This window comes from Romboutsia maritimum, from assembly GCF_002251085.2.
In the GTDB taxonomy this organism is placed as follows: Bacteria; Bacillota; Clostridia; order Peptostreptococcales; family Peptostreptococcaceae; genus Romboutsia_B; species Romboutsia_B maritimum.
In genome coordinates this window covers 57,672-115,342 of sequence record NZ_NOJZ02000008.1, presented here as the reverse complement: position 1 = coordinate 115,342, position 57,671 = coordinate 57,672, and the positions used below count along the sequence as shown (strand labels likewise).

The window sequence follows — 57,671 nt, the reverse complement described above, 5'->3', positions numbered from 1 at the left end:
AAAATATAGGAATGGTATTTCAAAATTTCAACTTATTTCCTAACATGACAGTGCTTGAAAATATAATAGTAGCACCAACTAAGGTTAAGAAAGTAAAAAAGCAAGATGCTATAAATGATGCACTAAACATTTTAGACAGAGTAGGGCTTTTAGATAAACAAAATGCTTATCCATCACAACTATCTGGAGGGCAAAAACAAAGAATAGCTATAGCTAGAGCATTAGCTATGAAACCAGATGTTATGTTATTTGATGAGCCAACATCAGCACTAGACCCTGAGATGGTAAAAGAAGTTTTAGATGTAATGAAAGAACTTGCAAATGAAGGGATGACAATGGCTGTTGTTACACATGAAATAGGATTTGCAAAAGAAGTTGCTAATAAGGTAGTATTTATGGATGAAGGATATATATTAGAAGAGGGAATACCTCAAGATATATTTAATAATCCAAAGTATAAAAGAACAAAACAATTTTTAGATAAAGTATTATAAAAGAAGTTTGTATGATTAGGTAGTTCATGGTAAATCAGTATAAGAAGAAGCAAAAACATAAGGATCATTAAATTTTTATATTAAAAAAAATTGTAAACCTACAAGAAAGTAATAATTTTTGATGTTATTGCTTTCTTTTTTTATGATTAATAAAATACTACCTGTACAATAAAAATGGAAAATGAAGTATATATTAGGATTTAGTTCATATTTAAAAGGAATATGTTAATAACATTAGATTATTCAGTAAAATTTATAACATAAACTTATATATTAAATATACTTAATTTTACAATATTTTACATGACACATATGTTATACTATTACTAAATATGTTGAAATTTAAACAGGGGGATAAGCAATATGAGAATAAAAAGCAAAATAATATATAGTATTTTTTTAGGTCTTTTATTTTTCACTACAAACACTTCAGACATAAAGGCAGAACAAACTATCTATGGTTGGCAAAAAGATAAAGATAATTGGTATTTCTTTGATGACTCAGGAGTGATGGTTCACGATACTGCATTTTATATAGGAGGCAAGTTGTACTGCTTTGAAAGTGATGGTGCTATATCTAAAAGAGTAGGTTTTTCTGATGGTAGATATTTTAATGGGGATGGAACGCTTAGAACTGGATGGTTTAAATATAATAATAAATGGTACTATATAAATCAACATACTGGATTGTTATGTAAAGATGGTGCTTATAATGTTTTGTCTGATTGGTATTATTTCAATAAAGATGGTAGTATGACAACTCATAAAGGTTGGATAAATCATAAAGAAGTTGACCAAAAGACTAATAAAACTTACACTGCTTGGTATTATTCTAATGGAAATGGTACTGTTAAAACTGATTGGTTTAAAGATAATGGTAGATGGTATTATTTTGGAAAACAAGAGGGTTCAAGTGAATATTATAGTTTAGAAATGTATACTGGTTTTAGATATGTAGATGGAAAATTGTATCATTTTTATGATAATGGTTGGATGTCTTATAAACAAGGATGGATTAAAAATGATAAAGGATGGCATTATTTAAATGGAGATGGTACTGTTAAAACTGGTTGGTTAAAATCTGATAATAAATGGTACTATTTTGATGGACAGGGAAAAATGTTATCTGATACTAAGTGTATGGTTGATAATAAATTACAAAGTTTTAATAAAGATGGAGTTTGGATTGGATAAATTGATTAAAATATGTACATATGAGTTTTATGAATAGCTCAAACAAATAAAGAACATATAAGTAAAGCGAAATATAGTACTTATATGTTCTTTTTACGATTGTAGCATTTTTATGATATGTACTACATTATTGGATAATACTAAAAAATATTGTAAAATAATTAAAATATAACAAAAAATATCAAAATAAGACAAATTTAAAATTTATGTTAATAAGAATTAATCCGTATATTTTATTATAAATATAAAATTGTAAAAATATATGTTAGGAGGAATACTATATAAAACATAATAATAAATTAAAAAAAATATTTATTTTATCAATTATAATAATATTTTGTATTATCACATTTAGTTTACAAAAAAAAAGTAAATATGTTGATAACTACAATATCATAGAAAAAATAATAAAAAGTTCTGATGACAAAGAAGTGTTAAGTAATAAGTATATTCAAAATATACAAAATAAAATTATAAAACAAAAAGATAGTTTTCAAAAATACTTTATATTAGGATATTTTAGATATTACAAAGATGACTTAAAAAATGCTAAAACGTATTTTGAAAAAGCCATGAATTATATAGAAGATGAAAAAAATTTAAAAGTAATTTGTTATAACTCAAAATTTTTAATGAAATATTGGGCATTTGAAAGAAATTATGAAAAAGCAAATGAAGTATTTAAAAAGACTTGTAACTATATACCTAAAAAACAATATGTTTTTTTATACGAGCCAATGATGGATATGGCAAGATATCTATCTGTTGCATCAAGGAAAAGTGAGATAGGAATGAAAGCATTAGATGATATTGTGAAAAATATAGCCAATTTAACTGATGGGATAAATTTATGTAAATACAATAGTTATTATCAGATTTATAGGGTAGATAAAAGTTATGCTAGAGAAGTTAACTATCTATTAAAAGCAATTAAATTATCTGAAAGTTTAGATGATGAATTTTTATTATCTCGTTTAATTTGTGATTTAGGTGCTGTATATTATGAGCTTAGAGATTATAAAAATGCTGAAGAAGCAATGCAACGTGCATTTAATATAATGAAAAAATATGAATCTAAAAATATATTTTTAAAAAATTATATTTTAATGAACTTAGTTGAATTATACATGGATTTAGAAAAATATGATAAAGCTTTAGAAAAAGGACAACAGATAAAGTATGTTCAAAAATTAAATAAAATGATAACTTCACAAGATTTAAAAAATATGATTGATATAATAAAATCAAATATATATATACAAAAAAAACAATTAAATTCAGCAGAAAAACTATTATATAGTGTTAAAGAAAAAATAGTAGATAAAAAAAAGATTAATATGTTATATACATACTACTATTATAATTTAGCATTAGGTAATTTAAATTTAGCAAGAGGTGAAAATAAACAAGCTATAATTTATTATAAACAAGCTGAAGAAATATCTGAAAAAGAATATGTAAAGGAAATTAAATTGTTAGATAAAATTGCTGATGTATACCATCAATTAGGAGATGAAAAGTCAAGAGCTAATTATCAACAATTATTAGTAAACTTATATAATAAAAATGAATTAAGCAGAAATAAGGAAAATAGAGATTATTTAATTAACCACCTTGAAAAAGAAGGTGAATTAATTAAAAGTGGTAAAAAACAATTGTTTTTTTATAAAAGTTTATCAATAGTTACTATTATTGTATTTTTAATAATTAGTTTTTTAGTGAGAAAGTTAAGACAATTAAAAAAACAAAATATAGTAGATGGACTTACTAGTGTTTATAATAGAAAATATTTTGATTTTTGTTATAATAAAGCAATATTAAAAAAAGAAAATATATCTATTATAATGATAGATATAGATGATTTTAAGAAAATTAATGATACTTATGGACATAGTACAGGGGACTTATTTATAAAAACTACAGCTAAAATTATAAAAAATTTATTAGATAAAGAAGATTTAGTTTTTAGATACGGTGGAGAAGAGTTTTGTGTTTTAATAAAAAATAAAGATATACATGAAGTTATTGAGTTGGCTGAGAATATACGTATGTTTACTGAATCTATAAAATTAAAAGAAAAATTAAAAGTAACACTTAGTTTAGGCATAGGTTTTACTAATAAAGGTGAAGATGCACTTAAATTAGCTGATGAAAATCTATATAAAGCTAAAAATACGGGTAAAAACAAAGTTGTTTTCAAATAATTATATATTTAATTATAATTATGAGTAAGGTTGAAAATATAACAAATTTAGGGTAAGGTATTATATGAGAAATATTAAAATACTAAAAACTAAGGAGAAATAAAATTGAAACAAATAAATGTAAAAAATATTAAAATAAAACATAAATTCAGTGAATTAGTAACTAAATCAGTAAACATAACAGAGCATCAAATTAATGAATGTAAACAATATGCTAAGAACTATGTTGAAGAATCTAAAGAATATAAAAAATTAGTACCTTCAAACATTAAAGATGAAAAACTTCAAAAGCAAATAGCGCAGCAAGCTATATTTGCACAAAAGATAGGTGAGTGTGGAGTTTTAAATTATTTAAATTATAGAGGTATTAACTCAGATGATTTAAATAATAAGAAAATAAGTGTAAAAACTTGTATAGATAAAGATATACATAACAGACTAATAGTAGATAAAAATGAATTTGAATCAAAAAATAATCAAAACTATTATGTTGGGGTACATTTAAATTTACAAGTAGAAGATAAAAAAGATCCGATTAAAAGAAATTTAGTTAAAAATATATATGATATAAAAAGGGTTCAAGTATACGGTTACTTAGAATCTAAGTTTATGGATGAGTTAAGATATGAAACTATTAAGAATAAAGATGGAAAGAAAGAATTTAAGTTTTATAATAAAAAAGCTAGTAACTATGATAAAAAGGACAAGTATGCAAAGTTATCAACTGAGTGTAAATGGTACTATTTAGATAGAGTTTTAGATATAGAAGGATTAGTTATGAATATAAAAAGTAAAAATAATAAATAAGTTTATATTTTATATTGTAGGGAAATTTGTGTAAAAGCAGGTTTTCCTACTTTTTTGAATAAATAGTCTAATATTAAAGAAAATAGTAAATATAAATGGGATAACAATTTGTTATCTAATGAATTTAGGAGATAAAAATGAATTCAATCAATAATAATGAAAAAAAAGAAAGAAGAATAATAATAATAGACTTTGAAGTATTATCCAAAGTAGGATTTTGGATGGTTTGTATGAAAGATTATAAAACAAAAACAGAACATACAATTATCAATGATAGAAAAGAATTTATAAGAATTTTCAACAAAAACAAAGATGCTGTATGGGTAGGATATAATATAAAAGGATACGATCAATGGATTATGAAGGCAATAATTGCAGGGATAGATCCATGTATTGTATCAGATAAGCTTATACAAGAAAAACTATCAGGATGGAAAATAGACCGTTCATTAAATAAAATAAAACTTTTGTTATTTGAATTAAGTAGTGGGATGAGAAGCTTAAAAGAATTAGAATTATTTATGGGAGAAGATATAAGAGAAACAACAGTACCATTTGATTTAATGACATACCCAACTCAATTACAAATTGATGAATTAAAAATATATTGTTTGCATGATGTTAGGATGACTTATAAAGTATTTGAGGAAACGTATTATGAATATGAAGCTCAATTAGGGCTTATTAAATACTTTGATTTTAGTCCTGAAATGCTTAATAAAACGAAAGCTCAACTTAGTGCGACTATATTAGGAGCTAAAAAAAATAATTTTGATAGAAATGATGATTTTGAATTTGAGATAGTAGATACACTAAAACTTGATAAATATAAAAATATCAAAGAGTGGTATTTAAATATGGAAAATAGAAAGTACAATACCTCATGTAGATGTATTATCTATGGACTTGAAACTGATTTCGGATGGGGTGGACTTCATTGTGCTAGAAAGAAATATCAAGCAGAAGGATTTATCGTAAATTCAGATGTTAGTTCATTTTATCCATCATTAATGATAGAATACAACATGCTTAGTAGAAATGTGACTAATCCTCATAAATTTAAAGAAATTAAACAAACAAGGATTAAATTTAAAGAAGAGAAAAATCCTATTGAAAAATCTTTGAAAATTGTACTTAATAGTACTTACGGTTCAAGTAAAGATATTAATAATGACTTATATGATCCAATGATGGGAAATGCAGTTTGTGTTAATGGTCAATTATTGCTTTTAGACTTAATTGAAAAAGTTGAATTAGAATTTAAAGATAATGCAGAATTTATTCAAGGAAATACTGATGGTGTTATGTTTAAATTTAACTGCAAAGAAGATGTAAAAAGATACATAGAAATATGCAAAGAGTGGAGTATTAGGACTAGAATGGATCTTGAACATGATTTTATAGAAAAAATAATTCAAAAGGATGTTAATAATTATATTTTTATTCAAGATAACGGTAAGATAAAAAGCAAAGGTGCTTATGTTAAGAAATTAAGTCTTATAGATAATGATTTGCCAATAATAAATAAAGCACTTGTAGAAAAACTTCTTAATGATGTTAGTATAGAAGATACTATAAATAATACTACTGATTTAATTGATTTTCAAAAGTGCGTTAAAGTAAGCAATAAATATGGATATGCAGTTTATGGTAGTGAAAAAATTAATCTTAAAGTTATAAGGGTTTTTGCAAGTAAATCTTTATCTGATTTTGCAATCATGAAGGTAAAACATGGTAATTTACCTGAGAAAATAGCTAATACCCCAGATAGGGTATTTATTGATAATAATAAGGTTATAGGAAAAGAAATTCCAGATTATCTGGATAAGAATTGGTATATAAAATTGGCAAACAAACGCTTAGATGATTTTGTTTGTGAGAATAATTTTACGTTATTTGATTATTTAGATAATGTTAATTTATTAAGATAATAAAAACATAAATGCTTAGTATTTAGTAAAGAATATATATAAATATATTTAATAATTAAAAAGGGGTAAATTATGTTAACAACAAAAATTATAGTTTTAATTATAATGATTGCAGTAGGAACAACTGCAATATCTTATACTGAAGAAAAGAACCCAGAAAAACTAATACTAGGTGGAAGTTATATAAAAGAAACTAAAATAGAAGATAATAAAGAAAATGATAGAAAAGCGGATAATAGTGAGCAAAATTATATTTTTGAACAATTTTTTAGACCATCAAATATGCCAATATTAAATGGTAAAATAGAAAATTCGATTTATGATATGTATGGTAAAAATTACTCGGAAATAAATATACCTAAAGAACTTTTAAAAACACCACAAGATACTATAATTAATTATTTTATTGTATTAAGAGACGCAGCAAATCCAAATGATGAAACACAAACTGGATGTGGGACATTGGGAGATGCTAAGGGACCTTATCCTGTTGCCTATAATTTTTTATCAAATTCTTATAAAAAACAAATTTCTTATAATGAATACTTAAAATCATTTGAAAATAAGTTACATATAAATTTAATTAAATTAAATAAAGTAGAACCAGATAAAGATAATCCTAATAGCATAAAGTATTTTGTGGAATTAGAAGTTATAGAAGGAACAAATGAAAATAAAGGCGTATTTGCATATTATTATGGATACATTTATTTAGAAGAAGAAAATGGAATGTATAAAATTAAGGATATGCAATATGCTCCAGAAAATTATTTATGTGCACCATATCATGGTTGGTCTTATGATGCTAAATATTTTGTTGAGATTAAATATAAAGAATGGTGTTCATTAGTAAATGGAGATTTAGAAGTTAAAAAAGACGGATATGAAAAGAAGGTCTATTTTAAGGACAAGTATAATAATGAGTACTATGTTCTTTTTTATCAGTTGACTAATGGAGTAGATATAAAAATAGCTGATTATAAGAAAAATAAGAATGGAAAATGGGAAATTATATATATTAATCCTGAGAAATGTTTAGATAAGAATAAAAATTAATTTTTATTTTAAATAATCTTTTATTGAAGCATTTTACAAAAAATGACATAAATGGTATGATAATTTTGTGAAATTTAACTAATTAAAAAAATAAAGGAGTATTTTATATATGAATAAAAATAATTTGAAAGCACAAGAAGGAATAATAAGAGGAGTTGATGATTTAGGAAGAATAGTTATACCTAAAGAATTAAGAGTATCATTAGATATTTGTATAGGATCGTATGTTTCTATTCAAAGTGTTGAAGGTGGTATATTAGTAACTCCAGTTACTGTAGAAAACAGCTGTAATATATGTGGACTTAAAGAGAATGAGGAAAATACAATGCAAACATTTAGAGAGAGAAAAATATGTGATAAATGTTTAGCACAAATAAGTAAATTACATACAAAGTAATTTTGTTATTAACCCAGCGAATGGCTGAATATAAGTTTTTATGTTTCAGCTATTCACTGGGTTATTTCACAAAATTCTTATGTTTTTAAGATAGACCCTTTTCTTAATTATTATAAAAATTATATCAAATAAGCAAAATGTGAATTTTTACAGATAATAAGACAAAAAATTAAAATTTATAGTAATTTTTTGGTATAATAAAATAAACTTAAAAATTTTATTTTAAATAGAGGTGTATTATGGGTTTTCTCCTAGTTTTAACAGCAGTTTTATTAGCTATTTTTTTAATTTCTTATTTACGTGATAAGACAAAGCTTATTAATGGATTATTATTTAACATCTTTTTAGCTTCACTTATGGGTACAATATTGTTTATATTATTTTCAACAGGAAATGTATTTTTTATGATTTTAGGAGTTGTTTTACTTTTACCAATCTTAATAATGCTTTCACTTGGTATTTACGCCTTAATTGTTGCATTATTTATAAATGCTAAAATTGTAATGAAAAGAGAAAGTCGAACAACTGCTAATTTATTAACTTTATTTTTAGCAATAGCACTTATAGTTCATGTTATTTTATCTATTATTAATCCTCAAAGATTCTTCTCTCCTGAAGTAGGGGCATTTTTTAGTATATTTGGTATAATAGAACTTTATTTCTTATTTGATGTCTTTAACTTCTTGATGATTTCATTGATTTATCAATTTAATCGTCCAAAATTAGACCAAGATTTCATCATTGTTTTAGGAAGTAGATTAATTGGCGATAAGGTTCCTCCGTTATTGGCGAGTCGTATCAATAAAGCTATTGAGTTCTATAATAAACAAGCTGAAGTTACGAAACCTCCAAAAATTATTTTCTCAGGAGGTCAAGGCTCTGATGAAAAAATACCAGAAGCTTTAGGCATGCAAAGATATGCAATAGAAAAAGGAGTAAATCCTAGTGATACTATTTTAGAAGATAAATCTGTTAGTACACTTCAAAATATGACTTTTTCTAAAAATATAATGGATGAATTAATGCCAAATAAACATAATAGTATATTTGTAACAAATAACTATCACTTATTTAGAGCTGGTATTTATGCAAGAATTGCAAATCTTAAAAGTGAAGGAATTGGATCTAAAACAGCACTTTATTTTATTCCAAATGCGATAATTAGAGAATATATTGCTATTTGTGTAATGAATAAAAAGAGACATATAATTGTTGTTTGTTTATTATTAATTTTAGGTGTAATATTAGCTATTTTACAACGATTTGTATATATACCTTAATTAAAAAAAGGATTGTCTTAAAATACAATTTTGGGTTAACCTATCGCTTAGGCTAAATATAAGTTTTCCTCCGTGCAGGCAAAAAACACGACTGCAAATGTCGGTGAAACTTATATTTCAGCTATTTATTAGGTTATTTCACAAAATTATTATATTCTTTAGGCAGTTCTTTTTTAGTACCCAATTTTATGAATTAAAAATGTTTCTTACTAATGTATTTGTTTAAAAAATAGTTTGACAAAATAATAAAATGGGAATAAATTGGTAATATAAATGAAATTAAAATATAACATATAAAGATAAAACTTATAAATAATTGAAAAAAAAATCAAATTAAATGGGGGTAAATAAAATGAACTTAAAGGGAACTAAAACAGAAGAAAACTTAAAGGCTGCTTTTGCAGGGGAATCTCAAGCTAGAAATAAATATACATACTATGCATCACAAGCTAAAAAAGAAGGCTATAACAAAATAGCAGCTGTATTTGAAGAAACAGCACATAATGAAATGGCACATGCAAAAATGTGGTTTAAATTATTACATGATGGAGTACCAACAACAGAAGTAAATTTAAAAGATGCTGCAAATGGTGAAAACTATGAGTGGACTGATATGTATGAAAAATTTGCAAAAGATGCAGAAGAAGAAGGGTTAAAAGAGATAGCATTTTTACTTAGAGAAGTTGGGAAAATAGAAAAGCAACATGAAGAAAGATACTTAGAACTTCTTAAAACAGTACAAGAAGAAAATGTATTCCAAAAACAAGAGAAGGTAGAATGGAGATGTATGAACTGTGGACATATACATATAGGAACAAAAGCATTAGAAGTATGTCCAGTATGTGCTCATCCAAAAGCTTATTTTGAAATAAAAGCGGATAAATTCTAGTCATTAAAATATAAAAAATTAAATATAATATAAAAATGCTATGTTTCAATAAGATTGAAAAATTTTTTGAAATTAACTAATGTATACTTATAAAGTATAAACATAATCAAAGTCCATTAAATAACTTTCATTTATTGGGCTTTTTTAGATACAATGAATTAAGTTTTGTATAGATTATTAAAAATTTTAAGGAGGAATAAAATGGATGTTAATAAAAAAATATTAGAAATGAAAGAAGAGATAATTCAGTCACTAAAAGAATGCATAAAAATAAGGAGTGTAGAAAATAGAGGTGAGGGAGGAACACCTTTTGGTTTAGGAATACAAGAAGCATTAAATTATTGTTTAAATCTCTCTGAGGATTTTGGGTTTAAAACTGTAAATCTAGATGATAAAATTGGATATGCAGAGTATGGCAAGGGAGATGAAATGGTAGCTGTTCTTGGGCATTTAGATGTAGTTCCAGAAGGTAAAGGATGGAAATACCCTCCATATGAAGGAGAAATACATGATGGAAAAATGTATGGAAGAGGAACTACAGACGATAAAGGACCTACAATAGGTGCATTGTATGCTTTAAAAATAATAAAAGATTTAAACATACCAATAAAAAAAAGAGTAAGAGTAATATTTGGATTAAATGAAGAAACCTCAAGTGAATGTGTTAAACATTATATTGAAAAAAAAGAAGAACTACCGGTAGCTGGATTTACACCAGATGCAGAGTATCCAATTATAAATGGGGAAAAAGGCATAGTAACATGTGAATATAAAAAGAATCTAAATCAAGATGAAAAAATCATTCTTAAAAGTATAAAAGGAGGTACTGCACCAAATGTAGTACCTGAGTATGCAGATGCTGAAATCCTTGTTTTAGATGCTGAAACAGATAATATTATAGATATGTCAAAAGAAATAAAGGAAATAGAAATTGATAAAATAAGCGATAATATGATTTTAGTAAAATCATATGGAATTTCAGCTCATGGAAGCACACCAGAAATAGGTAAAAATGCAATAAGTCATTTATTGTTATTTTTACAAAAGTTAAATTTCAATAAAGACGTTAAAGAATTTGTGAATTTTATGAATAAATATATAGGAACAGACACTACAGGGGAAAGTATGGATATATACCTAGAAGATGATATTTCTGGAAAATTTGTACTGAACTTAGGAAAAATTCAAGGAAATGAAAAAGAAATAAGCATATCAATTAATATGAGATATCCAGTAACAAAGAACTATGAGGATTTTAACTTTATATTCAGAGAAAAGATGAAGTTAGGTGATTTTAAAGAAGTATATACAAAACATAAAAAAAGTTTATATGTTTCACCACAAAGTGAATTAATAAAAAAACTTCAAAAAGTGTATGAAGAACAAATGGGAGAAAAAGCTGATTTAATATCAATAGGTGGAGGAACTTATGCAAAGAGCATGCCTAATATAGTTGCCTTTGGACCAATATTTAAAGGAGAACCAATGGTAGAGCATAAACCTAATGAATATATAGATATAAACGGATTATTAAAAAATATTGAGATAATGGTATGTGCTATTTGTGAATTAGCTAACTAAAAAATTAAAATATAAAAAGGGGGGGAAAATATGATTACAAATGGATTTACATATTTAGCTTTTTTAATATTTTTTGCAAGTATGCTTGTATTTATAGAAAAGAAAAGTAAATCTAAATTTTTTAATTATATACCTGCAATAGTTTTATTATATTTTACAGCTATGTTGCTTTCTACTTTTGGAGTTTGGCAAAAAACAGAAAACATAACACTAGTATATAAAGGTGTTAAAGATAATTTATTGCCAGCTATGATATTTTTAATGTTGTTAAGATGTGATATAAGAAAAATATTAAAGTTAGGTCCAAAGATGCTAATAGGATTTTTTGCAGCTTCAATAAGTATAGGAGTAGGATTTGTAATAACATATGCGATATTTAAAAATTATTATGAAGTAGATACATGGAAATCATTTGCTGCTCTTGCTGGAAGCTGGATGGGTGGAACTGGTAATATGGTTGCAATACAAGGAGCACTTAATGTACCTGATTCAAAGCTAGGATATACACTTCTTATGGATTCTATAAATTATTCTATATGGGTAATGTTCTTATTATGGCTAGTTTCATTTGCACCTAGATTTAATAAATGGACTAAAGCCAACACAAAATTAATTGATGAAATTGGATATAAACTACAAAAAGATAAAGATAGTTTGAGAAAAGAAATTGAGTTTATAGATATGATAGTATTACTTGGATTGAGTTTATTAGTTTCAGCAGTATCTCAATACTTAGGAGGAGTTTGTCCACAAGGAGAATTTTTACAAGGCACAACTTGGACTGTTGTAATAGCTACAATACTAGGTATAATCTGTGCTATAAGTCCGATTGCTAAGATACCAGGTTCTTCACAAATTTCTAATATAATGCTTTATACAATAGTTGCACTTATAGCATCTAGAGCGAATTTTGCAGAACTTACTCAAGCCCCAATTTATATAATTTCAGGATTTTTCATATTAGGTATACATTTTATTATATTAACAATAGTAGCCAAATTATTTAAACTTGACTTATTTACTTGTGGAGTTGCAAGTCTTGCTAATATAGGTGGAGTTGCATCAGCTCCAATATTAGCAGGAGCATATAGTGAATCATTGGTTCCAATTGGTGTACTTATGGCACTTTTGGGTTATATAATAGGAACTGGAGGTGGACTTTTAGTAGGAAGAATACTTTGTATTATATAGATAAGGATTTATAAGGGAGGGATTTTAATGAAAATAACTGAAATTAATATAGGTAAAATTTCTGTTCCACTTAGAACACCTTTTAAAACTGCTTTAAGAACAGTAAATAGTGTAGAAGATATTATCGTAGAAATTAAAACAGATACAGGAAATATAGGATATGGAGAAGCAGCACCTACAGGAGTAATAACAGGTGATACAACAAAAGCAATAATTGGAGCAATAGAAGACCATATAAAAAAAACAATTATAGGAATGGATATAGAAAACTTAGAAGAAATATTAATTAGTTTAAATACTTGTGTACTTAAAAATACAAGTGCAAAAGCTGCTGTAGATATAGCTATATATGATTTATATGGTCAATTGTATAATGCACCTGTATACAAGTTGCTAGGTGGATATAGAAAAGAAATAACAACAGACATAACAATAAGTGTAAATGAACCAGAAGAAATGGCAAAAGATAGTTTAGACGCTATAAATAGAGGATATGACACTTTAAAAATAAAAGTAGGAAAAGATAGTTATAAAGATTTAGAAAGAATAAAAGCTATAAGAAAAGCAGTAGGATACGATATTAATTTAAGAATAGATGCTAATCAAGGATGGAAACCAAAAGAAGCTGTTAAGATTTTAAGAAGTATGGAAGATGAGGGACTTAATATTGAATTTGTAGAACAACCAGTTATAGCACATGATATAGAAGGTTTAAAGTTTGTAACAGATAATATTTCTATACCAGTTTTAGCTGATGAAAGTATATTTTCTCCTAGAGATGCACTTAATATATTACAAAATAGGGCAGCAGATTTTATAAATATAAAACTTATGAAAACTGGTGGTATATACAATGCATTAAAAATTTGTTCATTAGCACAAATTTATGGAGTTGAATGTATGATAGGATGTATGTTAGAAGCCAAGGTTAGTGTTAATGCAGCAGTTCATTTAGCATGTGCTAAGAGTATTATAACTAAAATTGATTTAGATGGACCTGTGCTTTGTAGTAAGGACCCTGTAAATGGTGGGGTAATATTTGATAATCGTAATATAAGTGTTTCTAATGAACCTGGTTTTGGAGTTAAATCTATTGATGGTTTAATATATATTTAATAGAATATTATAGAAAGCTGATTTGGTAAGACTAATATAAAAAATGAGAGAGTAAAATCTCTTATTTTTTTACATAAAATACTGAAATTCACTATATATGTTCTCAATTTGGATAAATTTTGATAATATTATAATATATAGTTAATAATGAAAATTTAAGAAATATAAAGAATTGATTAAATAGGGAGATAAAAATTTGAAAAAAACATTAGAAAAAAAACATAAGTATAATTCTAAATCTAAAAAATCTAAGAAATTTAAAATATTCTTAGTTATATGTATGGTATGTGGATTTTTAAGTGGTGTGGCTTATGTTGAGTTAAGTGAAAATAAAAAAGAATCTAAGCCAGTACAAAAAGTTACTAAAGTAAAAGAGGAAAAAAAGCAACCTGAAAAAAAGCAACCTGAAAAAAAACAAGAAGCTATAGTAGGTGATTTTATAATTCAAGATAGTGATAAAAGATATTTAACAGAAGGTGAATTAAGTAAGCACACTAAACCTAAACTAGCACTTATAAGAAATGAGATATTTGCTAGACATGGATATATATTTGAAAATGAGCCATATAAAACTTATTTTAGTGCAAAACAATGGTATAAAGTTGATGAAAGTTTTAAAGGAGATTCACAACAGTTAAATAAATATGAAGAAAAAAATATAAATTTAATTAAGAAATTAGAAAGAAGTTAAAAATAAGTAATAGAAAATTTATTACAAAAATAACCCCTTAAATTAGATTTCACAAGTTTTGTGTCTAGTTTAAGGGGTTATTCCATTAATAGCATGTAGTATAAACTTAGGTGAAATAATAAATGATTAGATTTAAGAATGTAGTAAAAACAACATATTTTGATATGATATCATAAAATATCCCGTTTTTTAATGTATAATATTAATGTTATAATTATATTAGACATTAATGGGGGATAAGAAATGAAAAAATCAATATTTAGACCTAAAAATTTTACTGTTATTTTGGCAGTTGTAGTATTCTTAATTTTATGTACTGCATGTCAAGATAAAAATACTTTAGAAATGAAGAGTAAAGTAGAAAATACGCAAGAAACTACAACAACACACCAACAAAAAGACACTAAACAAAATACAACTAAAGATGGTAGTGGTGAAAAAACTGCTAACATAGTACAGACTAAAGAAGCAGAGCTGCATTTTATAAATACAGGTAATAGTGATGCTATACTTATAAAACAAGGAAATAAAGCGGCTTTAATAGATGGTGGGGATAATGATGACGAAGGTAGAGTAGTATCATATCTAAAAGATAATGGTGTTAGTGAATTAGAATATGTATTTGCAACACATCCACATGCAGATCATATAGGTGGACTTGATGCAGTAGTAAATTCTATAGCAGTAAAAAACGTATATGTAAGTAATGGAGATGCAGATAATAAAACTTATTCAGACTTTATAAATGCTATGGCTAACAAAGGATTGTATCCAAGTGTTCCACTTTTAAACAGTGAATTTGAATTAGGAACTTCAACGTTTAAAGTTTTATCTGTAGCAAATGAAAAGGATCTTAATAATAATTCTATAGTATTATTATATACAAATGGAAAAGATAAAGTTTTATTAATGGGAGATGCAGAAGCAGAAATAGAAAGCAAAATAAATCCTGGAAAAGTAGATTTAATTAAAATAGGACATCATGGATCACATAGTGGCTCAACTTTAAGCTTTATAAATAAGATAAGTCCAAAATATGCAGTTATATTAGTAGGAGAAAATAATAAATATGGTCACCCACATATAGAAACTATGGATACTTTAAAATCTAATAATATAGAAGTTCATAGAAGTGATGAGTGTGGAAATATAATATTTAAATCCACAGGTAATGGATTAGCAGTGAATTGTAAAAAAGGAGACTATAAACCAGGAAAGGATAGCGCTGATTCATCAAAAAATAGTAGCAGAAGTTATTCGTCATCAAAGAATGTTGCTGTAGTAGCTGAGCCTAAATCACAGCCACAATCAGAAGAGGTACAAAATACAAATACAGTTTATGCTAATGGTGGAAAATCTAAATCAAATAAATATCATTCATCACCAACAGCTCATAAAATGGAAGGAGCAATTCCAATGAGTGAAAGTGAAGCACAAAACAAAGGATATGTTCCTTGTAAAAAGTGTTTTTAATTATGATTTGAGTTAATCTAATTTTGGGGATGAGTATAAGTTTTTTTTACATGTAGGAAAACTTATATCGAACCCCTTTTCTAGTTTATTTAAAAGCTAATTCTATATTAACAAAAATATCAACTTAGATTGTTTATACAAGATAAGATAAATCATAAAATTAAAATTTTTAGAAGGTATGAAATATATATTAAAAGTCTAAAATTCAATAGAGGTGATATTATTGTTTGTATGGGTAATCTATGATATAAAATTAAATAAAACTAGAAATAGAGTTATAAAACAATGTAAAAAATATGGATTGTATAGAGTTCAAAAGAGTGTTTTTTTTGGAGATATAGACTTAAAGGCATTAGGAAGTCTAAAAGTACTTATTAGGTATATAATAGATTTTAAAGAAGATAGTGTATATGTATTTCCAATGACTAAAAAGCATTTAGATGAAGCTAGATTTATAGGGTTATCATTTGATAAATCTCTTGTAACAGGTCAAACGGAAAGCATATTTTTTTAAACTATTGAAATATGTTTTATATAAATGTATAATAATAAATATAGATATAAAGTTGAGGTGTGGATAACTTTATAAAAAATAAAGTGTGAAACTAAGTAAAAATAATCGTGAAACTATTGAAACTATAATGAAATAAAAAAATTAGCTATAAAAGACTATCTATCCAATAAAACAAGGATTGAGACATAAATTATTGTCTAAATTTATAGTTCGCATCCTTTGCAATTCATAAAAGACTATCTATCCAATAAAACAAGGATTGAGACTTTTTATAAACTTCTATTGAATCACTAAATATATTAACTTCATAAAAGACTATCTATCCAATAAAACAAGGATTGAGACTATTAAATTTAAATTATTCATTTGAAACCCCCTTATTTTTTTAAATAAAAGACTATCTATCCAATAAAACAAGGATTGAGACCTAATCCTGCAACAGCTGGTGTAGCAGGGACTGCACTTATAAAAGACTATCTATCCAATAAAACAAGGATTGAGACTCTTTTTTTATCTCTGCCGTTATCTTATCATTTTTTAATTATAAAAGACTATCTATCCAATAAAACAAGGATTGAGACTTAATTTTGAAAATATCATGGATGAAAAATCAGCAGGTGAAAATAAAAGACTATCTATCCAATAAAACAAGGATTGAGACTTAAACTCTATATCTTTTATAGCTTGTACCCAACATCTTTATAAAAGACTATCTATCCAATAAAACAAGGATTGAGACATAACGCAGTTTGTTCTTTATAACTGCTAATGTTTTTTATATAAAAGACTATCTATCCAATAAAACAAGGATTGAGACCCTTCCTCTTACAAATTCATATGTTTGATAAATTTTGTCATATATAAAAGACTATCTATCCAATAAAACAAGGATTGAGACTGTTTACGTTGGTCTGCCATTATCTGTTCCAACTGACGATATTATAAAAGACTATCTATCCAATAAAACAAGGATTGAGACTCATTTGATATATAACTTATTAACGCTGCTATCATATTAAATAAAAGACTATCTATCCAATAAAACAAGGATTGAGGCTTTTGCATCCCTAGTGCTTCATTGATTTCTTTAATTTCCCATAAAAGACTATCTATCCAATAAAACAAGGATTGAGACAATTCTTCTGTTAATCCTCTTTTTACTTCTCTTTTGTTTTATAAAAGACTATCTATCCAATAAAACAAGGATTGAGACCCAACAAATCTGCTATTTGATATTCTATATTCATTTGAAATAAAAGACTATCTATCCAATAAAACAAGGATTGAGACATAAAACTCTGCTGATAAACTATAATTCTTATCGCAATTGATTAATAAAAGACTATCTATCCAATAAAACAAGGATTGAGACAAGAATAGTTTTTGTCACAATTGATTAAGTCTTGAATTTTAATAAAAGACTATCTATCCAATAAAACAAGGATTGAGACTTTCCTGACTTTCCCCTATGATGACCATTCAATTTTCAAAATAAAAGACTATCTATCCAATAAAACAAGGATTGAGACACAAACTTTAACTCTTTTTGTTACTATTAACTTGTTAATTTATAAAAGACTATCTATCCAATAAAACAAGGATTGAGACTCACTTTTGACTCTTTTAATATGTTATTATTTTCAATCATATTATAAAAGACTATCTATCCAATAAAACAAGGATTGAGACAAGTAAACAAGTAATGCACTAATTAAAGTTATTGTAGATGCTATAAAAGACTATCTATCCAATAAAACAAGGATTGAGACAAATATCTAATTTATTTTCTTTTTCTAGTTTTTTAATTTCAATAAAAGACTATCTATCCAATAAAACAAGGATTAAAATAAGTTGTATAAAATTTATAAAATTAGTCTATCTTTATAGATAGAGGTGATTAAAATATGCAATTAGTAATAAATACATTAGGAACAAATGTATCTAAAAATGGAGATTGTTTTAAACTAAAATATGAAGATAAAAAACAAGAATTATCAGCTAAAAAAGTAGAACAAATTCTTATAACATCAGGAATAACAATAACATCAGATGCTATGGAATTAGCACTTGAAAATGATATAGATATAGTTATGATAGATAAAGTGGGTAATCCCTTAGGAAGACTTCATAATAATAAAATGGGAAGTATAAGTACTATAAGAAAAAATCAATTAAAATTAGAAGAAAGTAAGTTAGGTACAATACTTATAAAAGAAATTCTATCTCAGAAGATAAATAATCAAATAAAGAATTTACGGGAATTATCTAGAACAAGAAATTCTTCAATTAAACAAATCATATATGATACAACTGCCAATATGAATAAGCAACTCATAAAAATACAACAAATACCTAGCACAAGAAAAATAAAAGATATAAGGTTAAATATACAAGGTCACGAAGGTAGTGCAAGTAGAATGTATTTTTCATCATTATCAGAATTACTTCCTAAAAAATATAAATTTGAATGTAGAAGTCAGAGGCCAGCTAAAGATGAATTTAATTGTATGTTGAATTACGGATATGGAATAATGTACTCGAATATAGAAAAAGCTTGTGTTTTAACAGGATTAGATCCCTATATAGGGATTATGCATGTTGATAATTATAACAAAAAGACATTTGTATTTGACTTAATTGAGATGTATAGAGGATATATTGATAAAATAGTATTTAAAGTATTAAATGCTAATGAAATTAATGAAAAATGCTTTGATATAAATGATGAAGAATATTATTTAAACACGAATGGAAAACAAATTCTTATAACTAAATATATGGATGTATTAAAATCTAAAATAAGATACAAAGAGCGTAATATAGAATTTGAAAATATAATAAGGTATGATTGTCAAAATATTGCAAATAGAATATTGAAGGAGAGTTAAAGTGTGTTTGTATGGGTTATATATGATATATCTAATGATAAAACTAGGAGAGATGTAATAAAAGAATGTATGGATATGGGACTTTACAGAGTTCAAAAAAGTATATTTTTTGGTAATATTGAAGAACCAGATGTAAAATTATTGAACTTGATATTTGAAAATATAACAAATTTACAAGAAGATTCTATATACATATTTCCTATGGGAAAAAGAGAACTAAACAATGCAGATTTTATGGGCAACTCTTTTAAGAAAGATTTAGTTATAGATGAATGTAGTTGCGTAATATTTTAAAAGGTATTCTAAAAATTATAGGATACCTTATTTTAATGAAAAAAATTCTAAAGAATGATATAATTGTAATAAATATGGGAATGTTTGGAGGTAAAATTGAAGCTAATATTAATTAAATTTGACACAAAAGAAGATTTTAAAAGTAAAGAAGTAGAAAAGCTAAGGGGTTATATAGGAAATTTATATAAAGATGAAATAAAGTTTCATAATCATAAAAATACGTATGAATTTAATTATCAAATGCCTAAAATTCAATATAAGCTTATAAATAATAAACTATGTATATTAGGGATGGATGAAGGAGAACAGCTTATAAAGCAAAATTTATTAGACTTAAAAGAACTTAATATATCAGGGAAAATTATAAGTGGATTTAAGACAAGTGTTGAGATTTATGAAGATGAATTTGAAGTTAAGGATGAATTATTTTCATATAAATTTGAAACTCCTTGGTTAGCTTTAAATAATGAAAATTATAAGAAGTATAAAAATGGAGATTTTAGTTTAGATAAACAACTTCAAAATAATTTATTATCTAATTTTAAAGATTGTGGTATAAGGGTAGATAAAAAAATAATGGTAAAAGGAAATTTTAGACCTATTAAATTAGTTATGAAAGATACAGTACTTATAGGATTTAATGGAGAATTTATAAGTAATGTATACATACCAAGCTATATGGGCGTAGGAAAAAGAAAGTCTATAGGATACGGAACGATAGTATCTAATGTAAGGGTGGTGTGAGATGTTAAGTATAAAAAATGATTATGAAGCTATAGTGCTAGGAGGATTGCTTCATGATATAGGGAAATTATTACATAGATGTGATATTTATAGGGATGGAAGAAAATATAAGTGTAAATTGAGTAGTACAAGGCATCAAGCTTTATCAGCAGATTTTTTAGATTTGTTAGAAGAAAATAATATATTGAAAAAAAATGAATTATTAAAGACTATATTACAAAGACATCATGAAGATTTTAAAATGGAGAGTATGTTTAAAGTACAGGATTTGAAAGCAGGAAATGATAAAACGCTTGCATATATAATATCAAGGGCAGATAATTATTCTTCAGCAGAGAGAAGTGATAAAGAAGGTAGAGAAGGTTCATATAGAACCAGACCATTAGATAGTGTCCTACATACTTTAAGCATAACAAATGACTACAACTTGCCAATTACAAAATACAAATTAAACCCATTTTCTTATAAACATATATTCCCACAGAATTTTGATAAAAATGAACAAGAAGATTTAACATACATAGTTAGAAATTTTATAAAAGAAGTTAAAGATTTAAAGTGCGATGATTTTAATTCTTTTTATATTACTATGTACAATATTATAAAAAAATATACTTGGTGTTTAGCATCAGATACTCAAAGCGGATTATGTGATATATCTTTATTTGACCATTTAAAAACAACAAGTGCAATAGGCGTAGCTAGTTATTTATATCATTTAGAAAACAATACATTAGATGAAAAAAGTGTTAAGAATAATGATGAAGATAAGTTTATGGTAGTAGGATTTAGGTTAGAAGGCTCTAAAAATTATATAGAGGATATAAGAACTAATAAAAATAGTGCTAAGAGACTTAGAGGAAAATCTTTTTATATAAATATACTAACTCAAGCTATGTCATATAAAATAATAAATAATCTTAATTTAACAATATCAAATATAGTTTTGAATATGGGAGATAAGTTTTATATTATAGCTCCTAAAAGTAAAAAAGTTCAAAAAATAATAAAAGAAACTAGACAAGAAATAAATGATTATTTATATAATAAATTTGAGGGAGAATTATATTTAAATTTAGCAGCTAAATCAGCTAATGGAAATAATTTAAAAGAGTTTACTAATATATTAGATGATATAAACTATGGTTTTGAAAAAAATAAAAATAAGGTACATGCTGAAAATGTATTATTAAAGCCTATAATAAATCATGGTTTTGAAATAGGTGGAATGTGTAGTACTTGCGAAAAAATGCTTGTAAAGAAAAATGAAAATGAATGTGAATTTTGTAAAGATGAGATAAATATAGGAACATATTTATCAAAAGCAAAGTATATAGGGTTTTATAATGATGATATAGATTATACTCAAAAAATAAAACTATTTTCAAAGGATTGTATGTATGTAGCTTTTTATGAAAAAAAAGAAGATATTATTAAAAATCCATATATAATTTATAATATTCAAAATACTGATTTACTTAACAATTATCCAAATGGATTTAAATTCTATGCAAACTATGTACCAACTAAGGATACCGAGGTATTAACTTTTGAGGAAATAAGTAGCTTATCTAAAGGAGTCAATAATATAGGTGTATTAAAAATAGGTATGGACGACTTGGATATGCTTATGAGTATTGGTCTTATAGATATTGAAAACAAGAAAGATATAAATGAACTAAAAAGATTATCACAAGAAGATGAAGGAGAAGAAAAACTTCATGATTATACTACAATATCAAGATTATCTACTTTAAATGAAAATATAAATGCATTTTTAAATAACTATATTTATAATACATTTAAAAATACTTCTTCAAACGAAGTGAAATTAATAAATGGTGTATCTGTTAATATAAATCTTAGCAATCAATATGTACTTAACAATACTAATGATACTATAACAATAGTTGGTCCTTGGAATGAAGTGATATTTACTGCTAAGTTTATAAATGATGAATTTAAAAAATTAGTATCGAATAATAAAGATGTTACTTTATCTTGTGGTATATCTATTATAAAAAATAAAGAACCTATAATGAGTGGTTTAAAAGAAGCTAGTGATAATTTAGAAAAATCAAAAGCTAATGGAGGAAATGGACTTATTGTATTTGATAAATTTATAAACTGGGATAAGTTTGATGAAGTTTTTGAATTTGGAGAATTTGTATATAAAAATATGAGAGTGAATCCACATTATGACGATTCTATATATGCTCAAAGTTTTGTATATAGATTATTAAATTATACTAATATGGCTAATGAATATAAAAGTTCAAACGGTCAAAAACTTGAAAACCTTATGTATATATCAAAATTTACTTATGATATAAGTAGAAATTTAGTTCCTAAAATAGCTAATATATATAATTTAGACATAAATAAAAAAGAAGATAAAGAAAAACTATATCAAAAATCAGAAATTAGACGATTGGTTGAGTGTTTTGAAGATATAGACTTTTTATATAGATATATGAATGTAGTACTTAATTATGCTGTAAGAAAAAATAGGGGGGATAATTAAAATGGATTATAAAGATAAGAAAACTTATAATAATAGAAATAGTTATTCTAATAATAATAGAGGAAATTATTCAAATAGACAACAAGAAATAGAGCTACCAAGAGATTTTGTAATAAATGGATTTGAAAAATTAAGAGAAGAGTTGATGTTAAATGAAACTAAAGAAATAGCAAAAGTTTTTGTTGATTCTAAATTAACAAGTAATCAACTAAGATTATTCTTTAATGAAGTTAAAGCTCTTCAAAATAAAATAAATAAAGACCAACAAGAATTTGAACGAAACTATCCTTTTATACTTATGCTAAAGTCAAAAGCAGAGTATAAATACAAAGATGGAAAGGGAACTATAAAAAAGGCATTTAGAGACTTTATAAACGAAAGTGTGGATTATATAAAACAGCATAAAAGTATAAATACATTCGAAAATTTTTGTATGATATTTGAAACAATAGTTGGATATTATTATGGATTCGGTGGAGAAAAAAATAAATAGGAGGGGTTAAGATGAGATTAAAAAATGTTAAGCAAATGAACGGAAAAATAATATTACTGTCAGGTATGGCTATAGGTGGAAATTCTGCAACTATTGAAATCGGTGGTAATGATAATCCTATAATAAGAAATCCTTTTAACAAAGAACCATATATACCAGGAAGTAGTATAAAGGGGAAAATGCGTTCGCTTACTGAATGGAGTACAGGAAAAATAGATGAAGGTGGAAAGGTTCATTCTTGTCATAATTTTAATTGTTCAGTATGTAATATATTTGGACGTAGTGCTAATGATAGCAAAGAAGCTTTAAGTGGACCTACTAGACTTATAGTAAGAGATGCATATTTGACAGAAGACTCAAAAATAAATTTAAAAAGGCTAAGAGAAACTACAGGTAATGATACTGAAATGAAGTACGAAAATAATATAAATAGAGTAACATCAGCTGCAATGCCTAGAAATTTGGAAAGAGTTCCAGCTGGAATTGAGTTTGAATTTAATATGAGCTATAAAATATTTGATATGGGAGACAATGGACAAGCAGATGAAAAAAACTTTGAACAAGTTCTTAAAGGTCTAAAGCTTTTATCATTAGATGGTATAGGTGGTGGCGTTTCTAGAGGAAATGGTCATATAAGGCTTGAGGTTGAAGTTGATAATGAGGTTGTAGATATAGAAAATATAAGCATATAAGGGGGGGTATTAGGTGGCATATAACATATATGAATGGAAAATAAATCCTAAATCCTCGTTTATGACTAAGTTACAATCTGATACTATATGGGGGCATATAATATGGGCTATTAGATATTTAGAAGGTGAAGAATATCTAGAAAATATCTTAGAGCAATTTGAAGATAATAACTCTCCGTTTATAGTATCAAATGGTTTTATAAGTGGATATTTACCTTTCATAAAAAAAGGAATAGTTAGTACAAGAGGTATTAAAAGTATATTAAGTAAAAAAAATAATTTAACCAAACAGAACATAAAATTATATACTAGATTAGTAGATGAGTTTAATAAAATTGAATTTATAGACACTGAAACATTTAATACATTAAGAAAAGATGAGTTAATGAGTTTGTATTCAGATGTAGCAAATAGTAAAAGATGTCCTATAACACTTAGAAAATTTGAATTTGAACATAAACAAGCATTACACTTATATTTCAAAAGTCCAGAAGAATACAAGAGAGAAGATAATGTGACAACTTATAATGATTTAGTTAAAACACAATCTTTAACTAAAAACAAAATAAATAGATTAACAAATTCCTCAGAGCAAGATGATGGTTCTGGTGTATTTACAGTTTATGAAACTTTTTATAAATCTAGTATATCTATTTATATAAAACTTAGAGATGATGTAGATGTTGAAAAATTCAATACATACTTAAAATACATACAGCAAAATGGATTTGGAAAAAAAGCTAGTAGTGGAAAAGGATATTTTGAGACGGTTAGTTTTGAAAAAAGAGAAGATTTATTTGATAGTCAATATGAAGGTAATGGATATGTAGTATTATCTAACTATATACCAAAACAAGGAGATTATAGTGATGTAGTAGGAGTTAGTTTATTAACTAAAAGAGGAAAAGTATCGGGGATATATTCACAAAATGAGAATATATTTAAAAAGCCATTTGTATGTTTTACACCTGGATCTGTATTTAAAGGAAATCCTAATCTAAATAAAGGAAAAATGCTTAAAGGACTTTATTATGATGAAAAAATTGTTCAGTATGGTATACCTTTTATACTGGGGGTGGATATAAATGATAAATAATCAGAAAATTATATTAGTTCCAATAACACCTATACACATAGGTAATGGTAAAGAGATACTTCCATATGAGTATGTAATTAAAAATGGATATATGTATAAATTTAATATGATGGATATATATGAAAATTTAAATGAAAATAATAAGAGAATATTTTTAAAATATGTTGAAAATGATATTATAGAACTTAGAAGTTTTATAGGGGAAATTTATGAAGAAAAATTTGGATATGAGTATAAAGTAGATATTTGTACTGAATTTGAAAATTTATACAATCAAAAGCTAAAAGGTGTAAAAAACAAAAATGAACAAAATGCACTAGTTATAAATGATTTTATAAATACTGTAAATAAAACATATATACCAGGAAGCTCTATTAAAGGAGCAATAAGAAGTGCATATTTATATGATATGGGAGATAGGGAAAAGCTATTTGATTATAAAATATTAAAAAATAATAAAGGCAGAATAGACCCATATAAGAGTGAACATAAAAAATCAGAAGAATATGAAGTTGAATTATTAAGTTGCCCTAACAAAAATGGAAAAAAAGAACCCAAAACAGATCCTTTTAAAAGTATAAAAATAACAGATTCAAATTTTATGCAGGATGCACTTAGACTTTATGATATAAATATATATACATATAATAAAAAAGATAAAAAATTAAAAAAGGCAGTTCCATTTTATTCATTATGTACAAAATCTAAGTTATGTAGTGATGATAATATAGAATTTAATTTTGATATAAATATATTTAATGGTTTTTTTGAAAAAGGAAGTGTAAAAGTTAAAATAGGTAAGAATGAAATATTAGATAGTCTTAATTTAAAAGCAGAAGATATGATAAATAGAGAGTTAGATTTTTTTGATGAAGCAGACTATTTAGAAACTTATAATATATATGAAGATATTTATGAAATATACGAAAGTCTAGATAAAAATAATGAAGCTTTAATAAGATTTGGTAAAGGTGCTGGATTTGATAGCACTACATTTAATTTAGTAAATAATAATAGAAGTAATGTAACTGATTCTAAATCTAGAAATTTAGTAGAAGGTAAGTATCCTCTAGGATGGGCAGTGATTAAATTTGTTTAACTCATTTATCATAAGATTACAAAGTCTTGGAAATAGTACTTTAAATGATGTCAGTAAAGACATATATAATTATTTTCATGAACTTTTAAAAAAAGATATAAAAGATAGTTATTTTACCGTATCAAACTTTTTTAAAAATCAAAGATACAATTTAGAATTAGAAAAAGGTAAATATTATTTGTTCAAAATTTCTACATTAGATGTAGATGATTTTTCACTTTTTACTTCTCATTTATTCAAGAAGAAAATATTAAATGAAAACATAAATATAGGTGACTCTAATTTTGTAGTTAAAGAAATCATTTGTGATGAAAGTAAAAGTAAGTATGTTACTAGATTTGATAATGATAGGTTTAGATATATAAATAGTGAAAAATGTAATATAAAAGAATATAAATTACAACTTATTACACCGACCATATTTAAGGTGGGCAGTCAATTTTATAGTGAAATAAATTCAGAGATACTATTTAGAAATTTATTAAATAAATTTAATAGATTTAGCGGATATACTATAGATAAACAATACATAAAAGAAATTTCTAAAATAAAAATTATTACTAGTGAATTAATAACAAATAGGGTTAAGATGGGTAAAGGATTTTATGAAGGTATAAAATGTATTATTTATATAAATTTAGAGAATATAGATGATAAATTAAAAAAAATAGCAAGGACATTAGTTGAATTTAGCGTATATAGTGGAGTAGGTCATAAAAGTGAGTTTGGATTTGGACAAGTAATTATGTTGTAATATTTAAGAGGATGTAGACTAATTTGTTTTTACACTAATTTGTCTACATCCTTTTAATTTAGTTTAGATATAACAAATTCTTCATATACAAGTTTTTCAGTTAGTCATAAATATATTTGAATTATGAGTGTGAAAATTATATTTATTTAAAAATTATAAAAAAGTAAATATATAAATTGAAAATGCTTAAAATTCTTAGTAAAGGGAAAAAATACTAATGAGAAAATAGAAGTTTATAACTTTAATATAGCAAAATTAATGTATGAAGGAGTATTATAATGAAAGAATTTTTAGAGGACTTTAAAAAATTTGCACTAAAAGGAAATGTACTAGACCTTGCTGTTGGGGTTGTTATAGGGGGTGCTTTTGGTAAAATAGTAACTTCTTTAGTAAATGATATTATTATGCCTTTAGTAGGATTATTAACTGGAGGTATAAATTTTAGAGAGTATAAAATTGTTTTGACAGAAGTTGTAGGAAATAAAGCTGCTGTTTATCTTAACGTAGGTATGTTTATTCAAAATATCGTTGATTTTTTAATTATAGCATTTTCTATTTTTATTGCTATTAAATTTATATCTAAGTTTGAAAGAAAAAAAGAAAAAGAAATTGCAGTAGAAAAAGAAGATGAAAATTTAGTTTTATTAAGAGAAATTAGAGATTTACTTAAAAAATCAAAATAATTGTATATATATCTGACACATATATTATAGAAAAATACACTAAAATATATTGCATTAATATAGTAATTATACTTAAAATTAATATATTATATGTTTTTATAATGTTAATTAACTTATTACAATTATGTTATAAAATTACATATATACCTTAATTTACTAAAATTATTATACAGGTATAATTAAAAATGATATAATTATCTTAAATTAAGTAAAAATGGGGAGTGAAAAGATTATGGGTATAACATTAGCAAAAGGTCAAAAAGTAGATTTAACAAAGAAGAATCCAGGTCTTAAAAATATATTAATAGGATTAGGATGGGATACTAACAAATATGATGGAGGATATGACTTTGATTTAGATACAGCAGCATTTTTAGTAGATTCAAATAATAAAGTTACTAATGATGGTGATTTCATTTTTTACAATAATTTAAAACACAATTCAGGAGCTGTAGAGCATCTAGGAGATAATAGAACTGGTCAAGGTGATGGAGATGATGAACAAATATTAGTTAATTTAGCATCAGTTCCACAAGACGTAAACAAAGTAGCATTCACAGTTACAATTCATGAAGCTTTAGAAAGAAGACAAAATTTTGGACAAGTAAGTAATTCATATATAAGAGTATTAAATAAAGATACTAATGAAGAATTGATAAAATATGAATTGGGAGAAGATTTTAGCATAGAAACTGCAGTGGTAGTTGCTGAAATATATAGACATAATGGAGAATGGAAATTTAATGCATTAGGTTCAGGATTCGAAGGTGGACTAGAAGCATTATGCAGAAACTTTGGAATAAATATATAGTTTATCTAGGGGGATTTTAAAATGGCTATAACATTAAAAAAAGGACAAAAAATAGATTTAACAAAAGGAAATCCAGGACTTAAAAATATTAAATTAGGTTTAGGATGGGATATAAATTCTTTTGATAGTGGATATGATTATGATTTAGATGTAAGTATATTTATGTTAGGTGAGTCACAAAAGGTAGAAAGAGATGAAGATTTTATATTTTACAATAATTTAAAACACATATCAGGAGCAGTTGAACATTTAGGAGATAATAGAACTGGAGAAGGTGAAGGCGACGATGAGGAAATATTAGTTAATTTAAAACTAATTCCAAAACATATTCAAAAAATAGTTGTTGCAGCTACTATATATGAAGCTAAAGAAAGAAAGCAAAATTTCGGACAAGTAGACAATTCATATATAAGAGTTTTAAATTCTGAAAATGAACAAGAAATCCTAAGATATGATTTAGGGGAAGAATTTAGTGTAGAAACAGCGATTGTTGCTTGTGAAATATATAAATATAATGGAGAATGGAAATTTAGTGCAGTAGGTTCAGGATTTGAAGGTGGACTAGAAACACTTTGTAAAACATACGGATTAAGTGTATAAAAATTAGGGGGAGAAGAAATGTCTATTAATTTAAAAAAAGGTCAAAAAATTGATTTAAGAAAGTCAAATCCAGGTCTAAATTCTATAATGGTAGGACTTGGATGGGACCCAGTAGACAATAAAAAGGGCGGATTATTAAAAGCATTATTTGCTTCATCACCATCTATAGATTGTGATGCATCAGTTTTTATGTTAAGTACTGATGGAAAATTACAAAATTCAAGTGATTTAATTTACTTTGGAAATTTAAAAAGTCGTTGCAAATCAGTTATTCATACAGGAGATAATCTTACGGGAGATGGTGATGGAGATGACGAACAAATTTTAGTGAATTTAGAAAGCATACCAAAACATATTGATAAACTTTTATTTGTAGTTAATATATATAATTGCGTATCTAAAAGACAACATTTTGGAATGATACAAAATGCATACATAAGAGTTGTAGATTCTAAAAACAAAAAAGAAATAGCTAAATATAATTTAACTGATAATTATAGTAATAAAACAGCTCTTATAGTTGGAAATATTTATAAACATGATGGAACATGGAAGTTTTCTGCAATAGGAGAAGGTACAAATGATACTTGTCTTAAAGATATAATGCAGAACTTAGCAAGAATAGAATGCGCATATGGAGTGTAAAAGATGAAATTTTATAATGTAGAAAAAGAAGAAGTATTAAAAGAACTAAACGTAGACTCGCAAATGGGTCTATCTAAGAAAGAAGTAAATCTTAGAAGAGAAAAATATGGATTAAATGAATTTACACCAAAAGAAGAAGGTAGCTTTTGGGAAGAATTAAAAGAAAATTTAAGTGAGCCTATGATACTTATATTAATAGCAGCAGCTATAATAAGTGCATTAATAGGTGAAACGCATGATGCAGTAGGTATAGTATGTGCCATAGCAGTGGGAATAGGAATAGGTATGATCACTGAAGGTAAATCTAAGAAAGCTGCAGATGCATTATCAAAACTAACTGAAAATATAGAAGTTAAAGTTTTAAGAGATAAAGAAGTACACCAGGTTTCTAAAAGTGAATTAGTTCCAGGAGACATAGTATACATAGAAACAGGAGATATGATACCTGCAGATGGTAGATTAATTGAAAGTATAAATTTAAAAGTAAGAGAAGATATGCTAACAGGTGAATCTGATGATGTTAGTAAAAAATCTGATGTAATAATTAATATGGAAAAAATAGAATCTAAAGGTTCTATAATAGAACAAGAACCAATACCAGCAAAACAAATTAATATGGTATTTGGAGGAACATTAGTTGCCTATGGAAGAGGTATAATGTTAGTTACATCAATAGGTGATAACACTCAAATGGGTGAGATTGCACAACATTTAACAGGTTCAGATGAAGATACACCACTACAAGCAAAACTTGGGAATCTTGGAGCGACAATAGCAAAGATATCTTCAGCTGTTGCAGGATTACTTTTCATATTTATGATATTTAAAATGGTAACTACTGATGTATTAAATTTAGATATGTCAGGAATTATGCCATTCTTAAATTCTATTTCTCCAGCAAAAACTGCTTTTACAGTTTGTGTTGCATTAATAGTAGCAGCAGTTCCAGAGGGACTTCCAACAATGATAAATATGACTTTAGCAATTACAATGCAGAAAATGGCAAAAATAAATGCTTTAGTAACTAAAAAGGAAGCTTGTGAAACTATAGGTTCTGTTTCTGTAATATGTTCAGATAAAACAGGTACATTAACACAAAATAGAATGACTGTAGAAGTTGCATATGTAGATGGTGGCTATGTTGAAAATAATGACAAGGAAAGTCATAGTTATTTTAAAGAAAACTGCATGATAAATTCTACTGGGGATATAGAACACAATGATGAAGATGTTAAATATTTAGGAAGTGCAACAGAATGTGCACTACTTTTATACAACAAAAATTTAGATTATAGAACTATTAGAAAAGAAGCTAATATAGTTGCTCAAAATCAATTTACATCTAATTTAAAAAGAATGACTTCGGTTATAGAGCAAAATAATAAGTATATACTTTTATCAAAAGGAGCACCAGAAGTTTTACTTGAACTTTGTTCACATATACAAAGAGATGATAAATTAGTACCTATAACAGATAAAATTAAAAATGAAATATTAAATGAAATAAAAAAATTACAAATTAAGTCAATGAGAACTTTAGGATTTGCATATAAAGAAATGTCTTTAGAGTCCGAAGAATCAGAAGCAGCATTAACTGTTGAAACTGAAGGAATTGATATTGATGCAGTTGAAAATAATTTAGTATTTGGTGGGTTTGTTGGAATAAGAGATCCTCTGAGAGCTGATGTAATAGAATCAGTAAAAATAGCAAACAAAGCAGGAGTATCTGTAAAAATGCTTACAGGGGACAATATAAATACTGCAAGAGCTATAGGTGAAGAGTTAGGATTATTAAAAAATAATATGAGAGCTGTTGAAGCTTCTTATATAGATACATTAACAGATGAAGAATTAAGAAAAGAAATAAAAACAATATCTATAGTAGCTAGAAGTAAGCCAGACAGTAAAATGAGAATAGTTCAAGCACTTCAAGCCCAAGGTGAAGTGGTTGCTGTAACAGGAGATGGTATAAATGATGCTCCTGCACTTAGCAAAGCTGATGTAGGTATTGCAATGGGAATATCAGGAACAGAAGTATCAAAAAATGCAGCAGATATTATATTAACTGATGATAGTTTCTCAACAATTGTAAAAGGAATCAAATGGGGTAGAGGAATTTATGATAACTTCCAAAGATTTGTTCAGTTCCAATTAACAGTAAATGTTATAGCATTCTTAGTAGCTATAATTTCTCAAGTAATGGGACAAGAAATGCCATTTACAACAATACAATTATTATGGGTAAATATAATAATGGATGGACCACCAGCATTAGCATTAGGTTTAGAGCCAGTTAGAGATTATGTATTAAACAGAAAACCTGTAAATAGAAAAGCAAATATTATATCAAAGTCAATGACTACATCTATAATATCAAATGCATTTTTTATAACAGTAATATTAATGGTTCAATCTACATTTAATATATTAGATGCGACAATTGACCAACAAGAAACAGTAATGTTCTCATTATTTGCATTTAGTGCATTATTTAATGCATTTAACTGTAGAGAGTTTAATTCAGACAGTATAATACCTCATTTCTTTAAAAATAAATTAGCACTACAAATAATAGGTATAACAGCTATAGCACAAGTAATATTTACTCAAATATTTAAAGACTTCTTTAACTCAGTGGCACTTGATATTACTATGTGGATAAAAATAATAATAGCATCTTCTTTAGTAGTTATAGTTAATGAAGTTGTAAAATTATTAGTTAGAATATTTAAACCAAAAGAAAACAAAGAAGAATTAGAATTATCTAAACAAGAAATTTAAAAGGATGTCTAAATTTATAAATATAAGTTCCACTGACATTTATAGGCTAATAGCTAATGGAGGAGGAACTTATATTTTTGTATAAATAATTAATCAGGAGGATAACTATGAGTGATTCAAAAATATTTGAAAAAATATTCTCCAACCAATTTGATAGAGAAAATTATTTTATTTCTTATATAGGAATTAAAGATGAAAATTTATATAACTTAGAGTTTTTTAAAACTAGTGAAATTATAAACAAAAGAAAAGATATAGTTTTATTTACACAAAGCATACAAAATCCTAATGATTTTAATATCATAAATTTTTTCAAAGAAAAAGTAGTTGGTTATAAGGGAAGTATTGAAAATTTACAAATAGATATTATTAAATCAGAAAAAATGAATAATAAGATTAAAAAGGCATTTGATATATTTTTAAAACTAGAAAAGGAAGCTTTTAAAAATGATAGGGTTAAAGAAAATTTTATAATTAAAATTATGTCTTGGATTAAGATGTTCATAGATTCTTTAGAAATAGAAGAAAATGATTTTCCTAAGATTATATTTTATTCAGATATAAAAAAACATGAACTGTATTTTCTAACAATATTATATTTATCAGGATTTGATATTTTATATCTTAATCCTAATTCAAATGATATTTTAGAAATATTAGATATTAAGAAATATAAAATAAGCTTAGAAGAAGAAGAATTAAAAAGTGAATATTTAACGTTTGATGAAAGAATATCTTTAGGAGAAATAATAGATAAATCATGTGTAAGAAAAGCTATGACAATAGGAGCACAAGCATCTAAAAGAATAAGTGATGAATTATTAAATGATGCAGGCTTTATAAAACCATGGCAACTTCAAGATAGAAAGATAAAAAATTTACTTTTAAATTCTACAATAGATGAGATATCTATATATTGGAAGCAACCATTAAAGTTAAGACCTGGTTTTAGTTTTGATGAAAAAATAGTACAAGCTCCTGTATTTTTATCAAAACTAAATGGAATTTATAATGATTCTAAGGAGTATATAAAGTTAGTTAGCGCCCTTAGAGATTTAGAAGATGTATATTTTATAGAATATACTGGAGATATAAATGATTTTTCAAGTGAATTTACAAAAGAAGCATTTAGTTTATCTTTTGCTTTAAATTCAAACAATACAATAGATAAAAAATACATTTTAGATGAAAATTGTTATCCTATATCTATATTAAATAAAAATCTACAATATTTAATACTAGAAAAAATAGAAGAAGTTATTGCAAGTGATATGTTTTTAATAAAATTAAATAAAGAAGACATAATAAGGGGTCTATACACTACCTTACATATGAATAAAAGATTAGTTCATATGATAAATAATTTTGATTATAGCTTAGTAAATCCTAAAATTATTATTTATATAAAAAAAAGTACATTATTTAATAAAGAATTAGTATTTTTAATAATTTTACTTAGTAAAATGGGATTTGATATAATTATACTTGCACCAGGCGGTGAAAATTGTATAGAAAATGTAGTTAATAATGAATTAATGGATATACATAGATTAGATAAAATGGTATATGATTTTAAACTAGACTCAGTTAATGAAGAAGGTAATTTATTTCAAAAGATTTTTGGGAAGAGGAGTGGTTTTAAATGGGGATAAATATAAGTAGTTTATCAAAAGAAGAAGATGTTGTAGAGGTAATTGATAATAATAAAATTGAAAAAGAAGAAAATTTTGATATAGTTGAGTATACAAATAACAAGAAAAATGAACTTAGAAAATCTAAAGAGGTAGAGGCTTTAACAGCACTTATAGAAGTAGAAAATCCTGATACTATACTTAAATTTGGTAAAGAAGCATCACAAGGTATAGCAAAAATTTCAGATAGCTTATTAAATACGATTAAATTAAATAAAAATGAAGAAAATACTAAAATGATTTTACATCTAACTAAGATTATGGATAAATTTGATTTAGATGATTTTGAGCAAACTAAAGAACCATCTTTTTTGCAAAAATTATTTAAAAAAGCAAATAATGCAATAGAATTAATGTTCCAAAAGTATGATACATTAGGTAGAGAAGTAGAAAAGATACAAATAGAACTTGAAAAATATGAAAGAGATATAAGTTTATCAAATAAGCAAATAGGTTCAATGTTAAATGAAAATCTTAATTTCTACAATGAATTACAAAAATACATAGTCGCTGGAGAAATGGCAATAGAAGAAATGGACAATGAAATATTACCACACTTCAAGCAAAAATCAGAAAGTAGTTCTGATCAAATGGATATAGTTAATTATCAAGAACTATTAAAAATTTATGATATGTTAAAACAAAGAGTATATGATTTAAAAGTAGCTGAAAATATAGCTATACAAACAATACCTATGCTTAGAGGAATCAAACATAATAATTATGGATTAATTAGAAAAATTAATAGTGCATTTGTAGTAACACTTCCAGTATTTAAACAATGCTTATCTCAAGCTATTTTATTAAAAAAACAAGAATTACAAGCTAAATCATTACAAGCTCTTGATGATAAAACTAATGAGTTATTACTTAGAAATGCACAAAATGTAAGCACTCAAAGTGCTCAAATAGCAAAAATGACAAACTCAAGCTCTATACAAATTGAAACACTAGAAAAAATGTATACTACAATTAGAACAGGAATAGATGAAACATTAAGAATAGAACAACAAAACAGGGAATCAATAGACATTAATACTAAGAGATTAGAAGAACTTAATACATCAATAATATTCAACAAATAAATATAATTTTGTAACCTAGCGAAGGTCTGAAAATATAAGATCTACCGACATTTGCAGGCTTATTTTGCCTGCTGGAGGTGAACTTATATTTCAGCCTAAGCATGGGTAACATGCAAAAATTTTATATTAACAAACTTTAGAGTTATGTTTTTTCCAAGCAGTAGTATATCCGTTTAATATTTCTTTTATAGCTTTACCAATCTTTATATAACATTTATCATCTAAGTTGGCTAAAGATATTCTTATAGACCATTTAGGCCCTGCAAATCCACTTCCGCTAAGTAATACAATTGAGTATTTATCAGCTAACTTGTATAATATATCAACTGGACTATAATTAGATTTAATAAAGTTAGTAAAATCTTTTCCATAAGATATATTAGCCCATTCTTCTATATCGAATTGAGTGTAATAAGCTGCATTATTTTTATCTTTGTTTAAACTAAGTTCTAAAGCATCAAATAATAATTTTTGACGATTATGACAAATCTCCATGTTAAGTGCTTTATAAGAATTTTTTTTGTCTATTAAAGCAAATGCTGAGAAAAATGCCATTTGTACTTGTTGTGGAGTAGAAAGACCAGCAGTATGATTAAGAGCAACTAATCTACTATCGGCAACTATTCTGTCCATAAAAGGTATAGAAGATGGATTAAGACTCATATCTGAATAACGCTTATTTAAAGATTTTTTTAACTCTTCAGGTAAATCATTAATTCTTTTATCAAAAACATTATTTTCATGTAAAGCTAATGTACCTAATCTCCATCCTGTAACACCAAAATATTTTGAATAAGAATAAACACCAATTGTGTTGTAAGGAAGCATTGACATTAAAGATGTAAAATCTTCAACAAAAGTTCCATAAACATCATCACATATTATCATTAAATCTTCATTATAATTTTTAACTACATCTATTAAATTATTGCAAGAATTTTCGTTAATAGCTATAGAAGCTGGATTATTAGGATTAACAACAAATAAAGCTTTTATAGATTTATCACGAAGTTTTGCTAATTCAGATTTTGAATATTGCCAAGTATGAATTCCATTTGCATCAACTTCATCAGCATTTATATTAACGATTTCAAAGTCATATCTAGGAAGATGCGGTATTTCAAGGTAAGGTGTAAATATAGGAGTCATTATAGCTATTTTATCACCTTTTCTTAAAAGTTCATTTGACATTAGTGAATCAAATATATAACACATAGCAGCAGTTGCACCTTCTACAGCAAATACATCAAGTTTACCACCATCATTTATATTATATTTCATTTCTTGTAAAAGATAATTTTGAACTATTTTTTCTAAATGAGGCAACATTCTATCAGGTAAAGGATAGTTATCACCTATAATTCCATCAGCAAGTTCATGAATAAAATCATCTCCATCAAAATTTAGTTCATTTATACCGTAGTCTACTATTGCTTTTATAAGAGAGGCACCAGGCATATGTATATTTTCATTTATATAGTTATAAAAGCGATTTGTTATACCGTCCTTTTGAGGCATACCAGCTAAATCACCTAAGTTCCAAGTAAGTCGAGTTTCATTAACTGCAAATTGTCCAAATGTAAAAAATGCTTCACGAGGAGTGGCAGCTGTCCAGTTAGGATTACCTCTACCAGCATCAAGTATAGTTCTGTTATTTTCTTTTGCTGTATAATTTGCTATATCTATTAATTTATCTTTGAATTCAAAAGGACTTATTTTTCCATACATCATTTTAATTTCTTTATAATTATATTTTTTCATAAAAAAATCTCCTTAACAATTAAAAATTATTTTGTATCTATAATAAGATTATATACTCTTTTTATAAAAAGTAAATAATAAAATAAAGTGTATGATAAAAACACCCTTATAAAAAGATTGGATTTTAAAAATTAACCTTATATAAATAAGGTTAATTTAGCTAAAAGCTTTATTTATAAAAAAATAAAACTGATTGAAATGAAAAAATTTAAAAAGAAAAAGAATCTATTTTTATATAAAAAAGTATGTGAATATGCAAAAAAGAAGTTGTCCCAAAATTATTATATTTTGAGGCAACCTCTTTTTTAGATAGTTTAAATTTTTAATATAAGGATAAATCAGTTAATAACAATTCACTCTTAGTTTTATCATAACTACCAAAATATTTTATATTGTAAGTCTTGTTTATGGTATTTCCTTCAGTATCAGTAATAGAACAAGTTTCGCTAGCTTTAACAACAAAGTTTAGCTTACTGTTATCTAGTTCTATTTTACTAATATTTATATCTTTAATATAGTAGGTCATCTTTTTTTCATTTAATTCATTTATAAAATTTAATTTTTCGTTGTATATATTGCTGTTAATTTTTAAATATTTACTAATATACGAAAAGTCATTATTATTTATAGCATTTGGCAAATTATTTAAATAATCTTTCACAAGAGACGTAATCTGATTTTTTATATCTTCCTCATTAGTAAATGTAGGAGAAGAAAGTATATAATCATCAAATTTTAAATATATATCTTTAGAATATCCATCATAAGTACAAACATTACTTTTTAGTTCTATTCCATTGATATTAATAGATGCATAAATTTTAGAATTAACTTCAACTGGACCAATATAAGTACTATCTTCTAATAAAATATCAGCACATTTACCATTTACATATATTTTAGCTTCAGGAAAATCACCATGAACTAAAACCATATTATTTTGAATATCTTGTAATAGTTTTATATTAAAATCAGAACTATTTTTATAAGATGATATAAAATCAAAATCTAAATTATCCTGAACTGATGTAAAATTGTTTTTATAAATAGCAGTAAACTTATATTTGCCAGGAAACAAAGGTCCAAGTATTCTATTAAAATCATTAGAATTAGAAGTTACTAATGTATTATCATCAACTGTAATATTGGTATCTCTTATTGGAGTATGTATAGTGCAATATACAGGTTTAACAAAAATTTTATAATTATTATTGTTTGATTTTTTTAGATTAAATAACTCCTTCTCTTCATTAGTATCATTCTTTAAAGAAGACTGATGTCTTAAGTGATCAATAATATGAATTTTATAAGATGGATTTTCATTTAAATAATCTAAAAATTTTGTTAATGTTTTTTCATTTAATTCTAAAGAATTATCATTACAATATAATAAGTTTTTTAGAGCTAAAACATTACTATTTTCAATACACTTTTCAAAAGAATTCACTATATTTTTTGGATTTTTAGAAAATAACATAATTTTAGATAGCGAAAATATACATATTAAAAGTATTAATATCAATAAAATAATAAATAAATTTTTTATATTATGTTCATTAATGAAATTTAATTTATTGTTATATTTTACTAAGTTATGTTTAGACGATAAGTTATTACTCTTAAAGTTCATGTTTATAAAGTATCTCCTCCTAACTACTTAATTAATAATATAATTATATTATACCAATTAGAACAAAAAAGACCTACTTTAAAACAAAAAAATATAAAAATTACTAAAATTAAAAAATGTAAAGGTTTGAAAATACGATTTATTTTGACATTTTCAGACCTTTACAAGTTTGTTTATTTAACACCCATTATGCCAGTAACTACGGTATTAATATCAGAACCTAAGAAATAATCATTTATATTAATTTTAGATAATGATTTTTTTAAGCTAATTTCATTATGTTCAGTTCCTTTTAGTAAATCTTCAATAAAAGATATATCTTTTTTTCCAAAGAAATCACCAAAGAATTTAATATCAACGATACTACCTTTTTCAACATTAACATTAAATTCAACATTGCCACCAGGATATTTTAATTCGTTAAAAAGAGTGTACTTTGGAGAATTACCAAAATTCCAATCCCAAGTTCTATATTTACTTTCAATTAATTTATTTATCTTAGAAATATCATTTTCAGTTAGAAAGTAAAATTTATTGTCTAGATTTATTTTAGAAAGGTAGTCCATTATTAAATCTTTAAATTCTAATATATCCATAGGAAATTTAAGATGATTACTAATATTAGTTACACGAGATTTAACAGATTTAATACCCTTACCTTCAAATTTTATAGGTTTAACTTTTAGAGCATTTGAAAGATTAGTTATTTGAGAAGAAAATAAAAGAGTACCATGGTGCATAACTTTATTTTTATAATTATATTGAGCATTACCTGAAAATTTCTTGCCATCAATTAATAAATCATTTCTACCTGAAAATTCAGCATGAACATTTAAGGTTCTAAGTAAGTCAATTATAGGTTGAGTAAACCTTCTAAAATCACTAAAACTATTATTATTACAAGCTATAAATGTGAAGTTTATATTGCCTAAGTCATGAAATACTGCTCCGCCTCCAGATTGTCTTCTAACAACAGGAATAGAATGTTCCTTTACATATTCAAAATTTATTTCAGATAAAGTATTTTGATTTTTACCAATTATGATAGAGGGTTCATTTCTCCATAAAATAAACATGTCCTCATTAAAATTTTTAAGAAGATATTCCTCCATAGCTAAATTGAAATATGGATTAGTTTTTTCGTTATATATTAGTAACATAAATAATACCCCCCGATAAATTTATTTAGAACCCATGATACCAGAAATTAGAATATCACAATTTGCACCTAACAAGTAATCATTTATTGGTATATTTTTTAGTACAGTTTTTAAGCTTTTTTCTTCATGTTTAACTCCAATTAAAAGATTTTCTATAAAGGAAACATCTAATTTTCCGAAAAAATCACCAAAAAACTTAATATCATTAATAATGCCTTTTTCAACATTAATATTAAATTCGATGTTACCACCAGGATATTTTAAAGTATTTATAAGAGTATATTTAGGAGAGTTTCCAAAGTTCCAATCCCAAGTACTATATTTATCTTCGACTAATTTATTTATACAAGCAATATCGCTATTGTTTAATGTATAAAATTTATTATTAGAATTTAATTTAGACAGATAATCCATTATTAAATCCTTGAATTCTAGCACATCAAGAGGTGATTTTAAGTGAGAGCTGATATTAGTTACACGAGATTTAACTGACTTAACACTTTTTCCCTCAAATTTGATAGGTTTTACATTTAAAGCATCAGAAACATCGTTTATATCAGATGAAAATAAAAGGGTTCCATGATGCATAACCTTATCTTTGTAATTATATTGAGCATTACCTGAAAATTTCTTACCATCAATTAATAAGTCATTTCTACCTGAAAACTCAGCATTAATATCTAAATTTTTAAGTAAATCAATTATGGGCTGAGTAAATCTTCTAAAATCACTAAAACTATTGTTATTACAAGATATAAATGTGAAGTTTATATTACCTAAATCTTGAAATATTGCTCCACCACCAGATTGTCTTCTAACAACAGGAATAGAATTTTTTTTAACATAATCTAAATTTATTTCAGATAAAGTGTTTTGATTTTTCCCAACTAAAATAGAAGATTCGCTTCTCCATAAAATAAACATATCTTCATTAAAATTTTTAAGTAAGTATTCTTCCATAGCTAAATTAAAATATGGATTAGTGTTTTTATTGTAAATTAATAACATAAATAACCCCCATTATCTACGTAGTATTTTGTCTCTTAATAAGGATAATAGCAGAGTTTTGGAGACTTAGCAATTTGATACATAAATTAAGAAAAATAAAATTAAATTTTTATTTACTTGCAAATGATAAAAAATTGATATATACTTTATTTAAATCAAATTAAGTGAATAATAAATGGGTAGAGGCGCGATAAATATGAGTACTAGTAATGAGGTAAGCACAATGACTTACTAGGAAAGGAAATATCGCCGAAGTATATAACTGATGCTTTAAGGTTATATGTCTGGGTGTACATAAAATATATGTGCAACTGTCACAAACTTGTTTTTGTGGTGAGCTATCATTTAAGGAATTATTATATTAAACTAAATTTACTTAGAGTAGTATTTAATTTGCATACTTTTAAGTATAATTCCATTAGTGACGTAATATAAGAGCCTTGAGTGTTTAACTCAAGGCTCTTTTTGTCTACCATGTAAAACCCTTATCATTCACAAAATAAAATTAAGGGGGATTTGATTATGAACAACAGAAATTTTAGAATTATATTTATGACCATGTTAGTATTTGTTTTATCAACACCATTAGTATTTGCAGATGAGTTAGATATAATATCATCAGCTAATGCACAGAAGTTTGGTATGTTAACATTAATACCACCAATAATAGCAATAGTACTTGCTTTTGTTACTAAAAATGTAGTGGTTTCATTATTTATAGGAATATTATCAGGAACCTTTATAGTTAAATTTACAGGCTCAAACATAATATTTACATTAGTTGAAGCATTTTTAGATTTAGTAAGTAGATCATTAAATTCTTTAGCAGATCCATGGAATGCAGGTATAATACTTCAAGTATTAGTAATAGGTGGAATTATAAATTTAGTTGCAAAAATGGGAGGAGCAAAAGCGATAGCTGAGTCACTTGCAAGAAGAGCAAAAACATCAAGAGCAACACAACTTATAACTTGGTGTTTAGGAATTTTAGTATTCTTTGATGACTATGCAAATTCATTAATCGTAGGTCCTATAATGAGACCAGTTTGTGATAAAATGAATATTTCTAGAGAAAAATTAGCATTTATAATAGATGCAACGGCAGCACCAATATCAGGGTTAGCTATAATATCTACTTGGGTAGGTCTTGAAGTTGGTTTGATAAATGATGCATTTGTAGGAATAGGAGTAAAAGCGGATGCATTTGGAGTATTCTTAGAAACTATTCCATATAGATTTTATAATATATTAATATTAGTATTTATACTTATATCAGCTTTATTATTAAAAGATTTTGGACCAATGAGAAAAGCTGAGTTAAATGCTAGACAAAGAGGAAATTCAGGTACAGTTTCAGCAAATGAAATGAAAGATTCATGTGATTTAGAACCAAAAGAAGGGGTTAAATTAAGTATATGGAATGCAATAATTCCAATAGGAACATTAATAGTTACAGCATTAATGGCATTTTATTACAGTGGATATACATCAATAATAAATGGAGATAATAAAGAACTTATAAATTTATTTACAAATTCACCATTTTCGCTATTAGCTGTTAAAGAAGCGTTTAGTGCATCTGATGCATCAGTAGCATTATTCCAATCAGCATTATTTGCAAGTATTGTTGGTATAGCTATGGGTGTTGGTAAAAAAATATTTACAATATCAGAAGCAATAGATGTTTGGATAGATGGTATGAAAGGTTTAATAGTAACAGGGGTAATATTAATACTTGCTTGGGCTTTAAGTTCAGTAATAAAAGAATTAGGAACAGCTAAATATATAATAGTATTATTACAAGGTTCATTCCCAGCATTTTTATTACCAAGTTTAATATTTATATTAGGTTCGATAATATCTTTTGCAACAGGTACAGCTTATGGAACAATGGGAATATTAATGCCACTTGCAGTTCCACTAGCACATTCATTAAACCCAGATATGTCATTTATAATAGTTAGTACAAGTGCTGTTTTAACAGGAGCAATATTTGGAGATCACTGTTCGCCAATATCTGATACAACTATATTGTCTTCAATGGGGGCTGGATGTAATCACTTAGAACATGTTAAAACACAAATGCCATATTCACTATTTGTAGCAGGTATAACAGTGCTATTTGGATATATACCATCAGGATTAGGACTTCCAATATATGTGGTTTTACCACTTGCAATTATTGCAATATTCGCAGGAATACAGATATTTGGAAAAAGAGTTGACGAAGTTGAAGTAGAATTAAATTTGGTTAATGAATAGAAAAATAGTTTGATAAATATATTATTAAAAAAAGCTGTCTCTAAATTTATATATGAAGAGACAGCTTTTTTGCATACTTTTGTAAATATATATAATACTAATATAGAAAGTTCGTATGTAAAGAAAATTATATAGGAGCTTTCTATATTTTTTTATGATTTATTAGAAAGGAGAAAATTATGAGTTATGTAAATTTCAAAGAAGAAAAGTATACTGCAAATAATCAATTATTAAAAAGAAAGAAAAATAATGATGAAATAAATATATATCTAATAAAGCATAAAGATGAACTCATTGGCTATTATCCAAATGAGAGATATAGTTATAAAAAGATCAATAATGAACTAATTGGTAAAAAAGGAACACTTGATGAGATAGATTTTAAAATTATACAAAACGAAGACATAATATGTTCTGAGTTTTTAGAGTGTGACTTTATAAATTTGAAATTTAAAAATTGTAGATTTATAGGATGTAAATTTTATAACTGTAATTTTGCCAGTGGAGGTGTCATATTCGAAAACTGCATACTTATTAAAGAAGATACAGAGAAAACTCCATCTTTAAATAAAAAAGATAATTTATCATGTATTTTTTATGATTGTAATATGTACATTAAATTTTTAAACAGTGATATATCGTTTAATATATTTGAAAGATGTAATATAAAAGACACATCTTTTGAACAAAGTAATATGAAAAGTGTAATTATAAAAAATAGTGAGTTAAACATGATTACGATTGAAGACTGTGATTTTTCAGGAGTGAAAATATTAGAAACATATATTAAAGACTTAGATTTTACTGATAATTATAAAACTAAGTTTGATGAAAAAACTTTTTTTGATAAAATAAAGATAAGAAATAAGACTAAACAAGAATATGAAGGCATCTATATGACGTATGAAATTTTAGCTGATAAATTTAAAGAAAATACTCTTAATAATAACTTTGGAGAGTACTATTATCAAGGAAAATGTATGCAACGAAAATCACTGGAAATTTTACCTAAATTAGAGTCTTATTTATATTGGCTAACGTGTGGATATGGAGAAAGAGTAGAATATGCAGTATTTTCATCTTTAGTTATAATATTGATATTTGCAGTAATATATCTTTTCACTGGTATTGCTATAAAAGAAGAACCATTAAGATATACAATGACCACAATGAGTCAATTATCTGTAATGGAAGTATTAAGACATCTTAATGAAGTGGTTAATTTAAGTGTGGGTATGTTTTGTGGTGTAGGATTTAATAATGCTCAACCAACAGAACTTAGCTATATGGTTTCTAATATAGAAATGATAATTGGGTTTATTATGATGGGAGTATTAATAGGTACATTGACTAGAAAATTGATAAGATGATAGGAATAATATATAAGATAATAAGTAAAAAACTACTTTAATTGATTTAGATATTAATGTAGTTTTTATTTTTGTATTGAGGATTTTTCTTATAAAAATAAAAATAAAACTTGTATTATCAAAATGATAATGATATTATATAAAAATATTAATTATCATTTTGATAATTAACGATATGAATATTATTTTAATAAATAAGGAGGAAATCAAAATGGGAGAAAGTTCATTTTTAAAGGGATTTTTAATGATTACTGATATAAGAACAATTATTTATATATTTGTTCTTATAGGAACATTTTTTATAGTTAGAATATTTGAAAAGAAAAAAATCAAGTTTTCAACTAGAATAATCTATGCAACAATTATAGGATTTATATTAGGTATTATAATACAATTTAGTGCAGGTATTCCGAGTGAGCCTTCTAAAGTAACTTGGTTACAAGAAATAAGCAAGTGGTACGGTTTATTTGGATATGGATTTATGGACTTATTAAAAATGCTTGTTGTACCAATGGTGTTTGCATCAATATTAAGAGTAATAATTAATATGAATGAAGGTGAAAATTTAAAAGCAATAACATTTAGGTCATTAATTATGCTTTTAGCTACGACAGCTATAGCAGCAATAGTAGGTATAATTATAGGTAATGTAATGAAACTAGGAGTGGGAGTTGAATTAGGTAAGGTTAATGGAAATGAACTTAGAGAAATAGTACCACTTGTAGATACATTAAGAGGTTTATTACCTTCAAATCCAGTAATGAGTATGGCAAATGGAAATGTAGTGGCAGTAATAATATTTGCATCTTTCTTAGGTATAGCAGTTAAGAGATTGAATAAAAAATATAAAGAAGAAATAAAGCCATTTGTTAATTTAGTAGAAGCTTTTTATAAAATAATAGTAAGCGTGGCTATGAGTGTTATTAAGTTTATGCCATATGCTGTAATACCACTACTTGCAAGTACAATAATAGATAATGGGCTATCATCTATGATATCTGTTGTGAAATTTATAGTTGCACTTTATATATCAGTAATTATAGTATTCATAATTCATTTAATAATGATAACTATGAATGGATTAAATCCTATAACTTATATTAAAAATGCTACAGAAGCTTTACTACTTGCATTTACATCTCGCTCAAGTTTAGGAACATTACCTGTAACGATTGATACATTAGTCAATAACCATGGTGTAGAAGAAGGGGTATCGAGTTTTATTGCTAGTTTAGGAGCGAATATGGGTATGAATGGATGTGCAGGAATTTATCCAGCATTAATGGCTATAACTGTAGCGAATATGGTAGGAATAGATAAAGATATAAGTTTTTATTTTATGTTATTAGTAGTTATAGCAGTAAGTTCATTAGGAATAGCTGGACTTCCAGGAACTGCAACAATGTCAGTTTCAGTAGTATTATTAGGAATGGGACTTGGAAGTTATTTTCCATTAGTAGGAGGAATAATAGCTATAGATCCAATATTAGATATGGGAAGAACTATGTTAAATGTAAATGGTGCTAGTGTTACAGCCATTACAGTTGCTAATTCCTTGGGAAAAGTAGACAAAGAAAAATTTAGTAAGGTTAATTTACATTAATATTTAAAAAAGTAGAGCATTAGCACAGAAGTTATCCTCAGAAAAATGACAATATTGCACATAAAATATAAATATAGTAAAATATATACTAATTAATATAAAATTGTGATAGGGGGATAAAATGTTTGAAAAAGTACTTGCTACAATTATTATAATTTGTAGTGCTATGATGTTAAGGGATGGATATAGAATACGAAAATATAAAATAATTAAACAATCTAATAATCGTATGGTAAGTATAAATAAAATAAAAGATACTGAAGGATATATAAATTGGATAAGTGGATGGAACTATAAAGTAGGAAGTTTATTTTTTATTAATGGAATACTAATGTTTATAAAAAAATATAGTGTTAGCATTGAAATGATTTCAAATATAGTTAACGTAATAGCTATGATAGCTATATCTTATATGATGTATCAATTTATGTGTAAATCATCTAAATTTTATTAAAAATATTAATATTTTTGAATTGACTTTTATAAAAAAAGTTCATATACTTTAAGTGAAAAATTAAATATTTCCAAGTGAGATTGACGAGAGATATCTTTATGAATTAAGTAAAGAAGCCGAAGGAGCAATTTAAAGTTCGCCAAATTTTAAAGAAACTTTCAGGCAAATGTATCGTTAATTGATGGGTCTCTGGAAAGACTTATAAAAAGTTAAGTCACCGAAGAAGCAAAATGATGAAAATTATTGAAACTTTCAGGTATACAAACAGAGGATATACGGGCAATACTTATTATAATGCCTGTATATCCTCTTTTTATATAAAAAAACTAAATTAAGTTGTTTTAGATTTAATAAAAAATGGGGAAATAGAAGGGGGAGTATATGTGAGTGAGTTAAAAAGAACAGCTTTATATAATGATCATAAAGAAGCTAAAGCAAAATTTTTCGAATTTGCAGGATGGGAAATGCCATTAGAATATGAAGGAATATCAAAAGAGCATGAAGCAGTAAGAAATAATGCGGGTTTATTTGATGTATCTCATATGGGAGAAGTACTTATAAAGGGTGATGAATCAGAAAAATTTATACAAAATATAATAACTAATGATATAACTACAATGAAAGAGAATGACGTAATATACACACCTATGTGTTATGAAGATGGTGGAGTAGTAGATGACCTTTTAGTTTATAAATTAGGAAAAGATGAATTTTTATTAGTTGTAAATGCAAGCAATACTCAAAAGGATGAAAAATGGATAAAAGATAATTCTACAAATTATAAAGTTGATATAAAAGATATATCAGATAAAACATCACAATTAGCAATTCAAGGACCAAAATCAGAAAAAATACTTCAAAAACTAACACAAACAAAATTAAGTAATGTTAAATTTTTTAAGCTTGATAAAGATATAGAAATATGCAAAGTACCATGCATAGTATCTAGAACTGGATATACAGGTGAAGATGGATTTGAAATTTATTGTAAAAATGAAGATGTACTTAAAATATGGAATGAAATTCTTATAAAAGGCGAAAATGAAATAAAACCTATTGGATTAGGTGCTAGAGATACTTTAAGATTTGAAGCTAGTTTGCCTCTTTATGGAAATGAAATATCTGATAAGATATCGCCGCTTGAAGGAGGAATATCTTGTTTTGTTAAATTAGAAAAAGAAAATTTTATAGGTAAAGAAGCTCTGTTAAAACAAAAAGAAGATGGTATAAAAAGAAAGTTAGTAGGATTTGAGATGCTAGGTAAAGGAATACCTAGACATGGATACGAAGTAAAGATAAAGGATGAAGTAATAGGATTTGTAACTACAGGATGTTTTTCTCCTACATTAAATAAAACATTAGGATTAGCACTTATAGATGGTAAATATTCTGATTTAGGAGAAGAAGTAGATATAGCTATTAGAAAAAAAGTAGTTAAAGCAAAAGTTATAAAAAGACCATTTTATAATAAGAACTACAAAAAAGATATAGATAAAATGGAAATAGAAAATAGAGAATACACAAATAATGAATTTTCATATATTCCAGCAACAGATGAAGATAAATATAAAATGTTAAAATGTATAGGCATTAACTCTATAGATGATTTATTTTCAGATATACCACAAAATCTAAAACTTAATAAAGAATTAAATTTAGAATCTTCAAAGTGTGAAATGGAAGTTTCTAAAAAAATAAGTGAACTAGCAAACAAGAATATAAATTTAGATAAAATAACTTGTTTTTTAGGAGCTGGAGCATATGATCATTATATCCCTTCACTTATAAAACATATAACTTCAAGAAGTGAATTTTACACAGCATACACACCTTATCAAGCAGAAATAAGTCAAGGAACTCTTCAAGTAATATTTGAATTTCAATCAATGATAGCAGATTTAACAGATATGGAAATAGCAAATGCATCTATGTATGATGGTGCAACAGCAGCAACAGAAGCATGTATAATGGCAGTGGGTCAAACAAGACGCAAAAAAATAGTGATTTCTAAAACAGTTCATCCTGAGACAAGAAAAGTATTACAAACATATATGAAAAATAAAGAATGTGAAATAGTAGAAGTAGATTTTTGTAATGAATATGGAATTACAGATATAAATAAATTAAAAGATAATGTAGATAAAGAAACAGCATGTGTTCTTATACAAAATCCTAATTTCTTTGGAGTAATTGAACATATGCAGGAAATAGAAAAAATAACTCATGAAAATAAAGCAATGCTTATTATGAGTGTAAACCCTATATCATTAGGAATACTAAAAACTCCAGGTGAAATAGGTGCAGATATAGTAGTTGGAGAAGCTCAGTCTTTAGGAAATTCTTTGAATTTTGGTGGACCATATGTAGGTTTTATGGCGACTAAGTCAAAACTTGTAAGAAAGATGCCAGGAAGAATAGTTGGTCAGAGTGTAGATAGTGAAAATAAAAGAGCGTATGTTTTAACGCTACAAGCTAGGGAACAACATGTTAGAAGAGAAAAAGCTACTTCAAATATATGCTCAAATCAAGCATTAAATGCTTTAATAGCTTCAATATATATGGCAACTTTAGGAAAAGAAGGATTTAAAGAAGTTTGTTGTCAATCAATGAAAAAAGCTCATTACGCATATGAAGAATTAATTAAAACTGGGAAATTAAAACCTGTGTTTAAAGGTAAATTCTTTAATGAATTTATAGTTTCATCAGATTTAAATGTAGAACAAATTAATAGTAAACTTCTAGAAAATCATATATTAGGAGGATACAATTTAGAAAATAATTATAAAGATTTAAAAAATTCAATGTTACTTTGTGTAACTGAAAAAAGAAGTAAAAATGAAATAGATAAGTTAGTTGGTATTATGGAGGGGATGTAAATGAAAGAATATAATAGCTTGTTAATCGAAATATCTAAAAAAGGTAGAAAAGCATATTCACTTCCAAAGCTTGATATAGATGATATAAAAATAGATGATATGTTAGAAAAAAAAATGATAAGAAATACTCATTTAAATTTACCAGAAGTTAGTGAGTTAGATTTAGTAAGACATTATACATTATTATCTAATAAAAACTTTGGATTAGATACAGGGTTTTATCCATTAGGTTCATGCACAATGAAATATAATCCTAAATTAAATGAAGATATGGCATTAAATAGAAATTTTACTGAAATACATCCTTATCAACCAATACACACAGTTCAAGGATCTTTAAAACTTATGCATAATTTATCAGATATGCTTTGTGAAATAACTGGTATGGATAGCGTAACACTACAACCATCAGCAGGTTCTCATGGAGAGCTTACAGGTTTAATGCTGATAAAAGCATATCATATGAGTAGAGGAGAAACTAAAAGAACTAAAGTTATAGTCCCAGATTCTGCACATGGAACTAATCCTGCAAGTGCAAACATGGCAGGGTTTAAAGTAGTTCAAGTGGACTCAGATGAAAATGGAGCAGTAAATATAGAAAAATTAAAAGAAGTACTAGATGATGAAGTAGCAGCTCTTATGCTTACTAATCCAAGTACTTTAGGATTATTTGAACATAATATAGAAGAAATAGCTAGCCTTGTACATGATGCTGGAGGACTTTTATATTATGATGGAGCAAATATGAATGCAATTATGGGAATAACAAGACCAGGAGATATGGGATTTGATGTAGTTCATTTAAATCTCCACAAAACTTTTTCAACTCCTCATGGAGGAGGAGGTCCAGGGAGTGGTCCTGTAGGAGTAAAAAAAGAATTAATTCCATTTTTACCAATTCCAATAATAGAAAAAGAAGATGATAAATTTATACTAAATTATGAAAAGCCACATTCAATAGGAAAAATAAAGAACTTTTATGGGAATTTTGGTGTATTAGTAAAAGCATATTCATATATTTTAACAATGGGAAAAGAAGGTTTAAAAGAAGCTAGTCAAATGGCAGTGCTTAATGCTAATTATATAAAAGAAAATTTAAAAAAATATTATGAATTACCAATAGATTCTGTATGTAAACATGAATTTGTATTTGGAAAAATTTTAAATGAACCGCATGATATAAAAACTATGGATGTAGCTAAACGATTGTTAGATTATGGATATCATCCTCCAACAATTTATTTTCCATTAATAATAAATGAAGCTATAATGATAGAACCAACGGAAACTGAAAGTTTAGAAACTCTAGATAATTTTATAGATGTTATGAAAAATATAGCTGATGAAGCTGTTAATTCACCAGAATTATTAAAAAGTGCACCTCATGATACTATTGTTAAAAGAATAGATGAAGCAAGAGCCGCTAAAAAACCTATCTTAACATGGAAATAAAAAATTTTAAAAAGACTGTTTCAAAATTCTATATTTTGGAGCGGTCTTTTGCTTTTTAAGAGAAATATATAAATATTAATGATAATTATTTTCAAAAATAATAAATAATCAGTTGCGTATGAAAATTATTTATGGTATTCTTTTATTAGAAATAAATGGAAAGGAAACAGACTATATGTTAATCAAAGTTTTAGATTGTCTTAATAAAAAAGGAAATTTCTCAGCTAGAATTATATCCAAAGAACTTAACATACCAGAATTGATAGTAGAAGATTTAAAGGATAAGTTAATTAAAATGGAATGTATAAGAAAGGTAAACTGTGATCAATCATTATGTGAAAAATGTACTTGTGGATGTAGCAGTACAAAATTAAATGATAAGGTTGATTGGGAAATAACCGATAAAGGATATAAAATATTAAACAAAAATAGGGGGTAATTATGAATACATTAGACAAATTAAATATTGGAGACAAGATGAAGGTTAAGAGTATTCAAAAAGATAGTCCAGTAAAAAGAAAACTTTTAGACATGGGAATAACACCAGGTGTAGAAATAGCTGTAACAGGAAAAGCACCATTTGGTGACCCATTGGAGATATTAGTTAGAGGATATAAGTTAACTCTTAGAAAAAATGAAGCCATGGTTATTAAAGGATGACAAGGAGAGATATTATGGTAGTTCCAATGAATTTAGTTCAAGAAGGAAGTATAGTAGAGGTCAAATCAATTACTAAAAAATCAGATTTAGTAAAACGTCTAAGTGAATTAGGCATTGTATCTGGAAATAAAGTAAAAGTAATAAAAAATGACGGTAGAAGTTTAATAGTTGCAATAGAAGAAAGTAGATTTGCATTAGATAATATGCTAGCTAAGAATATTATGGTTGTAAATTAATTTTAATATTGCGATGAGAATGAATATTTATATCAAGGAGGAGATGGCGTGAGAGCAACGGCATTAGTAGAAGATTCAAGTAAAGAAGATGTAATAGCATTGGCAGGGAATCCTAACTGTGGAAAAACTAGTTTATTTAATATTTTAACAAAAGCTAGACAACATGTAGGAAACTGGCCAGGGGTTACAGTAGAAAAAAAGGAAGGTACTTTAAAGTATGAAGGAAATGGATATAAAATAATTGATTTACCTGGTACGTATAGTTTAGGTGCTTATTCAGAAGATGAAATTATAGCAAGAGATTTTGTGGTGAATGAAAATCCAGATGTAGTTGTAAATGTAGTAGATGCTACAAATATTGAAAGGAACTTATATCTAACGCTTCAATTAATAGAAATGGGAGCAAAAGTAGTAATAGCTTTAAACATGATGGATGAAGCTGATAATAAAGGAATATCTATTGATATAAAAAAATTATCTAAAAAATTAGGTGTAAAGGTTGTTCCAACAGTTGCTCTAAAGCAACAAGGTATAGAAGAACTTATAAAAGCAAGTACAAGTGATATTATAAATATATCAAAGATAAAAATTGATTATGGAGATATAATAAATAATCAAATAGAGGAACTTTCAAAATCAATAGAAATGAATATAAAAAATACATCTTCTAAGTCAAAATGGATAGCTATAAAATTATTAGAAAATGATGAACATATAAAAAATGAAATTAATTTAGAAAAATATCCACAGCTTAAACAAAAACTTAATACATGTAATAAAATTATAGAAGATGAATTAGGTTTTGAAGGAGAAATGGCAATTGTAAATGAAAGATATTCTGTAATATCAGATATAGTTTCGGATACTGTTATTAGAAAAACTAGTAATAAAGAAAGTTTAACTGACAAGATAGATAAAGTAGCAACAAATAAATTCTTAGGATTACCAATATTCGCAGGTATTATGTATTTATTATATCAACTTACTTTTACAATAGGAGCAGGTATACAAGATTGGACAGATGGACTTATTGGAGGATTAGGAGAAAAAGTAGCTGAAATTTTAACTAATATTGGAGCACCAGATATTTTAACGAGTTTTGTAGGAGATGCTATATTTGGTGGACTAGCTTCAGTAATAGCATTTTTACCTTTAATAATGGTTATGTATTTCTTAATAGGATTATTAGAAGATAGTGGATATATGGCAAGAGCTGCATATGTTATGGATAAACTAATGAGATCGTTAGGATTACATGGAAAAACATTTGTGTCTATGTTAGTAAGTATAGGATGCAATGTACCAGGAATTATGGCAACAAGAACATTAGAAAATAAAAAAGATAGAATGATTGCAATTCTTATAAATCCATTTATTTCTTGTGGAGCAAGATTACCAATATACATGTTGTTTATAAGTGCATTCTTTGAAAAAAATCAAGCTTTAATACTTTTCTCACTTTATGTAGGTGGATTAGTAGTAGCTTTAATAGCAGGAAAAATATTTAGTAAGACTTTGTTTAAAGGAGAACCATCATATTTTGTAATGGAACTACCTAGTTATAAAATGCCATCATTAAGAAATGTATTTATGTTAATGTGGGATAAAGCTGGAGCATTTTGTAAGAAAGCTGGTAAAGTAATACTACCTGTAATGGTTGTTTTATGGGCATTATCTAATTTCCCATTAGGAGCTGAAAGTTATAGCGAAGATTCATTACTTGGTATGATAGGAGGAGCTATTGCACCTATATTTAAATTAGCAGGATTTGGAACATGGCAAGCAGGTATATCACTTATCACTGGTATTTTAGCTAAAGAAACAGTAGTAGGAACTATGGGATTAATTTATGCAGGTGTTGAAGAAGGACCAGCATTAATAGCTTCAATACAATCAATATTTACACCACTAACAGCAATGTCTTTCATGGTAATGTCTTTATTATATACACCATGTTTAGTAGCATTAGGAGCAATTAGAAGAGAAACAAATTCATGGAAGTGGACTTTATTTACTGCAGTATACACATTTATTGTAGGTTGGATAGCAGCAGTACTAGTTTATCAAGTGGGTCTAATATTAGGATTTGCATAAAATTATATACATAAAAAAAGGATGAAACTTTAATGGTTTCATCCTTTTTTGTTAACAACTTAATTATTAAGCTGCATCTATATCATTGTTTCCAGTTCCACGAACTACATCAGCAGTTGTTATCTTGTAGTTCTTGAATATTTGATATCCTATAAATCCTGCTAATATACTTAATAAAGCACATCCTGCAGCAGTTATTAAAACTTTTACAGCTGGGTTATAAGCAAACATTACAGCAAATCCAGCTATTGGAGTAGCAGTACCTGGAGAGTTATTTACAAGTCCCATCATAGCTATTAAAACACCAGATGCAGCACCACCTATAAAGTTAGTAACATAAACTGGTATTGGGTTAGCAGATATTAAGTCTGCTTGAGTTAAAGGTTCTATAGCAACAGCTATATTGTCTTTCTTTGAACCAAACTTCATTTTTGAGAAGAATACGAAGTTCATGAAAGAAGAACCGAATACTGATAATGCACCTATTGCCATTGGAGCACCAGTTAAACCTATCATAGCTGTTAAAGCCATTGAACTAAGTGGAGCAGTAGCAACAACTGTTATTAATCCACCAAGGATTACACCCATTAATATTGGGCTAGCACTTGAAGCTGATGTTAAAACTGAACCTATAGTTGCTAAAGTACCATTAACTAATGGACTAGCTACATCACCTATAAAGTAAGTTAAAGGTGCTGCAACAACTATTATAACTATTAAATCAAGTCCAGCAGGAACTTTCTTTTCTAAGAATTTTACAACGAAAGATATTAAGTATCCAGCTATGAATCCTGGTAATATCTTGAAGTTTAAACAAGTTAAACCAACTAATACAGCATAAACTGGAGAAACTCCTAAAGCTAAAGGAACTAGTATAGCAGAAGCCACACCACCTACAGAACCGTTAGCAGCCCCAACGTTTTCTAAAAATTTGATTCCAGCAACCTGACCAAAGAATGAGTAGTGGAAAGCTTCAACTAAGAAACTTGCACAAGCAGCGTTTGCAAGTCCACCCATTGCCTTCATACCTAATGGTGCTTTGTAACTAAATAATGTGAATAATGCCAATACTACTAATAATAATGCAGTACCTGTTAAAATGTCTATCATGTGTATTTCCTCCTATAAGATATAAATTCTAAAAACAAAACCTATGGTAGTGTTTTCCTTGGTTACGTTTTCCGAAACCGCTTATTAGAACAGTTATTATTATAAAATAAATATAAAAAAAAGTAAATATGTTTTTTGAAAAAAATGTCGAAAAAAATGAAAAATATTGAAAAACCAATAAAAATAAATTATTTTATTTAAAAAATTTATATAATAAATTTACTTATTTTAAGTGAATTTATTATATTTTTAAAAAATTTATTGATTACAGTTTTATAATAACCATATAGAACTTTATTATTCTTTAATAACATATAGTAAATAATAGAAAATGTATAAATAGCAAATTTAAAAAATATATATAATTAAGTAGTAAAATAATCATAAAGCTATTGTAAATCCATCATAAATCTATTGGATTAAAAATAAAATTATGATAAAATAAAATTGTCACTTAGCTATAGATAAAAGTCGCTAATTGATATTTAACAGACATTTTAAATAAAAAAATGTCTAAAATCCTTTAAAACTCTAATAAATTTATTAGGACTTGTTCGAGAACTCCAAGTATAAAAAACTAAGGGTTTATATAGTGGCAGTATATAGTTATATCCTTAGATATGGCTTTTTAAAATTACTAAGAAAGTGGAAGAAAAGTCATGTAGTTCTCCTTAACCACAAATTAAGGAGGAGATTGTTATGCAAAAAAGAAAGGTAATAATTGATTGTGATCCAGGAATTGATGATTCTTTGGCAATACTTCTAGCATTAAATTCACCAGAACTAGAAGTATTAGGTATTACTACTTGTAGTGGTAATGTACCTGCAAAGTTAGGTGCAGAAAATGCGCTAAAAGCACTTCAAATGTGTTCTTCATTAAATACACCTGTATATATAGGAGAAGAACATCCATTAAAGAGAGAACTTGTAACAGCCCAAGATACCCATGGAGAAGATGGTATAGGGGAAAATTACTATGATAAGGTTACTGATGGAAAGTTAAATAGTAACGGTGTAGATTTTATAATAGAAACTTTAAAAAACAATAAAGATGTATCTATTATAGCTTTAGGACCACTTACTAATATAGCTAAAGCAATTATGAAAGATAAAGAAGCTTTTAATAACTTAGATGAATTTGTATCTATGGGTGGAGCTTTTAGAATTCATGGCAATTGTTCACCAGTAGCAGAGTTTAACTATTGGGTTGACCCACATGCGGCAAATTATGTATACAAGAACTTATCTAAAAAAATTCATATGGTAGGTTTAGATGTAACTAGAAAAATTGTACTTACACCAAATATTATTGAATTTATAAATAGACTAGATAAAGATTTGGCTAAGTATATAACACAAATTACAAGATTTTATATTGATTTTCACTGGTATCAAGAAAAAATAATAGGATGTGTTATAAATGATCCATTAGCAGTTGCATATTTTATTGATAGAAATATATGTCAAGGATTTGAATCATATACAGAGGTAGTTGAAGATGGAATAGCTATGGGGCAATCTATAGTAGATTCTTTTAACTTTTATAATAAAGAACCAAATTCTATCGTATTAACTGATGCAGACGAGAAAAAATTTATGTATATGTTTTTAAAGCGAGTATTTAAAGGCTATGAAGATATTATAGACTCAATAGAAGGGGTGATATAATATGAATTCTAAAACTCCAGTAAAAAAACTTACATTAATAAGTTTGGGAATTGCTCTAAACATAGTTGGGGCGTTTATTGCTTTAAACTTAAGGTTACCAATATATTTAGATTCTATAGGAACTATAATGATAGCAGCTTTATTAGGACCAAAGTATGCGGTTATTACAGGTGTTTGTGGTAGTTTAGTAAGTGGTATGACATTTGACATATATTCTTTATACTTTGCACCAGTACAAATTTCAACTGGTTTATTAGCAGGGGTTATGTTTAATAAAGATTTCTTAAGTGGTATAAAAACACCGTTTGGAGTACTTGTAGTGGCGCTTCCTACATCAATTATAGGTTCCATAATTGCTGCGTATTTATTTGGAGGTGTTACATCTTCAGGATCATCATATATAGTTCAAATTTTAAAAACAATAGGTGTAGGAGATGTTATAAGTGTGTTTATAACTCAATTCTTTACAGATTATTTAGATAAATTTATAGGAGTGGTATTAGTTAGTTTATCAGTTAATGCCATACCAAAAAATATTAGAGTATCAATTAAATCATAAACTAAAGGAGATTAAATGGATAGATATAGTCAAATAGATAATAAAAATCAAAGAGAAATTGTTTTATTAA

At 26.1% G+C, this 57,671-nt stretch carries 49 protein-coding genes, 1 CRISPR repeat array and 4 riboswitches (2 of these 54 cut by a window edge); of the genes, 44 read left to right on the top strand and 5 right to left on the bottom strand.

Annotated features, from left to right (window positions below; genetic code table 11):
* The 31 genes from CHF27_RS06735 to CHF27_RS06585 all read left to right on the top strand — a co-directional run.
* Positions 1 to 494 carry the 3' portion of an amino acid ABC transporter ATP-binding protein gene (locus CHF27_RS06735; protein WP_095404619.1) on the top strand. 229 nt of this gene lie to the left of the window's left edge, so the window shows 494 of its 723 coding nt (coding positions 230-723); its start codon lies beyond the left edge, outside the window; its stop codon occupies positions 492 to 494.
* A 363-nt stretch (positions 495 to 857) separates the two neighbouring features.
* The gene (locus CHF27_RS06730; RefSeq protein ID WP_095404618.1) at positions 858 to 1,688 is read left to right on the top strand and encodes a hypothetical protein; all 831 of its coding nucleotides are present in this window, start codon (positions 858 to 860) and stop codon (positions 1,686 to 1,688) included.
* A 431-nt stretch (positions 1,689 to 2,119) separates the two neighbouring features.
* Positions 2,120 to 3,892 carry a tetratricopeptide repeat-containing diguanylate cyclase gene (locus CHF27_RS06725; protein WP_095404617.1) on the top strand — a complete coding sequence of 591 codons (1,773 nt, stop codon included), beginning with the start codon at positions 2,120 to 2,122 and terminating at the stop codon, positions 3,890 to 3,892.
* Positions 3,893 to 3,997: 105 nt separating this feature from the next.
* Positions 3,998 to 4,699 carry a hypothetical protein gene (locus CHF27_RS06720; RefSeq protein ID WP_095404616.1) on the top strand — a complete coding sequence of 234 codons (702 nt, stop codon included), beginning with the start codon at positions 3,998 to 4,000 and terminating at the stop codon, positions 4,697 to 4,699.
* Between the two features lie 137 nt (positions 4,700 to 4,836).
* Positions 4,837 to 6,630, top strand: a complete 1,794-nt coding sequence (locus CHF27_RS06715) for a DNA polymerase domain-containing protein (RefSeq protein WP_243444967.1) — start codon at positions 4,837 to 4,839, stop codon at positions 6,628 to 6,630.
* A gap of 72 nt (positions 6,631 to 6,702) precedes the next feature.
* Positions 6,703 to 7,686 (top strand): hypothetical protein, encoded by a 984-nt coding sequence (locus tag CHF27_RS06710; RefSeq protein WP_095404615.1) that lies wholly within the window; start codon positions 6,703 to 6,705, stop codon positions 7,684 to 7,686.
* Between the two features lie 109 nt (positions 7,687 to 7,795).
* Complete coding sequence (locus tag CHF27_RS06705) at positions 7,796 to 8,083, top strand: AbrB/MazE/SpoVT family DNA-binding domain-containing protein (protein WP_095404614.1); 288 nt, start codon at positions 7,796 to 7,798, stop codon at positions 8,081 to 8,083.
* A 239-nt stretch (positions 8,084 to 8,322) separates the two neighbouring features.
* Positions 8,323 to 9,363: a YdcF family protein gene (locus CHF27_RS06700; RefSeq protein ID WP_095404613.1), complete on the top strand. Its 1,041-nt coding sequence runs from the start codon at positions 8,323 to 8,325 to the stop codon at positions 9,361 to 9,363.
* A 352-nt stretch (positions 9,364 to 9,715) separates the two neighbouring features.
* The gene (gene rbr, locus CHF27_RS06695; RefSeq protein ID WP_095404612.1) at positions 9,716 to 10,252 is read left to right on the top strand and encodes a rubrerythrin; all 537 of its coding nucleotides are present in this window, start codon (positions 9,716 to 9,718) and stop codon (positions 10,250 to 10,252) included.
* Between the two features lie 201 nt (positions 10,253 to 10,453).
* Entirely contained in the window at positions 10,454 to 11,833 is a 1,380-nt protein-coding gene (gene pepV, locus CHF27_RS06690) for a dipeptidase PepV (protein WP_095404611.1), read from the top strand.
* Positions 11,834 to 11,863: 30 nt separating this feature from the next.
* Entirely contained in the window at positions 11,864 to 13,024 is a 1,161-nt protein-coding gene (locus CHF27_RS06685) for a DUF819 family protein (RefSeq protein WP_095404610.1), read from the top strand.
* Positions 13,025 to 13,051: 27 nt separating this feature from the next.
* On the top strand, positions 13,052 to 14,140 hold the full coding sequence (locus tag CHF27_RS06680; protein ID WP_095404609.1) for a dipeptide epimerase: 1,089 nt from the start codon (positions 13,052 to 13,054) through the stop codon (positions 14,138 to 14,140).
* Positions 14,141 to 14,336: 196 nt separating this feature from the next.
* Positions 14,337 to 14,831, top strand: coding sequence for a YARHG domain-containing protein (locus CHF27_RS06675; protein WP_095404608.1), 495 nt, complete (start codon positions 14,337 to 14,339; stop codon positions 14,829 to 14,831).
* A gap of 243 nt (positions 14,832 to 15,074) precedes the next feature.
* Positions 15,075 to 16,304, top strand: a complete 1,230-nt coding sequence (locus tag CHF27_RS06670) for a ComEC/Rec2 family competence protein (protein WP_095404607.1) — start codon at positions 15,075 to 15,077, stop codon at positions 16,302 to 16,304.
* Positions 16,305 to 16,527: 223 nt separating this feature from the next.
* Positions 16,528 to 16,818 (top strand): CRISPR-associated endonuclease Cas2, encoded by a 291-nt coding sequence (gene cas2, locus CHF27_RS06665; protein ID WP_095404409.1) that lies wholly within the window; start codon positions 16,528 to 16,530, stop codon positions 16,816 to 16,818.
* Positions 16,819 to 16,965: 147 nt separating this feature from the next.
* Positions 16,966 to 18,666: a CRISPR direct-repeat array (repeat unit 38 nt; unit sequence ATAAAAGACTATCTATCCAATAAAACAAGGATTGAGAC).
* Between the two features lie 56 nt (positions 18,667 to 18,722).
* Positions 18,723 to 19,706, top strand: coding sequence for a CRISPR-associated endonuclease Cas1 (gene cas1 / locus CHF27_RS06660; RefSeq protein WP_095404410.1), 984 nt, complete (start codon positions 18,723 to 18,725; stop codon positions 19,704 to 19,706).
* A 3-nt stretch (positions 19,707 to 19,709) separates the two neighbouring features.
* On the top strand, positions 19,710 to 20,000 hold the full coding sequence (gene cas2, locus CHF27_RS06655) for a CRISPR-associated endonuclease Cas2 (RefSeq protein WP_095404411.1): 291 nt from the start codon (positions 19,710 to 19,712) through the stop codon (positions 19,998 to 20,000).
* 96 nt (positions 20,001 to 20,096) lie between these two features.
* Complete coding sequence (locus CHF27_RS06650; protein ID WP_095404412.1) at positions 20,097 to 20,744, top strand: CRISPR-associated endonuclease Cas6; 648 nt, start codon at positions 20,097 to 20,099, stop codon at positions 20,742 to 20,744.
* A 1-nt stretch (position 20,745) separates the two neighbouring features.
* The gene (gene cas10, locus CHF27_RS06645; protein WP_095404413.1) at positions 20,746 to 23,268 is read left to right on the top strand and encodes a type III-A CRISPR-associated protein Cas10/Csm1; all 2,523 of its coding nucleotides are present in this window, start codon (positions 20,746 to 20,748) and stop codon (positions 23,266 to 23,268) included.
* Between the two features lies 1 nt (position 23,269).
* Positions 23,270 to 23,761 (top strand): type III-A CRISPR-associated protein Csm2, encoded by a 492-nt coding sequence (gene csm2 / locus CHF27_RS06640; protein ID WP_095404414.1) that lies wholly within the window; start codon positions 23,270 to 23,272, stop codon positions 23,759 to 23,761.
* Between the two features lie 11 nt (positions 23,762 to 23,772).
* On the top strand, positions 23,773 to 24,453 hold the full coding sequence (gene csm3 / locus CHF27_RS06635; protein WP_095404415.1) for a type III-A CRISPR-associated RAMP protein Csm3: 681 nt from the start codon (positions 23,773 to 23,775) through the stop codon (positions 24,451 to 24,453).
* Between the two features lie 13 nt (positions 24,454 to 24,466).
* A complete protein-coding gene (gene csm4, locus CHF27_RS06630; protein ID WP_095404416.1) occupies positions 24,467 to 25,549 on the top strand; it encodes a type III-A CRISPR-associated RAMP protein Csm4 in 1,083 nt (360 codons plus the stop codon).
* On the top strand, positions 25,539 to 26,648 hold the full coding sequence (gene csm5 / locus CHF27_RS06625) for a type III-A CRISPR-associated RAMP protein Csm5 (RefSeq protein ID WP_095404417.1): 1,110 nt from the start codon (positions 25,539 to 25,541) through the stop codon (positions 26,646 to 26,648). The genes csm4 and csm5 overlap by 11 nt, the downstream gene beginning before the upstream one ends.
* Positions 26,641 to 27,402 carry a CRISPR system precrRNA processing endoribonuclease RAMP protein Cas6 gene (cas6, locus tag CHF27_RS06620; protein ID WP_095404418.1) on the top strand — a complete coding sequence of 254 codons (762 nt, stop codon included), beginning with the start codon at positions 26,641 to 26,643 and terminating at the stop codon, positions 27,400 to 27,402. Before csm5 ends, cas6 begins: the two co-directional genes overlap by 8 nt.
* A gap of 278 nt (positions 27,403 to 27,680) precedes the next feature.
* Positions 27,681 to 28,085 (top strand): large-conductance mechanosensitive channel protein MscL, encoded by a 405-nt coding sequence (gene mscL, locus CHF27_RS06615; protein ID WP_095404419.1) that lies wholly within the window; start codon positions 27,681 to 27,683, stop codon positions 28,083 to 28,085.
* Between the two features lie 232 nt (positions 28,086 to 28,317).
* Positions 28,318 to 28,896, top strand: coding sequence for a TerD family protein (locus CHF27_RS06610; protein WP_095404420.1), 579 nt, complete (start codon positions 28,318 to 28,320; stop codon positions 28,894 to 28,896).
* A gap of 21 nt (positions 28,897 to 28,917) precedes the next feature.
* Positions 28,918 to 29,496 (top strand): TerD family protein, encoded by a 579-nt coding sequence (locus CHF27_RS06605; RefSeq protein WP_095404421.1) that lies wholly within the window; start codon positions 28,918 to 28,920, stop codon positions 29,494 to 29,496.
* 18 nt (positions 29,497 to 29,514) lie between these two features.
* On the top strand, positions 29,515 to 30,141 hold the full coding sequence (locus tag CHF27_RS06600) for a TerD family protein (RefSeq protein ID WP_095404422.1): 627 nt from the start codon (positions 29,515 to 29,517) through the stop codon (positions 30,139 to 30,141).
* Between the two features lie 3 nt (positions 30,142 to 30,144).
* The gene (locus CHF27_RS06595; protein WP_115976015.1) at positions 30,145 to 32,922 is read left to right on the top strand and encodes a calcium-translocating P-type ATPase, PMCA-type; all 2,778 of its coding nucleotides are present in this window, start codon (positions 30,145 to 30,147) and stop codon (positions 32,920 to 32,922) included.
* Positions 32,923 to 33,029: 107 nt separating this feature from the next.
* On the top strand, positions 33,030 to 34,574 hold the full coding sequence (locus CHF27_RS06590; protein WP_095404484.1) for a YceG family protein: 1,545 nt from the start codon (positions 33,030 to 33,032) through the stop codon (positions 34,572 to 34,574).
* Positions 34,565 to 35,698 carry a toxic anion resistance protein gene (locus CHF27_RS06585; protein WP_095404483.1) on the top strand — a complete coding sequence of 378 codons (1,134 nt, stop codon included), beginning with the start codon at positions 34,565 to 34,567 and terminating at the stop codon, positions 35,696 to 35,698. The genes CHF27_RS06590 and CHF27_RS06585 overlap by 10 nt, the downstream gene beginning before the upstream one ends.
* Before the next feature lie 126 nt (positions 35,699 to 35,824).
* Here the strand turns inward: CHF27_RS06585 and aspD are convergent, their stop codons facing one another.
* The 4 genes from aspD to CHF27_RS06565 form a co-directional block, all read right to left on the bottom strand.
* Entirely contained in the window at positions 35,825 to 37,459 is a 1,635-nt protein-coding gene (gene aspD, locus CHF27_RS06580; RefSeq protein ID WP_095404482.1) for an aspartate 4-decarboxylase, read from the bottom strand.
* Positions 37,460 to 37,781: 322 nt separating this feature from the next.
* The gene (locus tag CHF27_RS06575) at positions 37,782 to 39,089 is read right to left on the bottom strand and encodes a TcaA NTF2-like domain-containing protein (protein WP_095404481.1); all 1,308 of its coding nucleotides are present in this window, start codon (positions 39,087 to 39,089) and stop codon (positions 37,782 to 37,784) included.
* Between the two features lie 173 nt (positions 39,090 to 39,262).
* On the bottom strand, positions 39,263 to 40,249 hold the full coding sequence (locus tag CHF27_RS06570; RefSeq protein WP_095404480.1) for a lipoate--protein ligase: 987 nt from the start codon (positions 40,247 to 40,249) through the stop codon (positions 39,263 to 39,265).
* Positions 40,250 to 40,270: 21 nt separating this feature from the next.
* Positions 40,271 to 41,257, bottom strand: a complete 987-nt coding sequence (locus CHF27_RS06565) for a lipoate--protein ligase (RefSeq protein WP_095404479.1) — start codon at positions 41,255 to 41,257, stop codon at positions 40,271 to 40,273.
* Positions 41,258 to 41,429: 172 nt separating this feature from the next.
* A riboswitch (Lysine riboswitch) is annotated at positions 41,430 to 41,606 on the top strand.
* A gap of 173 nt (positions 41,607 to 41,779) precedes the next feature.
* On the opposite strand from CHF27_RS06565, the gene CHF27_RS06560 reads away from it, so the two are divergent.
* From CHF27_RS06560 to feoB, 10 genes are all read left to right on the top strand, one after another.
* Positions 41,780 to 43,519: a Na+/H+ antiporter NhaC family protein gene (locus CHF27_RS06560; RefSeq protein ID WP_095404478.1), complete on the top strand. Its 1,740-nt coding sequence runs from the start codon at positions 41,780 to 41,782 to the stop codon at positions 43,517 to 43,519.
* A gap of 179 nt (positions 43,520 to 43,698) precedes the next feature.
* Positions 43,699 to 44,889 carry a pentapeptide repeat-containing protein gene (locus CHF27_RS06555; protein WP_095404477.1) on the top strand — a complete coding sequence of 397 codons (1,191 nt, stop codon included), beginning with the start codon at positions 43,699 to 43,701 and terminating at the stop codon, positions 44,887 to 44,889.
* Positions 44,890 to 45,100: 211 nt separating this feature from the next.
* Positions 45,101 to 46,492, top strand: a complete 1,392-nt coding sequence (locus CHF27_RS06550; protein ID WP_243444966.1) for a cation:dicarboxylate symporter family transporter — start codon at positions 45,101 to 45,103, stop codon at positions 46,490 to 46,492.
* Positions 46,493 to 46,613: 121 nt separating this feature from the next.
* Entirely contained in the window at positions 46,614 to 46,946 is a 333-nt protein-coding gene (locus CHF27_RS06545; RefSeq protein WP_095404476.1) for a hypothetical protein, read from the top strand.
* A gap of 74 nt (positions 46,947 to 47,020) precedes the next feature.
* A riboswitch (glycine riboswitch) is annotated at positions 47,021 to 47,130 on the top strand.
* A gap of 3 nt (positions 47,131 to 47,133) precedes the next feature.
* Positions 47,134 to 47,216: riboswitch (glycine riboswitch) on the top strand.
* A gap of 113 nt (positions 47,217 to 47,329) precedes the next feature.
* Entirely contained in the window at positions 47,330 to 49,822 is a 2,493-nt protein-coding gene (gene gcvPA / locus CHF27_RS14640; protein WP_095404475.1) for an aminomethyl-transferring glycine dehydrogenase subunit GcvPA, read from the top strand.
* Entirely contained in the window at positions 49,823 to 51,274 is a 1,452-nt protein-coding gene (gcvPB, locus tag CHF27_RS06535; protein ID WP_095404474.1) for an aminomethyl-transferring glycine dehydrogenase subunit GcvPB, read from the top strand.
* A gap of 175 nt (positions 51,275 to 51,449) precedes the next feature.
* On the top strand, positions 51,450 to 51,713 hold the full coding sequence (locus CHF27_RS06530; RefSeq protein ID WP_095404473.1) for a hypothetical protein: 264 nt from the start codon (positions 51,450 to 51,452) through the stop codon (positions 51,711 to 51,713).
* Between the two features lie 2 nt (positions 51,714 to 51,715).
* On the top strand, positions 51,716 to 51,934 hold the full coding sequence (locus CHF27_RS06525) for a FeoA family protein (protein ID WP_095404472.1): 219 nt from the start codon (positions 51,716 to 51,718) through the stop codon (positions 51,932 to 51,934).
* Between the two features lie 14 nt (positions 51,935 to 51,948).
* Positions 51,949 to 52,170 (top strand): FeoA family protein, encoded by a 222-nt coding sequence (locus CHF27_RS06520; RefSeq protein WP_158534731.1) that lies wholly within the window; start codon positions 51,949 to 51,951, stop codon positions 52,168 to 52,170.
* A gap of 48 nt (positions 52,171 to 52,218) precedes the next feature.
* Complete coding sequence (gene feoB / locus CHF27_RS06515; protein WP_243444965.1) at positions 52,219 to 54,264, top strand: ferrous iron transport protein B; 2,046 nt, start codon at positions 52,219 to 52,221, stop codon at positions 54,262 to 54,264.
* A gap of 66 nt (positions 54,265 to 54,330) precedes the next feature.
* On the opposite strand, the gene CHF27_RS06510 is transcribed toward feoB, so the two are convergent.
* On the bottom strand, positions 54,331 to 55,374 hold the full coding sequence (locus CHF27_RS06510) for a PTS sugar transporter subunit IIC (protein ID WP_330409764.1): 1,044 nt from the start codon (positions 55,372 to 55,374) through the stop codon (positions 54,331 to 54,333).
* A 543-nt stretch (positions 55,375 to 55,917) separates the two neighbouring features.
* A riboswitch (PreQ1 riboswitch) is annotated at positions 55,918 to 55,961 on the top strand.
* A gap of 112 nt (positions 55,962 to 56,073) precedes the next feature.
* Here CHF27_RS06510 and CHF27_RS06505 point away from each other — a divergent pair.
* The 3 genes in view from CHF27_RS06505 to CHF27_RS06495 are tightly spaced (at most 15 nt apart) and all read left to right on the top strand, a layout consistent with a single transcriptional unit that may run on beyond the window.
* Positions 56,074 to 57,042: a nucleoside hydrolase gene (locus CHF27_RS06505; RefSeq protein WP_095404470.1), complete on the top strand. Its 969-nt coding sequence runs from the start codon at positions 56,074 to 56,076 to the stop codon at positions 57,040 to 57,042.
* Position 57,043: 1 nt separating this feature from the next.
* On the top strand, positions 57,044 to 57,601 hold the full coding sequence (locus CHF27_RS06500; protein ID WP_095404469.1) for an ECF transporter S component: 558 nt from the start codon (positions 57,044 to 57,046) through the stop codon (positions 57,599 to 57,601).
* Between the two features lie 15 nt (positions 57,602 to 57,616).
* A protein-coding gene (locus CHF27_RS06495) for a radical SAM protein (protein WP_095404468.1) crosses the window boundary here: on the top strand, positions 57,617 to 57,671 show its start. 635 nt of this gene lie beyond the right edge of the window; only the first 55 of its 690 coding nucleotides appear in the window; the start codon lies at positions 57,617 to 57,619; its stop codon lies off the right edge, out of view.

Excerpts from the sequence above, each read along its gene's own strand:
- CHF27_RS06565 (WP_095404479.1), bottom strand. The coding sequence starts at position 41,257 with ATGTTATTAATTTACAATAAAAACACTAATCCATATTTTAATTTAGCT.
- aspD (WP_095404482.1), bottom strand. The coding sequence starts at position 37,459 with ATGAAAAAATATAATTATAAAGAAATTAAAATGATGTATGGAAAAATA.
- CHF27_RS06730 (WP_095404618.1), top strand. The coding sequence starts at position 858 with ATGAGAATAAAAAGCAAAATAATATATAGTATTTTTTTAGGTCTTTTA.
- CHF27_RS06605 (WP_095404421.1), top strand. The coding sequence starts at position 28,918 with ATGGCTATAACATTAAAAAAAGGACAAAAAATAGATTTAACAAAAGGA.
- csm2 (WP_095404414.1), top strand. The coding sequence starts at position 23,270 with ATGGATTATAAAGATAAGAAAACTTATAATAATAGAAATAGTTATTCT.
- CHF27_RS06545 (WP_095404476.1), top strand. The coding sequence starts at position 46,614 with ATGTTTGAAAAAGTACTTGCTACAATTATTATAATTTGTAGTGCTATG.
- CHF27_RS06600 (WP_095404422.1), top strand. The coding sequence starts at position 29,515 with ATGTCTATTAATTTAAAAAAAGGTCAAAAAATTGATTTAAGAAAGTCA.
- CHF27_RS06560 (WP_095404478.1), top strand. The coding sequence starts at position 41,780 with ATGAACAACAGAAATTTTAGAATTATATTTATGACCATGTTAGTATTT.
- cas10 (WP_095404413.1), top strand. The coding sequence starts at position 20,746 with ATGTTAAGTATAAAAAATGATTATGAAGCTATAGTGCTAGGAGGATTG.
- CHF27_RS06590 (WP_095404484.1), top strand. The coding sequence starts at position 33,030 with ATGAGTGATTCAAAAATATTTGAAAAAATATTCTCCAACCAATTTGAT.
- cas1 (WP_095404410.1), top strand. The coding sequence starts at position 18,723 with ATGCAATTAGTAATAAATACATTAGGAACAAATGTATCTAAAAATGGA.
- mscL (WP_095404419.1), top strand. The coding sequence starts at position 27,681 with ATGAAAGAATTTTTAGAGGACTTTAAAAAATTTGCACTAAAAGGAAAT.
- CHF27_RS06520 (WP_158534731.1), top strand. The coding sequence starts at position 51,949 with ATGGTAGTTCCAATGAATTTAGTTCAAGAAGGAAGTATAGTAGAGGTC.
- CHF27_RS06510 (WP_330409764.1), bottom strand. The coding sequence starts at position 55,374 with ATGATAGACATTTTAACAGGTACTGCATTATTATTAGTAGTATTGGCA.
- csm5 (WP_095404417.1), top strand. The coding sequence starts at position 25,539 with ATGATAAATAATCAGAAAATTATATTAGTTCCAATAACACCTATACAC.
- CHF27_RS06505 (WP_095404470.1), top strand. The coding sequence starts at position 56,074 with ATGCAAAAAAGAAAGGTAATAATTGATTGTGATCCAGGAATTGATGAT.
- CHF27_RS06575 (WP_095404481.1), bottom strand. The coding sequence starts at position 39,089 with ATGAACTTTAAGAGTAATAACTTATCGTCTAAACATAACTTAGTAAAA.
- CHF27_RS06715 (WP_243444967.1), top strand. The coding sequence starts at position 4,837 with ATGAATTCAATCAATAATAATGAAAAAAAAGAAAGAAGAATAATAATA.
- CHF27_RS06705 (WP_095404614.1), top strand. The coding sequence starts at position 7,796 with ATGAATAAAAATAATTTGAAAGCACAAGAAGGAATAATAAGAGGAGTT.
- rbr (WP_095404612.1), top strand. The coding sequence starts at position 9,716 with ATGAACTTAAAGGGAACTAAAACAGAAGAAAACTTAAAGGCTGCTTTT.
- CHF27_RS06610 (WP_095404420.1), top strand. The coding sequence starts at position 28,318 with ATGGGTATAACATTAGCAAAAGGTCAAAAAGTAGATTTAACAAAGAAG.
- CHF27_RS06685 (WP_095404610.1), top strand. The coding sequence starts at position 11,864 with ATGATTACAAATGGATTTACATATTTAGCTTTTTTAATATTTTTTGCA.
- pepV (WP_095404611.1), top strand. The coding sequence starts at position 10,454 with ATGGATGTTAATAAAAAAATATTAGAAATGAAAGAAGAGATAATTCAG.
- gcvPB (WP_095404474.1), top strand. The coding sequence starts at position 49,823 with ATGAAAGAATATAATAGCTTGTTAATCGAAATATCTAAAAAAGGTAGA.
- csm3 (WP_095404415.1), top strand. The coding sequence starts at position 23,773 with ATGAGATTAAAAAATGTTAAGCAAATGAACGGAAAAATAATATTACTG.
- CHF27_RS06500 (WP_095404469.1), top strand. The coding sequence starts at position 57,044 with ATGAATTCTAAAACTCCAGTAAAAAAACTTACATTAATAAGTTTGGGA.
- CHF27_RS06670 (WP_095404607.1), top strand. The coding sequence starts at position 15,075 with ATGAAAAAATCAATATTTAGACCTAAAAATTTTACTGTTATTTTGGCA.
- CHF27_RS06530 (WP_095404473.1), top strand. The coding sequence starts at position 51,450 with ATGTTAATCAAAGTTTTAGATTGTCTTAATAAAAAAGGAAATTTCTCA.
- CHF27_RS06555 (WP_095404477.1), top strand. The coding sequence starts at position 43,699 with ATGAGTTATGTAAATTTCAAAGAAGAAAAGTATACTGCAAATAATCAA.
- CHF27_RS06680 (WP_095404609.1), top strand. The coding sequence starts at position 13,052 with ATGAAAATAACTGAAATTAATATAGGTAAAATTTCTGTTCCACTTAGA.
- CHF27_RS06570 (WP_095404480.1), bottom strand. The coding sequence starts at position 40,249 with ATGTTACTAATATATAACGAAAAAACTAATCCATATTTCAATTTAGCT.
- CHF27_RS06525 (WP_095404472.1), top strand. The coding sequence starts at position 51,716 with ATGAATACATTAGACAAATTAAATATTGGAGACAAGATGAAGGTTAAG.
- CHF27_RS06595 (WP_115976015.1), top strand. The coding sequence starts at position 30,145 with ATGAAATTTTATAATGTAGAAAAAGAAGAAGTATTAAAAGAACTAAAC.
- CHF27_RS06585 (WP_095404483.1), top strand. The coding sequence starts at position 34,565 with ATGGGGATAAATATAAGTAGTTTATCAAAAGAAGAAGATGTTGTAGAG.
- CHF27_RS06700 (WP_095404613.1), top strand. The coding sequence starts at position 8,323 with ATGGGTTTTCTCCTAGTTTTAACAGCAGTTTTATTAGCTATTTTTTTA.
- CHF27_RS06550 (WP_243444966.1), top strand. The coding sequence starts at position 45,101 with ATGGGAGAAAGTTCATTTTTAAAGGGATTTTTAATGATTACTGATATA.
- CHF27_RS06710 (WP_095404615.1), top strand. The coding sequence starts at position 6,703 with ATGTTAACAACAAAAATTATAGTTTTAATTATAATGATTGCAGTAGGA.